The organism is Burkholderia sola (assembly GCF_905400185.1).
GTDB classification, from domain to species: Bacteria; Pseudomonadota; Gammaproteobacteria; order Burkholderiales; family Burkholderiaceae; genus Burkholderia; species Burkholderia sola.
In genome coordinates this window covers 1,658,268-1,714,690 of the sequence record NZ_FR989675.1, presented here as the reverse complement: position 1 = coordinate 1,714,690, position 56,423 = coordinate 1,658,268, and the positions used below count along the sequence as shown (strand labels likewise).

Here is a 56,423-nt window from a genome sequence, read left to right as displayed (position 1 = left end):
AGCGCTGTGACGCGCCGCCGGGACAAGGCATCGCCGGCAAGGACCGGCGATGGGCCTGAGGGTTCGCTCAGGCACGAGGAAAGCAATTCGTCCGGATCGGGCGAACGGATGTCGGGGGCGAACGTGTGCCGTCGCGCAGCCCGCCGAACGCCTGTCCGATTCCGCCGACGCAATCTTCCGGCGTCGGGGGGCAAAAAGCCCCCGCTCCTGCACGAGCGAGCGGGGAAACGGTTGACCGGGCCGGGGAAGAACGGTCAACCGGTCAAATTGTGATCGCGGGCTGCGCGACGGTCTGTGCGGCAACTCACCCTTTAGTGACAACGCGACGGCAACCGGCATGCGCGCGTGCCGGCGAATACCATCGTGATTCAAGCGCGAGGAACCGGCCGACCGCGTTCGGTTTTTCATTCCAGCCTTTTATTTCTTTTTAATTCAAATCTCGTTTTCAGACCCGCGGCAGTTTCCGGTAAGTCGCAGATATTGTCAAAGCAGGATTATTCTATTTTTTTGCGCAATGCGATTTCCATCTCATTTTTATGTGCGGAATTTCTTGCGCGCAATGATCTACGTCACGAAAACACGCGTTCGTCGCTACAACGCACCACTGGAAAACCAGTCGACCGTCCTATCGATCCAGTCGAGATTGCCGGCGATTTCAATAGCGACGCCGCCGACGATTTCGGCTGTCGACAGATCTGCCGCCACCACGCCGGTTGCCACCGCGCGCGCCTTCGCAATCTCGGCCGAGGCAACGGACCTCGGATCGGCCAGCCGCGCCAGCCAGTCGACGATATTGGCGCGCGCGTCCGCCTCATCGGCGAAATCGTTCCGCTCGAGAAAACGATCGAACACGATCCACCCGAGCGTCTTGCTGCGTACCTCGGACTCGAGTTGCCTGTCGACAACGGCGGTACGGCCGGACTCCGTGATTTCGAGCGTTGCCGTGAAGCGGTAATCGAGATGGTCGATCTCGAGTTTCGACGACTTGGCCTCTCCGTTCAATGTGCCCTCTCAGTTTTCGTGATGCCCGGTGCGTGACGCATGCTTCGCCACACAGTATGAATCTTGCGAGAATTTCGCGCAGCGCTTCATTCTCGCTGGCCGTATCGCGATATTGTTGCGGCCCGTCGATATGGGCCGTCAACGGATGGCCGCCCCCATTCCTTTTGCAGATTGAGCCGCAAGTCGCTCTGTTTTCCTATTTTTGGTCTCGACCTGCTGCGCAGCCGTCCGCGCTGCTAAACTCGGATCACAAAGACCGCTTGCGCTACCAGAGGAAATAATGACGCTCGCTCACGCACGACAAAGCGGCGTAGATGTCTGGATCGTCCAGCTTCCCGGGCACGTTCCCTATGCCTACACGCACCTCAAGCGGGTATTCTCGTCCGACGACTCTCGCCATCGGGTCGTGACGATCGACCTGAGTAAACTGCTCGCCTGCGCCGACCGGGACACCACCGACTATGTGTTGCCGTCGGTCCAGTACTGGGCCCCTGGAAAAGCCGCGGGCATTCGCGAATTTCTCGATCCGGGCCAGGACCGGATTCCGGACATGCCGTTCATCACGTTTCGCGAGACGAGAACGCGAACGTTGCTCGGCATTCCCGGCCTGTCGAAAATCGGCGTCGCATCGTTCCGTAACGGCCAGCATCGCGCGCGCTATCTCGCCTATGCCGGCGCGACGATCTTGCCCGTCGAAATTCACGAGACCGAAGCCGATTTGCTTGTGCGGTATTGCGGCGAGTGAGGGCAAAGCCCGTTCGGCTTTCACCCGGCGCTTCCCTAGCAGCCAGGCGCAATTGCACTCGCTTGCCGCCGCTCGCATCGATGCCGGCCGGCGTTCAAGCGTGGATTGCGTAAATCCGGTCGGTGACTTGCGTCTGGCCGATGCGACACGTTTCGACACCGGCCAATTGCCAGCCGTTGTGTTCGTAGAACCCGATCGCACGCACGTTGCCCTCGAGTACCTGCAGATGGACCTTGTCCACGCCGATCGAGCGAGCCCATGCGCGAACGGCTTCGATCATGCGCTTGCCCGTGCCGCCGCCGTGATGCGAAGGATGAACGTGCAGGCAGTCGAGCAGCACACCCAGCGCCGGATCGACGGGGCGCTCGGCGCTGACGAAGCCGACGGGCTCGCCGTTCGACTCGGCGATCAGCACGAGACCCCACTCACTCTCGTTGCGATCGAAATAGTTGCGCCACCGGATCGCATGCTCCGTCGGCACCTCGTCGGACAGATAGCTGGCCGGAAGGATGTGGCTATAGGCGGTTTGCCAGCTCAGCGTGTGCAGGCGAGCAATGTGGCTCGCGTCGGGCCGCGTCGCGGCGCGCAGTGTGACCGTGTCCGGCATCGATAGCCACTCCTCGTGTAGGTTCTCTTGATCGGCCTGTGTCGTCGCAAAATATACCGCGCTTTGCGGGATGCATTTCGCAGGGCTTGTCGGCGATCGTCGGCGAGCGCCCAAAAAAAATCCCGACACCTTCTCCGGTCGTCGGGATCGAACGGCCCTGCAAAGCATGAGGGCACGAGGAAGGTCCTACATTACACGCATGTAAGACTGTTGCGCTTTGTCGGTTTGCGCCAAGCCCTTGTTCGATTCCGCCAATCAGCCGGTTACGAGCGGCCGTAAACGAAAAAAGCCCGCTCGCGTTTAGCGCGAGCAGGCAAGAAAACGGATCAGCATTCGAGGCACGAGGGCTGTCCAGAGAAGATAACGGCACGGCGCGCGGGAACCTTAGGCGGGAAAGGAAACGGCGCGAGCATGGTACGAACGTTGTCAGCGCAACGACAAGGAAACGCGATACGAAGCAGGCCCGGGGGCCTCGTCGCCATCTCCGTCATCCACATCGGCGATGCGGGACAAGCGGCCATCCGTCGATACCACGAACGATCGCGCGCCCGATTCCGATACCTGCCCGCGTCGTCTCATTCGAGGTCTCATATTCGGTAGCGAAGTCATATCGCCGGGACGACTCGATTTATGCAACCGCTCTTTTGACGCGCGCGAGGCCGAAATGGCGCCGTGGTTGATTCGCTGAATACGGGAATGCCACTTCGTTAAAGAAGCCGGGACCAAGACACGCATTAGCTGTGTCCGAACGCCAGAAAGCAAAAAGCCCGGTTCAATGAACCGGGCTTTTTGCTTGAATTTGTTGGGGTGGCTGATGGGACTCGAACCCACGACGACAGGAATCACAATCCTGGACTCTACCAACTGAGCTACAGCCACCACTGATACTGCTTGCTTCGTTTCGCTGTTTTGTTTCAGCAGCGAAGAACAAGATTATACGAACACTTTTGAATCTTGCAAAGCCTTTTTTTCAAAAAATTCTTCGGCTTCGTTCAGATGCGCGCGTGCCTCGTCGAACACGGCCAGATCGCCGCGTGCGAGCTTCTTGTTGTCGGACAGCACGCGACGCCAGCCACGCGCGCCCGGCATGCCGCGATACAACCCGAGTGCGTGCCGCACGATCGCGCCGAGGTAGGTGCCGCGCTTCAGCTCGGCCGCGCAATACGCGATCAGTTGCGCTTCGGCCGCTTCGCGCGTCGGCACCGCCGCGCTCGATCCGTAGAAGCGCGCATCGACCTCCGCCAGCACGTACGGGTTGTGATACGCCTCGCGGCCGAGCATCACGCCGTCGACATGCTCCAGATGCTGCGCGACTTCATCGAGCGTCGTGATGCCACCATTGATCACGATCTCCAGCGACGGAAAATCGCGCTTCAACCGATACGCATAGTCGTACTTGAGCGGCGGGATCTCGCGATTCTCCTTCGGCGACAGCCCCTTCAGGATCGCGTTGCGGGCATGCACGACGAACGTTTCGCAACCGGCCTCGGCCACCGTGCCGACGAAGTCGCGCACGAACGCGTAGTCCTCGACCGCATCGACGCCGATCCGGTGCTTGACCGTGACCGGCACCGACACCGCATCGCGCATCGCCTTCACGCAGTCGGCGACGAGCTGCGGCTCGTTCATCAGGCATGCACCGAACGCGCCGCGTTGCACGCGCTCGGATGGGCAACCGCAATTCAAGTTGATTTCGTCGTAGCCCCACTGCTCGCCGAGCTTCGCCGCGCGCGCGAGGTCGTCCCGCTCGCTGCCGCCGAGTTGCAGCGCGACCGGCGATTCGCTCGGCGTGAACGCAAGATGCCGCTGGGCATCGCCGAACAGCAGCGCGCCCGTCGTGATCATCTCCGTATACAGCCACGTATTGCGCGTCAGCGTGCGGTGGAACGACCGGCAATGGCGGTCGGTCCAGTCGAGCATTGGCGCGACCGATACACGGCGGGGAGGAAGCGAGGACGAAACGGACATGGAATTCGGGTACAGGCCAGGCGGCGCGGAAACAACCGGGTATTTTACCGCAATCCCGGCCATGCCCGCCCGACACGCGCGCTACCGGTCGCCCAGCTCCGCATCGACCGCCCGGCGCGCCTCGTCGAACACGCGCTCGATCACGTGCCGCTCGGTCAACAGCATCCCGTCGACCTTGACCAGCCGCCAGTCGATCCGCACGGTATCGCCTCGCAGCACGCGGTAATGCGCATGCTCGCCGTCCCAGACCTGCTCGGTCTTCACCTCGATCTCGAAGCCGCGGTACGGCTCGCTGAAATCGCCGAGGTCGCTGCCTCTCGGTTCCATCGCGCGCTCAATCGTATTCGTCTGACAAAAATGACCGGCCATCGGCCGTCAGGTCGACCCGGTCGGCCGTCGCCTGATAGATCAGCCCGTCGTTCAGCAATGCGTAGATAACGTCATTGAACGCGGCGGGAACCGGCCGGCTGTCGCCGAACTGGTCGATCCATTTCAGCGCCTCGATGGCTTCGGGGGAAAGGATGGGGGTCATGCGTTCGCCTCCGGCATCGGTGTCGTTCCATCCTAGCACTTCGTCCGGCAGTCGAATACCGAGGCAAACGCGCTCCACGAATGCAATGCGGCGCCGCCGGGCACGTTGCCTGCCCGGCGGCGCCGCACCGACGCGCGACCCACGCGCTCAGAGACGCGCGATCGAGACTTCCGTCGACTTCACGAGCGCGACGACTTCGGCGCCGACCTTCAGTTCGAGTTCGTCCACCGAACGGGTGGTGATCACCGACGTGACGATGCCGAACGGCGTCTCGACGTCGACTTCGGAGACCACGGACCCGCGAATGATCTCCTTGACCTTGCCCTTGAACTGGTTACGTACGTTGATTGCGGTGATGCTCATCGGGATGATCGCTCCGAAGAAAAAGTCTCAGAACGGGCGGCCGGAGCCGCCCGGCATTAAACGGCCCAGCGGATCTGCCCGACCGGTCGAACCTTGTCTGCTTCATGCTGCGTGGCTTGATCGACCGCGCCGGGGCCGCCGGCGAGCACGCGTTTCAGCACGCGATCCTCGAGTGCCGCGAAGGCCGCCGACGCGCGGGCACGCGGCCGGTCGAGCGGCACCGGCTGGTCGAGCGCCACCCGCCCCTGCTCGATCAGCAGGATGCGGTCGCCGAGCGCGACGGCTTCCTGCACGTCGTGCGTGACGAGCAGCGCGGTGAATCGATGTTCGCGCCACAGGCGCTCGATCAGCGCGTGCATTTCGATGCGGGTCAGCGCATCGAGTGCGCCGAGCGGCTCGTCGAGCAGCAGCAGTTGCGGCCGGTGCACGAGCGCACGGGCCAGTGCGACGCGCTGCCGCTGCCCGCCCGACAGTTGCGCGGGCCAGTCGTTCGCGCGTTCCAGCAGCCCGACTTCGTCGAGCACCGCGCGGGCCCGGTCGCGCGCGCCGCGGCCGAGGCCCAGCATCACGTTCTGCAGCACGGTCTTCCACGGCAGCAGGCGCGCGTCCTGGTACATGATCCGCGTATCGAGCGCGCCGCCGCCGTCGCCGTGCGTCACGAGCGCGCCGCTGCTCGGCTGCTCGAGTCCCGCGACGAGACGCAGCAGCGTCGATTTCCCGCAGCCGCTGCGGCCGACGATCGCGACGAAGCTGCCGCGCGCGATGTTCAGCTCGACGTTGTCGAGCACCGTGCGGGCGCCGAAGCGCTTGCTGACGCCCGACAGCGTGACCGCGTCGTCGGATGCCGGACCGCCCGCGCGCCGCCGCGCGAGCGGCACGACCGATGCGCCGCCGTCACGTTCGAGGATGGCCGCATCGCGCGCATCGCCGTCCGCGACGCGGGCCTGCGCCAGCTCGGCCTCGAGGTCTGCGCCGGCGAGCGGGCCGTAGGCGGCCGCCGAAGTCGTCGCATTCATGCCTTTGCTCCTGATTGATAGGCGGGGTGCCAGCGCAGCGTCACGCGCTCGATCCATTTCGCCAGCACATCGGCCAGCTTGCCGAGCACCGCGTACAGCAGGATGCCGACCACCACCACGTCGGTTTGCAGGAATTCCCGCGCGTTCATCGTCATGTAGCCGATGCCCGACTGCGCGGAGATCGTTTCCGCGACGATCAGCATCACCCACATCAGCCCGAGCGCGAAACGCACGCCGACGAGAATCGACGGCAGCGCGCCCGGCAGGATCACGTCGCGGTACAGCGCGAAGCCGCGCACGCCGTAACTCTTCGCCATCTCGATCAGGTTCGCGTCGACCGAGCGGATCCCGTGATACGTATTGATGTAGACGGGGAAGAACACGCCGAGCGCGACGAGGAACAGCTTCGCCTTCTCGTCGATGCCGAACCACAGGATCACGAGCGGAATCATCGCGAGCGCCGGGATGTTGCGGATCATCTGGATCGTCGAGTCGAGCGCGACCTCGGCGGCCTTCGACAGCCCGGTCGCAAGCCCCAGCGCGAGGCCGACGCCGCCGCCGATCGCGAAGCCGAACAGCGCGCGCCACGTGCTCACTTTCACGTTCGCCCACATTTCGCCCGACGTCACGAGCGACCAGGCCGCGCGCACGACCGCCACCGGCTCGGGCAGCACGCGGGTCGACAGCCAGCCGGTGCGCGCACCGACTTCCCACACCACCAGCAACGCGAGCGGCACGAGCCACGGCGCGACGCCGCGCCATGCGCGGGCGGCCACGGCGACGCCCGTCTTCGACGTTTTCGTTGTCATCGCAAGCCTCCGTCGCTCAGCTCTGGCTCGTCTTCGGCAGATAGTTGTTGCCGACGATCTCGCCGAACGGCCCCGACAACGGACCGGCCGCCTTCTCGACACCCTGGCCCTTGATCAGCGGGAACACGAGTTCCGCGAACCGATACGACTCCTCGAGGTGCGGATAGCCGGACAGGATGAACGTCTCGATACCGAGATCCGCGTATTCGCGCATGCGTTCGGCGACCTGCTCGGGATTGCCGACGAGCGCCGTGCCGGCGCCGCCGCGCACCAGCCCCACGCCGGCCCACAGGTTCGGATAGACCTCGAGCGCCTCGCGGCCGCCGCGCTTGCCGCCGTGCAGCGCGGCCATCCGGCGCTGGCCTTCCGAATCCATGTTCGCGAACGCCTTCTGCGCCCGCGCGATCGTGTCGTCGTCGAGCCGGCTGATCAGCCGCTCGGCGTCGCGCCATGCTTCGTCCTCGGTCTCGCGCACGATCACGTGCAGGCGGATGCCGAACTTGATCTTGCGGCCGCGCGCGTCGGCACGGGCGCGGATGTCGGCGATCTTCTTCGCGACGGCCTCGGGCGGCTCGCCCCAGGTCAGGTAGGTATCGATGTGATCGGCGGCAATCGCGTGAGCGGCCGGCGACGAGCCGCCGAACCACAGCGGCGGATGCGGATGCTGCACCGGCGGATAAAGCGCCTTGCCGCCTTTCGACTGCAGGTGCTTGCCGATGTAGTCGAATCCGCCGTTGTCGTGCGACGCGGTCAGCAGCCCGCGCCAGATGTTCAGGAAATCGTCGGTGATCTCGTAGCGCGTGTCGTGATCGGCGAACAGGCCGTCGCCTTCGAGCTCGGCCGCATCGCCGCCCGTGACGACGTTGATCAGCAGGCGGCCGCCCGACAGGCGGTCGAACGTCGCGGCCATCCGCGCGGCCAGCCCCGGCGAAGCGATGCCGGGACGCACGGCGACCAGGAACTTCAGACGCTGCGTCGCCGGAATCAGGCTCGACGCGACGACCCACGCATCCTCGCAGGAACGGCCGGTCGGCAGCAGCACGCCGTCGTAGCCGAGCGTGTCGGCCGCCACGGCGACCTGCTTGAAGTAATCGTAGTCCGCGGCTCGCGCGCCTTCGGCCGTGCCGAGATAGCGGCTGTCGCCATGCGTGGGGATAAACCAGAACACATTCATCTGCTGCTCCTGCTTGACTGTCACTGCCGAAATTTGAAAAAGACATCGCCCTGCTCGCGTCGCGGATGAGCGACGCATGCATGGTGTGCATTCGAATCGGGATGGCTCGCCGGTCAGGCCGTGCCGCGGACGAGGACGCGATTGCACGGCTGTTTCTGGGAAATCAGTCTAGGGACCGGTACAGGGCTTTGGAACGATTTTTTTGAGCTTAGGTTTTCCGCTTTCGTGATTAGCACGACGCTGGAGCGAATATCGCCGCGGCCGGGCCCTATAATGGCGCACCTATCCGAATAACTCCGCGCGCCCGGCCCCGGCCGTGCGCGCCTGCGGTGCACTCATCGATGCAGAAAGTCATCCTGCCCTTCCTGTCCGGCTTCCTGGCCGCACTGTTCTTCCGCGAGGCCACGCTCGCCCTCCTTCACACGGCCGACCTGATCGCCGCAACCGGCTTCTCGACACAACCGTTCGCGCCGCTCGGCATTCCTGAATTTGTCGCGAATGCGCTGATCAGCGCGTGCTGCGCGATTCCGATGGCGTGGTTGTTGCGCGTGTCGCCGGAACGCGAAGCATCGTGGATCGGCGCACTCGTGTTCGGCGGCATCGTGCTGACGGCGGCTCGCGTGTTCGCGATCGATCCGCTGCGCGGCATCTGGCCGTCGGGCAACATGATGCCCGTGCTCGCGGCCGGCTTCGCGGCCAATGCGGTGTGGGGTTTCGGCGCGCTCGTGTTCATGCGCGCGTTCATGTCGGACGACGCGGGCGACGAATAACGCCGCGGCGCGGGCGACGCGCCCTTCAGGACCGGCCGACTTCCATGAAAAAGGCCGCGTGCATCGTGCACGCGGCCTTTTCGTTTCCGTGTCGCGCGTCGATCGGCTCGCGCGGGTCAGCCTGATCGACGTCAGTCCTTCAGCTCGCGCAGCGGATGCGCGTCGGGCGCCCACGGGCTGTCGAACATCGCGAGCACGTCGGCGCGCCGGACGTCGGCAGCCGACTTGAAACGCCACACGGGCTGGTGATCCTTGTCGACGATCAGCGCGCGCACGCCTTCGATCACGTCGCCGCGCGCGAAGGTCGAGCGCGTGAGATCGAGATCGCGCCGCAGGCAATCGGCCATCGTCGCGCCGCGCGCGCGTTCGACGACTTCGAGCGACACGGCCATCGACAGCGGCGACAACTGCTCGCGCGTCGCGTGGGTCGCCTTCTCGACCCACCCGTCGACCGCCGCGCAATCCTGCTCGGCGTCGAGCGACGCGAGGATCGCGTTGATGTCCGGCTGCGCGAAATGCCAGTCGATCCCGGCACGCGCATCGGCGAGCGCCGACGTGTCGGGCGTCGGCACGACCTTGTGCGCGGCTGCCGCATGTTTCACGCATGCGACGGCCTGCGCGCCGCTGTCGATGCGCGCGGTACGCAGCGTGTCGAGCAGCGCCGGCAGCGCGGCGTCGGGCAGATAGACGTCGGCGAGTTGCGCGTACAGCGCACCGGCCGCGTCGAGCGTCGCGCCGGTCACCGCGAGATAGCGGCCGATCGCGCCGGGCGTGCGCGCGAGAAACCAGCTCATCCCGACGTCCGGGAACAGGCCGATGCGCGTTTCGGGCATCGCCATCTTCGTCGAGTCGGTCACGACGCGCAGGCCGCCCGTATGCCGCGCCGCCTGCGATATCCCCATGCCGCCGCCCATCACGACGCCGTGCATCAGCGCGATGTACGGCTTCGGATACGTGAAGATCGCATGGTTCAGCGTGTATTCGTCGATGAAGAACGTGTCGACCGCATCGCGGTCGCCGCGCCGCCACGCGTCGTGGAAGAAGCGCACGTCGCCGCCCGCGCAGAATGCGCGCGGATGCGGGCTGTGCACGACGACCGCGACGACGTCGGGATCGTCGCGCCACGCGTCGAGCGCCTGCTGCATCAGCCGGATCATGCCGACCGACAGCGCATTCAGCGCCTTCGGCCGGTTCAGTTCGAGAAAGCCGATGCGGTTCGCGACGTACGCGCGCACGTCAGGCTGGGCGGATTCGGCGGAAACGGCGGCGGGAGTGGAATCGGTCATGACGGTCATCCGGCAAACGGCAGTCGCACGCTCAGTGCGCCTGCATCTTCGAGAACAGGTTCAGCACCACGACGCCCGCGATGATCAGCCCGAGACCGATCACCGCCGGCACGTCCGGCACCTGGCGATAGAGCAGCATCGCGACGAGCGTGATCAGCACGATGCCGGCGCCCGACCAGACGGCATAGATGATGCCGACGGGCATCGTGCGCAACGTGAGCGACAGGCAGTAGAACGCGACGCCGTAACCGGCGACGACGAGCACCGACGGCCAGAGGCGCGTGAAGCCGTCCGCCGCGCGCAGCGCGGACGTGCCGATCACTTCCGCGACGATCGCGATCGCGAGCCATGCGTAACCGGGCAGTTGCATCGCTCAGCTCCTTGCGAGGGCCAGTACCGCGTAGTCGTGACCGAGTTCCGCACACAGCGCCTCGACGACGAACTCGTGGTCCGCGCGCTGCGGCAGCCCGGACGCGGTGATCGAGCCGATCACGCCGGCGCCGGCGACGGTCAGCGGAAACGAACCGCCGTGCGACGCATAGTCGGCGGCCGGCAGCCCGTGCTTGTCCGCGAGCGTCGCGCCGGCCTGCTGCATGCGCAGGCCGATCGCGTAAGAACTGCGGCGAAAATGCGCGACGACGTTGCGCTTGCGGCGCACCCAGTCGGCGTTGTCGGGCGTCGCGCCGGCGAGCGCCGCGTAGAACAGCGGCTGGCCGAACGTGACGATGTCGATCGCGATCGCATGGCCGCGCGACGTCGCGAGCGCGTGCATCCGGTTGCCGAGCGCCCACGCGCGGGCCGGGTCGAAATGGGGAAACACGAGCGCCTGTTCCTGCGCGCCGATCGATTGCAGATCGTGAGCGATATCCATGAATCCGTCGATGCAGTAATGAGAATTGCAGCGGCGCCGATGCGATCGCGCAGCGCCGCTGCCGGGATGGCGACACAAACCGCTCGATTCTAGCGCACGTGCCACCGCGTACCGGCCCCACCAGCGCCTGCCATGCGGTTGTCAGAAAACACTTGCACGCATCTGGGTTAGCCCATATAATTCATTTCTTCGACGGACGCGGGGTGGAGCAGTCTGGCAGCTCGTCGGGCTCATAACCCGAAGGTCGTAGGTTCAAATCCTACCCCCGCAACCAACCGTCCAGAATGTCGCAAAAAGCCCGGCCTCGCGCCGGGCTTTTTGTTTTCGCGCGTCCGGACGCCGCGCCCTCTTCGCGCACGCGCGCGCCGTTTCGCCCGACACGCCGCCGCATGCGCAGGCGTTCAAGAATGCCGCGGGCCGGTGATACACTCGCATCACCTCGTCCCTTCCACTCGACATGAAATTCTGCTCCGTCTGCGGTCACGAAGTCCTCGCGCGCATTCCGCCTGGCGACAACCGTGAACGCTTCGTCTGCGATCACTGCGGCACGATCCACTATCAGAATCCGCGCAACGTCGTCGGCACGGTGCCGGTCTGGGGCGACCAGATCCTGCTGTGCCGCCGTGCGATCGAACCGCGCTACGGATTCTGGACGCTGCCGGCGGGTTTCATGGAAATGGGCGAGACGACCGCGGAAGCCGCCGCGCGCGAAACGCTCGAGGAAGCCGGCGCGCGCGTCGAGGTGCAGAACCTGTTCACGCTGCTCAACGTGCCGCACGTGCATCAAGTCCATCTGTTCTACCTCGCGCGGCTCACCGATCCGGGTTTCGAAGCCGGCGAGGAAAGCCTCGAAGTGAAACTGTTCGACGAAGCCGACATTCCGTGGGACGAGATCGCGTTCCCGACCGTCAGCCAGACGCTGCGCTTCTTCTTCGCCGATCGCGCAGCCGGCGACTACGGCGTGCACACCGGCGATATCTTCCGCTCGCTGCGCAACGGCTGAGCCCCCACCCATGGTTCCCTGGCTCGGCCCGGACGATCCGTTTCCGTCCATCGAACGCGCGCTCGGCCCCGCGACCGGCGCGCCCGGGCTGCTCGCCGCGAGCGCCGACCTGCTGCCGTCGCGCCTCATCGACGCGTACCGGCGCGGCATCTTCCCGTGGTACTCGGACGGCCAGCCGGTGCTGTGGTGGAGCCCCGACCCTCGCATGATCCTGGTGCCGGCCGAATTCAAGGTGTCGCCGTCGCTGCGCAAGACGCTGAAGCGCGTGCTGCGCACGCCGGAATGGGAAGTGCGCGTCGATCACGACTTTCCCGGCGTGATGCGCGCGTGCGCGCAGGCGCCGCGCCGCGGGCAGCGCGGCACCTGGATCACCGCCGAGATCATCGACGCCTATACGTCGCTCTACCGCTCCGGCAACGCGCACAGTATCGAAACGTGGCACGACGGGCGCCGCGTCGGCGGCCTCTATGGCGTGTCGTTCGGCCGGATGTTTTTCGGCGAATCGATGTATGCGGACGTGACCGATGCATCGAAAATCGCGCTGGCCGCGCTCGTCGCGCACCTTCGCGAGCAGGGGTTGGAAATGATAGACTGCCAGCAGAATACGTCGCATCTAGCGTCGCTCGGCGGCCGCGAGATCGCACGCCAGGCCTTTGTCGCTCACGTGCGCCGCGCGGCAGCCGAACCGCCGATTCCGTGGCAGTTCGACAAGCGCGTGCTCGCCGCGCTGACGAGCCCCGCCGAAACGGCGGCGCCCACCGGGAGCGAGCGCTAGCGCGGCACTCCTTCCCTGCATCGAGAGCTGCCCATGACTCACCCGACTGAGCTGCCGCTTTCACCGCTTTCGGCGTTGCAATTCTATGCAACGGCGCCCTATCCGTGCAGCTATCTGGACGGCCGCATCGCACGCTCGCAAGTCGCGACGCCGAGCCACCTGATCAATTCCGACATCTACACCGAACTCGTGAAGGCCGGCTTCCGCCGCTCGGGCGTCTTCACGTACCGTCCGTACTGCGACGGCTGCCGCGCATGCGTGCCGGTGCGCGTGCCGGTCGGCGAGTTCGCGCCGACGCGCACGCAGCGCAGGATGTGGAAGCGGCACCGCACGCTGGTCGCGACGGTGTCGCCGCTGCACTACGACGAAGAGCACTACGCGCTCTACATGCGCTACCAGTCCGCGCGCCACGCGGGCGGCGGCATGGATCGCGACAGTCGCGACCAGTACGAACAGTTCCTGCTGCAAAGCCGGATCAACTCGCGCCTCGTCGAATTCCGCGACCTCGACGCACCGGGCGGCGAACCCGGCAAGCTGCGGATGGTCAGCATGATCGACATCCTCGGCGACGGGCTGTCGTCGGTCTATACGTTCTTCGAGCCCGACGACCGGCACACGAGCTACGGCACCTACAACATCCTGTGGCAGATCGAGCAGGCGAAGAGCCTCGGGCTGCCCTACGTGTACCTCGGCTACTGGATCCGCGAGAGCCCGAAGATGGCCTATAAGGCGAACTTCCATCCGCTCGAAGGGCTGATCGACGGCCGCTGGAAGACGCTCGATCCGGAACGGATCGACCTGCCGCCCGTCGACGCGGCGCTGGCGCGCGCGCCGTTGCCGGGCGGACATTCCGGCTCGGGCTGACGCGCGTCGCGGCGGCTACGAAGCGAAGCACGCCCGTGCCGCGCAACTCCCGGTAAAATAGCGGGTTGTCATTCATTTCGGCCGTCCGCCCCATTCCCGTGTTCAGTTCCCTCTACCCGCTGGCCCGCGCATCCCTGTTCAAAATGGATGCGGAAGACGCTCACCACCTTACGCTGCGCGCGCTCGGCGCGGCCGGACGCACGGGCCTCGCCTGCGCGCTGTCGGCCCGCGTGCCCGACGCGCCGCGCACCGTGATGGGGCTCACGTTCCGCAACCCGGTCGGCCTCGCGGCCGGCCTCGACAAGGACGGCGCGGCCATCGACGGCCTCGCGGCGCTCGGCTTCGGCTTCATCGAGGTCGGCACGGTCACGCCGCGCCCGCAGCCCGGCAACCCGCGCCCGCGGATGTTCCGGCTGCCGCAGGCCGAAGCGCTGATCAACCGAATGGGCTTCAACAACCACGGCGTCGACCAGTTCGTGAAGAACGTGCAGGCCGCCCGCTATCGCGGCATCCTCGGCCTGAACATCGGCAAGAACGCCGACACGCCGATCGAACGCGCGGCCGAGGATTACCTGTACTGCCTCGAGCGCGTGTACCCGTTCGCGAGCTACGTGACGATCAACATCTCGTCGCCGAACACGAAGAACCTGCGCCAGTTGCAGGGCGCGGGCGAGCTCGACGCGCTGCTCGCCGCGCTGAAGGACAAGCAGCAGCGCCTCGCCGACCTGCACGGCAAGCTCGTGCCGCTCGCGCTGAAGATCGCGCCCGATCTCGACGACGAGCAGGTCAAGGAAATCGGCGACACGCTGCTGCGCCACAAGATCGAAGCGGTGATCGCCACCAATACGACGCTGTCGCGCGCGGCGGTCCAGGGCCTGCCGCACGCGGACGAAGCCGGCGGCCTGTCGGGCCGCCCGGTGTTCGACGCGTCGAACGAGGTGATCCGCAAGCTGCACGCCGAAGTCGGCAACGACGTGCCGATCATTGGCGTCGGCGGCATTTTCTCGGGCGAGGATGCCCGTGCGAAGCTCGCGGCCGGCGCGGCGCTCGTCCAGCTCTATACCGGCTTCATCTATCGCGGCCCGGCGCTCGTGTCCGAATGCGTGAAGGCGATCGCCCGCGAACGCACCGCGTAATATAGCCATAAACAAACTTTATTTAGATATCAATAGCATTTTTGCTATCATCGCTTCACGATCAGAATCATTGACCCGGACAGGGCAAGGACACACACGATGAAATTTTCGCTGTTGAAGAAGCTGCTGGTTGCCGGCGTGATCGGCACGTCGTTCGCTGTGGCAACCGCCCACGCGGCCGACCTCCTCGACCAGGTCAAGCAGCGCGGCACGCTGCGCGTCGGCCTCGAAGGCACGTTCCCGCCGTTCAACTCGAAGAACCCGCAAGGCGAACTCGTCGGCTTCGACGTCGACATCGCGAAGGCCGTCGCCGCGAAGCTCGGCGTGAAGGCCGAGTTCGTGACGACCGAATGGAGCGGCATCATCGCGGGCCTGCAGGCGGGCAAGTTCGACGTGATCGCCAACCAGGTCGGCATCACCGACAAGCGCAAGGAAACGCTCGACTTCTCGCCTGCATACACATTCTCGTCCGCGCAGCTGATCCAGCGCAAGGACGACACGCGCGAGTTCAAGTCGCTGGAAGACCTGAAGGGCAAGAAGCTCGGCGTCGCGCTCGGCACCAACTACATGGACATGGCGAAATCGGTGCCCGGCATCGACGTGAAGACGTACCCGGGCGCGCCCGAGTACCTGCGCGATCTCGCGGCCGGCCGCCTCGACGCGGCGCTCAACGACCGCCTGATGCTCGCGTACCTGACGAAGAACTCGCAGTTGCCGCTGCGCCCGGGCGCGAACGTCGGTTCGGCGAACCCGTCGGGTATCCCGTTCAAGAAGGGCAACCCGAAGTTCCAGAAGGCGATCGACGACGCGATGACGCAGCTCGAGGCCGACGGCACGTTCACGAAGATCTCCGACAAGTGGTTCGGCATCGACGTGACGAAACCGATCAAGTAAGCACGCCTGCATTTCCCGCCTGACGGCGGGCCGGAAAGGGCGGCATCCGCAACGATGCCGCCCTTTGTTTTATCGGTCCGGTTTATGATTGCGCTTTCGCGCACGCATTCGCTTCGTATTCCATGTCGACAACGTCCCTGCTCGTCCAATCGCTGCCGGTGCTCGCCCAGGGTGCCGTACTGACCGTCAAGTTCGCCGTGCTGTCAATGGTGTTCGGCCTGCTTGGCGCCGTCGTGCTCGCGATGATGGGCATCCGGCAAAGCGAAGCGCTCGACGGCTTCGAGCGCATCTGGGTCAACGCGCTCGCGTGGCTGGCGCGCGCGTACGTGAGCCTGATGCGCGGCACGCCGCTGCTCGTGCAGATCTTCGTGATCTATTACGGGCTGCCGAGCCTCGGCATCTCGCTCGACCCGACGCCGGCCGGCGTGATCGCACTGTCCGCGAACGTCGCGGCCTACATGTCGGAAAGCATGCGCGGCGCGATCAACGGGATCGCGCGCGGCCAATGGCTCGCCGCATACAGCCTCGGGCTGTCGTGGGGCCAGACGCTGCGCTACGTGATCGGCCCGCAGGCGCTGCGCATCGCGGTGCCGAGCCTGTCGAACAGCCTGATCAGCCTGATCAAGGACACGTCGCTCGTGTCGGTGATCACCGTGACCGAACTGCTGCGCAGCGCGCAGGAAGTGATCGCGGCGACCTATCAGCCGCTGCCGCTCTATCTCGCCGCCGCGGCCGTGTACTGGATCCTGTGCCAGATTCTCGAATGGGTGCAGCGCTGGTACGAAAAGCGCCTGTCGCTGCCGTCGCGGCACTGAGCCGCGCAGTTACGCCGGGCCGCGCTCGCGGGCCCGGCGCCCTCCTTCCCGCCTGTTTCGGCTATTCCGCCTATTCGCCCGAATAGCGCACGCCGAGCACGGCGCGCGCCGCATCGGTCATCGCAATCATCTGCCGCGAATGGTCGTGCGTCATGATCGGGCTTTCGGTCTCGCCCGCGCGCAGCAGGTCGCAGAAATGCGCGGTTTCGTAGTTCAGCCCGCCGCCCGCGGCCGGTGCGTCGAGTTCGACGGTGCGCCCGTCCGCATAGCGAATCGTCGCACGCTCGGGGTTCCACCACTTCTCGTGAATCGTCACGTGGCCGCCGGCCGCGGCGATCAGCGCGTCGCCGCGCCCCATCACGTCGAGCCCGCAAAAGAGCTGCGCGATCCCGCCGTTCGCATGCACGCTGTTCAGGCTTGCGAACAGGTCGACACCGGTCGCACCGACGCGGCCGAGCGTCTGTACGTCGCGCGCCGCGCCGAGCCAGTCGACAGCGAGAAACGCCTCGTAGATGCCGATGTCGAGCAACGCGCCGCCTGCGCGATCGAGCCGATAGACGGAATGGTCGTCCGGCACCGACGACGATGCGCAGCCCGCCCGCACGAGCCGGATCTCGCCGATCGGATCGTCACGCAGGTGCGCACGCAGTTGACGATACAGCGGGAAGAATGGCGGCTTCATCGCCTCCATGAAGAGCCGCCCGGCATCGCGCGCCGCGTCCAGCACCGTGTCGAGTTGCGCGGCGTTCAGCGCCGCGGGTTTCTCGCACAGCACGGCCTTGCCGGCAGCCAGGGCGGCCAGCGTGTACCGCGCGTGACTGTCATGGAGCGTCGCGATGTAGACCGCGTCGATTTCGTCGCTCGCGAGGAGCGCGTCGAGGCGCGCGGCAGGCGTGCCGCCGTATGCCCCGCAGAAGGCGGCAGCCGCGTCGGCGCGGCGCGCCCAGACGCCGGTGAGCGTGGCGCCCGGCACGTGTGCGAGGCTTTGCGCGAAGCGGCGCGCAATGCTGCCTGCACCGACGATGCCGAAGCGCACCGGGCGATGGTCGTTGTCGTTCATCCTGATCTTCCGTGTCGGTCGTATGACGGTGGCCGGCACGCTGCCGGCCGCCCGTCATGATAAACGGCCCGGCGGCACGAGGATGAGCGACACGCGCCGCGTCAGGCGCGCACCGGCACGTCGACCGAGAAATCGCGCGAAATCTCGTCCGCGCTGAAATCGATCAGCGCGAGCGACGCCGCTTCGGCTTCGCGCGGGTCGCGCCGCTCGATCGCATCGACGACGCGCGCATGCGCCTTCACCGCGGTGTCGTGCGCGCCCTCCTTCTGCACGACGCGCGGGTTCACGAGACGCACAGCGCCGCGCACGATCGCCGCCATCTGCTGGAAGAACTGGTTGCCGCTCGCCTGGACGATCCGCGTATGCAGCAACTCGTCCGCCGTGTCGTAGCCGGCGTCGCCCGGCTGCAGCACCTTGAACGCATCGAACGCTTCGCGAATGCCCGCGATGTCGGCCGCCGTCGCACGCACCGCCGCCTGCGCGGTCGCACGTGGCTCGATCAGCATCCGGAATTCGATGACGTCGCGCATGAACTGCGGATCGGGTTTTGCCCGAAAGCGCCAGCTCACAACGTCCTCGTCGATCATCCGCCAGTCGCGCATCGGCCGCACGCGCGTCCCGACTTTCGGACGCACGTCGAGCATGTCGCGCGCAAGCAACATCGACAACGCTTCCCGCATCACCGTGCGGCTCACATCGAACTCTTTCGACAGCACGTCCTGCGGCGGCAAGATGCCGCCGTACTTGTCCTCGACGATACCCGCGACAAGCCCATCCATCACTTTGGCGACCAGTGACCGGTCTTTGCCCTGCTCCATGACACCTCCCCGTGCGTCGATTTGCGAACACCTGCTCCGCAGTTCCGCCGGCCCTGGTTACTACTCTGTTCTTATGATCTATAAGTTGATGAGTTCGACGATATTTCGCTATCTGGTAAACACCTGACAGGGTTATCCCTCTTTTGAACGAGGTGATTTATACGGCTAAAAAAAAGGCCCGGGAAGCGCGCCGCGCCTGCCGGACCCCGGTTTCCACAAGATTTAACCATCCGATCCATGACGGCCGATACCGCACCGTTACGGACTGCTTCTCATTCAGTTTCAGCCAGCCGGATAAACGATCGTTTCGACGCCGTTTTCCGTGCCGAGCAAGCACAGATTCGCGCCGCGTTCGGCGAACAGGCCAACCGTCACGACGCCCGGCCATGCGTTCAGCTGCGCTTCGAAACCGCGCGGATCGGCGATCTGCAGGCCCTTCACGTCGATGATCTCGTTACCGTTATCGGTGATGTAGGGCGCGCCGTCCTTCGTCACGCGCAGCACGGGCACGCCGCCGAGCGCGGTCACGCGCCGGCCGATCGCGGTGCGCGCCATCGGCACGACCTCGATCGGCAGCGGGAACGCGCCGAGCACCGGCACGCGCTTGCTGGCGTCGGCGATGCAGACGAACGTGTCGGCCACCGACGCGACGATCTTCTCGCACGTCAGCGCGCCGCCGCCGCCCTTGATCATCGCGCCGCCTGCGTCGATTTCGTCGGCGCCGTCGACGTACACCTGAAGCGACTCGATCTCGTTCAGGTCGAACACCTTGATGCCATGCGATTTCAGGCGTTCGGTCGTGGCGACCGAGCTCGACACGGCGCCGCGATAGCGCGATTTGACGGCGGCGAGCGCGTCGATGAAGCAGTTGGCGGTCGAGCCGGTGCCGACACCGATCACGGCGCCTTCCGGCACGTTCTGGATCACGTAATCGGCGGCGGCCTGGCCGACGAGGCGTTTGAGTTCGTCTTGAGTCATGGCGTGGTAATGCTGCGGGATTGCGGAAAACTGCCAGTTTACCGGAGTCGGCGGACGCCCCCGCGTTTTTCGGCGTGCGATACGCCGCGTAGTCACCGCGTGTCGGCCGCCGGTGCGGGGGCCGACGCTTGCGTGCCGGGGAAGTACTTGTCGAGCAGCGCCTGCGCGATCGCGTCGCTTTCCGCGTCCGGATTGCCCGCGTAATCGGATGGCCGGAAATGCATCTGGAACGCCGCGATCACGCGTTGCGTGCGCGTGTCGAGCACGCCGTCGGTCGGCACGTCGTAGCCGTAGCGCGCGAGCTTGAACTGCAGGTCGCGCACGTCGACCGGCGCGTGCGGGTCGCGGCCGCCGAGCCGCGCGGCGACGGTCGCGTCGTCCGGCCATGCGCCGACGCCGGCTTGCGCGAGCGCATGCCACGGGAACAGCGGGCCGGGATCGATCTTGCGTTGCGGCGCGATGTCGCTGTGCCCGACCACGCGCGTCGGCGCAATCCCGTAGCGCGCGACGATGTCCTTCGACAGACGGATCAGCGCGTCGACCTGCTCGGGCGGATACGGCTGCCAGGTACGCTGCTGCGCGTCGAGCGGGCCGCGGTTCACGTTCTCGATGCCGATCGACACCGCGTTCAGCTCGGTCGTGCGCTGCCACTCGCTGACGCCCGCGTGCCACGCGCGCCGCGCTTCCGGAACGAGCTGGTAGACGACGGGCATCCCGCGCTCGGTGCGCGGCTGCGGCGGGATGACGTAATGCACGCTGACCGACTCGCCGGTCAGCGTGCGCAGCGATTTCGTCTCGTCGCTTTCGGTGTAATGCATCACGAGAAAGCGGATCCGCGAATCGGCGCCGCGCGCGTGCAGGCTCGTGTCGGCGTAGTAGGCGTCGCGTTCGACGAGCGACGGCGACGTGCAGGCCGCCAGCAGGCCGAGCACGGCGCAGGAGACGCCAACACGAAACAGGGTCATCGGTCGCGGGTTCCGCAGAGCCGCGTGCCGCGTTGCATCGCGACGCGCGTCGTTCGGGTCATTCGACGCCCGCGCATCGCGCGCGGGACGGGGCAGCCCCGGGCTCAGCCCTTCACGCGCCGCTGGCGCACGGCTTCGTACAGGCACACGCCGCTGGCGACCGACACGTTCAGGCTTTCGACGCTGCCGGCCATCGGGATGCTCATCACTTCGTCGCAGGTATCGCGCGTGAGCCGGCGCATGCCTTCGCCTTCCGCGCCCATCACGAGCGCGACGGGGCCGTCGAGCTTCGTGTCGTAGAGCGTCGCCGACGCCTCGTCCGACGTGCCGATGATCCACACGCCGGCCTCCTTCAGCTCGCGCAGCGCGCGGGCGAGGTTCGTCACCGTGATGTACGGCACCGTATCGGCCGCCCCGCTCGCCACCTTGGCCGCGGTCGCGTTCAGGCCGACCGCCCGGTCGCGCGGCGCGATCACCGCGTGCGCGCCGGCCGAATCGGCGACCCGCAGGCATGCGCCGAGGTTGTGCGGATCGGTGACGCCGTCGAGCACGAGCAGCAGCGCGGGCCCGTTGATGCCGTCGAGCAGCTCGGACAGGTTCTGCGCGAGCGGCATGTCCTCGACGCGCGCGACGACGCCCTGGTGGCGCTCCGTATGCGCGAGGCCCCACAGGCGCGTTTCGTCGGCCGCGATCAGCCGCACGCCCGCTTCCTTCGCGGTGTGCAGGAAGTCCTGCATGCGGCGGTCGCGGCGCGTCTGGTCGTACAGCACCTCCGCCACCGTCGATGCATCGTGCCGCAAACGTGCGGTCACCGCATGAAAACCGTAAAGAACCTTCAGACGTGACATGACTGGAACAACCTTCGATCAAACGTGCGGCCGTGCGACGTGCGCGGCCGCGATCCATGGAAAAGGAAAGCGCCGCGTGGCCGGCCGATGACCGGTGACGCGGCGTCTCTCGATACTGCGGGGCGTGCGCGTACGCCGCCCCGAACGCTCAATACTTCTTGCGGGCGCGGGCCTTCTTCGCGGTCGGCTTCGCGGGTGCGCCGCCGCCACCGCCGCCGCCCTTCTTCTTCGCGGCGCCACGCGCGGCGCGCGCTTCCTTCACCGCGACGCTCGGCGCGCTCGCGGCCGGCTTGCGACGCGGCGCGGCTTCGTCGACCGGCGGCAGCGCACGCACGCGCGGGCCGCCGCCGTTGCGATCGACGCCGGCAGCCGGCGCGGGCGACGGACGCGGCGCCTTCACCGGCGTATCGCGCACGAGGCGGAAATCGATCTTGCGCGCATCGAGATCGACGCGGCTCACCTGCACGCGCACGCGATCCGACAGGCGATAGCGGATGCCCGTGCGTTCGCCGCGCAGCTCGTTCTTGATCTCGTCGTACTGGAAGTAGTCCGAGCCGAGCTCCGTCACGTGCACGAGCCCTTCGATGAACAGCGTGTCGAGCTGCACGAAGATGCCGAACGACGTCACGCCGTTCACCATCCCGCCGTACTCCTCGCCGAGCTTGTCGCGCATGAAGTAGCACTTGAGCCACGCCTCGACGTCGCGCGACGCTTCGTCCGCACGGCGCTCGTTCGCCGAGCAGTGCAGGCCAAGCTCTTCCCAGATCGCCGTGTTCGAGCGCGAACGGCCGCGCGCTTCGTCGTCGGCCTGCTGCATCGCGCGGGCGCGCGGCGACAACGCGGTATTCAGCTCGAAGCCTTCCGGCGCCTTCGGCGCGTACTTCTTGCCCGACAGGATCGCGTAGATCGCGCGGTGCGTGAGCAGGTCCGGATAGCGGCGGATCGGGCTCGTGAAGTGCGCGTACGCCTCGTATGCGAGACCGAAGTGACCGATGTTGTCGGGGCTGTAGACCGCCTGCTGCATCGAGCGCAGCAGCATCGGCTGCAGCATCTGCGCGTCCGGCCGGTCGCGGATCTGCGCCATCAGCGCCGCGTAGTCGCTCGCATGCGGCTTGTCGCCGCCGCCGAGCGAGAGGCCCATGCCGCGCAGGAACGCGCGCAGGTTCTCGAGCTTCTCCGGCGTCGGCCCCGCGTGCACGCGGTACAGGCCCGGATGCTTGTTGCGCTTCAGGAAATCGGCCGCGCAGACGTTCGCGGCCAGCATGCATTCCTCGATCAGCTTGTGCGCGTCGTTGCGCTGGCGCGGCACGATCTGCTCGATCTTGCCCTGCGAATTGCAGACGATGTAGGTCTCGGTCGTGTCGAAGTCGATCGCGCCGCGCTTTTGACGGGCGGCGAACAGCGACTTGTAGACGCCGTACAGATCCTGCAGGTGCGGCAGCAGGTCGGCGCGGCGCGCGGCCTCCGGCCCCTTCGTGTTCGACAGCACGGCCGCGACTTCGGTGTACGTGAGGCGCGCCGCCGAATGGATCACGGCCGGATAGAACTGGTATGCCTTGATCTCGCCGCGCCCGGTGATCACCATGTCGCACGCGAGCACGCAGCGATCAACCTGCGGATTCAGCGAACAGAGGCCGTTCGACAGCTTCTCCGGCAGCATCGGGATCACGCGGCGCGGGAAGTAGACCGACGTGCTGCGCTCGAGCGCGTCGGCGTCGAGCCCGCTACCCGGCTGCACGTAGTGCGACACATCGGCGATCGCGACGATCAGCCGGTAGCCGTCGCCGCGGCCGACCTTGACCGGCTCGCAGTAGACGGCATCGTCGAAGTCGCGGGCGTCCTCGCCGTCGATCGTCACGAGCGGCACGTCGCGCAGGTCGACGCGGAAACGCAGGTCGGCGGGGCGCACCTTGTCGGGCAGCGCGGCGGCTTCGTCGAGCGCCGGCTGGCTGAATTCGTGCGGCACGCCGTACTTGCGCACCGCGATTTCGATTTCCATGCCCGGATCGTCGATGTCGCCGAGCACTTCGACGACACGGCCGAGCGGCTGCGAATGACGGCTCGGGAAATCGGTCAGCTCGACGACGACGACCTGCCCGACCTTCGCCTTCTTCACGTTCTGCGTGATCAGGATGTCGTGGCCGATGCGCTTGTCTTCCGGCGCGACGATCAGCGCGCCGTTCTCGTTCAGCAGGCGGCCGATCACACGCTTGTTCGCGCGCTCGGTGACTTCGACGACATGCCCTTCCGGCCGGCCGCGGCGATCGTAGCCGACGATCCGCGCGAGCACGCGGTCGTTGTGCATCACCTTCTGCATTTCGCCGTTCGGCAAGAACAGGTCGTCCTGGCCGTCGTCGCGGATCACGAACCCGTAGCCGTCGCGATGCCCTTGCACGCGCCCTGCGACGAAATTCGACGGATGGGTCAACTGGTAGTGGCCGCGCTTGTCGAGGCGGATCTGGCCGTCGCGCTCCATCGCGGCGACACGCCGGAAGAACCCCTCGCGCTCCTGACGCTTGATCGACAGGGCTTCGGCGATGTCGTTGGCGGCCAGCGGCGCGTCGCTCGTACGCAGCACGCCGAGAATCTCTTCACGGCTCGGAATGGGGTACGGATATTTGCTCAAGGGTTTGTCGATGATTGTTCTCGTTGCGTTGACTGATGGTGCACGGCATCAACATAGAGGTGTCCGTCTGACAGTTCTATATTGACGGCGGCGGGTCATTCTATCACCCGCCCGTGTCGCCAAAAGACGGGAATGCCGCCGGCGCGCGCGGCGACGGCCGGTTTGCGATGCATCGCAAAAAAGTGTTGACAGGAATAATTGGGGCGCTATAATTTCGCTTCTTTGCAGCAAGCAGCTACTGCAAAACGTGCCCAGGTGGCGGAATTGGTAGACGCACTAGGTTCAGGTCCTAGCGGTGGCAACATCGTGGAGGTTCGAGTCCTCTCCTGGGCACCATCTGTATTTAAAAAGGTCGGCTTCTAGCCGGCCTTTTTTCATTTTCGGCCCAGGAAGTAAAGCGCCTGCGCGCCCGCCTTCCCTTTCATCGACTCACTGCGGCGGCCTCGTCAAAGCATGCGCTTCAGCACGCCGTTCTTCGACACGAAATGGTGCTTGAGCGCGGCGCCCGCGTGCGCGACCACCAGCAATGCCAGCAGATAGCAGCCGATCTTGTGCAGGACGAACCAGTGCTCGGTAACCGGCCCCGCGCTGAACGGCGTATTCACGTAAACCGCCCAGAACAGCCAGTAGCCGTCCGGCACCATCACGAAGCCGCTGAACAGCACGAACGCGACGAGCGCGTAAATCAGCGAGTGCACCAGATGCGCGATCGACCGCTGCTTCGAAGGAATCGACGCGATGTCGGGCGGCGTCCGACGGAAGAACGACCACACGTAGCGCAGCGGAAACAGCACGATCAGGCTGCTCGCGAGCGACATGTTGAGCGTCGACACGAAACGCCAGACGTCCGGCTGGGTAATGAAGTGCAGCGAGAATCCGGCCACCATCGTGTACAGGATCACGACCGCGAAGATCCAGTGCAGTGCGCGGGAAAAGCGATCGTAGCGGCCGTCATCCGAAGACGCTTGCCGAAAACTGGTCTGAGAAACCGTATGCATGATTCATCCTTTATCGATTGCCATTGCAGTGTTGTGTTGGAACAGTGGATGAAATTATCGACGTCGATTCCGGTATGGATAAGCATCCTCAAAGATTTCAAAACGCCCGGTCCGGCGCTGGCCGGCGCGCGGACGAGCGCCGCGTGGCCGGCCGGCGTCAACGCATCTCGATCAGGAATGTCATCACGCCGTCGCCCGAACCCGCCGTCACGCGCTCGCCGTACTGGTAGTACTGCGCGGTGAACGGCAACGTGGTCGCGCCGACGGTCGCATCGCCGAGGCTGTGCCACGCATTCAACGCCACCGGCGCTTCGTCCTTCAGCACGCGGATCCCCACCCCTTGCGCGGCAGCGTCGCCATGCAGCTTCAGCACGTCCGCCGTGCCCGGCACCGTCTCGCCGAGCAACTGGATCGACAGCGGCGTCGGCCGCGCTTCTCCATACGGGCTGCAGGTCAGGTTGATCGCGAATTCCCGCGACGCACGGGTCGAGCCCGGACCATCGAAAGCGTTCGCGGGCACCGCGCCGAGCGGCACGACAAGATGCTTGGAATCGGTATTGACCGTGCAAGCGACACCGCGCACATAGCTGCTCGTGATGTGCTTGTGCACCACGTTGTGGTCGGGGTCGCCAATCGCGGCCGATGCATCGACGCTCAGCACCTGCCCCTGCAGGAAGCCGGGCGTCACCGGCCCGGTCTTGACGAGTTCCACGTCGATCACGTACTCGCGCGCCGTGCCATCGCCCGGATGCACGCCGAGCAACCCGTCGGTCTGGCCGCCGAGATCCTCGCCATCGCGCGCCACGCGAAGCGCGAGCCCGGGCAGGTTGCTTGCCCAGAGGTTCATGCCCGGCAGCGGACCGAACTCGCTCGCATACCGCAACGTGCGTGGCTCGGGCACGTTCTGGCCGTTGCGCGAGCAGGTGACGGTCAGCGTGAAACGCGCCGACGCGACGATGCCGCCGGCGTCGACACTGTCGGCCGCGATCGGGCCGAACTCGAGCGGATTGAAGTCTTCGGGCGCGCTCAGGCACGTGGCGAACGCGGGCGCCGTACCGAGCGTCAGCGCGACGAGTGCCGCCCAGCGGCGCAGACGCGCGGCAAATCGGAAAGTCGAGGGTTTCATGATCGGGATGACGAGGTTGACGCGGCGTCGGCCCGCAGCGCCGGATGCGCGCGCGAGCAGACGGCCGCGAGTTCGGGAAAATTGCGATGCGCGGTCGATTCGCCGATGTCGTACGACAGCGCGCAGCGTTCGTCCGCACGCATGCCCCAGCGCACGAGCAGGTCGCCGGCGCGGTCGATCCCCGTGACGAAGCCCTGACCGTTCGGGCCGACCATGCCGACCGCCTTGCCGTTCGCCGTCAGCACGGCCGCGCCGAACGGCACCGGCTTGCCCGCGTCGTCGACCAGATCGAGCATCAGGCGCCCGGCCTCGACCTCGAACGGCGCCAGCACGACCGCCCCGCGCGTCGGCACGACGTGCACGATCGCGTTGCGGATCTCGAGCCGGCGATCGAGCTCCGCGGTCCGCAATGCGATGCGGTTCTGCCGGTACGGCGTGACATGCGGCACGACCGCATAACCCGCGCGGTCGGTACGCACGCCGGCATGCGCCACCACGCCGACGCCGGCCGCGCGCTCGCTGCGCACGAGCGCGACGGTTTCGCCGAGCGGCTGCGACAACGTCACGCCGCCGCCGTGCACGAGCACGCCGCCCGCGGCACTGACCGATGTCTGCGAGCCGCCGCGCGCCTGGTTGTGGGTGGCCGAGAACTGGCCGGCCGTCGCCCGATAGTTCAGGTTCAGGGCGCCGCCGAGGCCGTTCGCCGATCGATCGGCGTCGACGCCATAGCTGAGGCTATCGTCGGCGAGCAGCGTGCCGAACACGCCCGCGCGCTGCTCCGTGCCGGCAGTGCCGGCGATCAGCGTCGCGCTGCCGTACGCGCGAGGCGCCGCCGTGCGCCCGCCGCCGATCGGAAGCGACAGGTTCAGCGACACCTGCCGGCTGCTCGCGCCGCGGGCGCGCGACTCGTGGCTGACGCTCACGTTGTACGACACGCGCGATACGCTACCCGAATAGCCGAGCTGCACCAGCCGGTCTTCCCCCGCGCCGTCGCGGTACGTGCGCCGGCTCGCGTTGACGTACAGCGAGCCCGCGCGTCCGAGGTTCTGCGACACGCTCAGCTCGCTGCGGCTGCGCTTGCCGGCGCGATACGCCCACCGGTCGACCGACGCCGCATAGCGCACCGCGACGTCGGACAGGCTGCGATAGCCGTCTGAATAATGATGGTGCGCGGCGCGCAGCTCGGTGCCGGTGGCCGCGAACGCCTTCGCGAACATCAGGCGCGCGGCGCTGCCGGCCCCCGCCTGCCCCGCGTGGTTCCGGTGGCGCGCATGCGTGACGTCGACCGACACCGCGCCCAGGCGCGCCATGTTGCGCGCGACCCCGGCCGCCAGCGCCGCATAGCCGCTCGCGAAGGTCGCGCCGCCGTAGATCGTCGTCTCGCCCGGCAAGCCATAGGCGGCGCTCGCCGACGCGAACCACTGCGGCCGGCCGGAATCGGCGCGCAGGCGGCCCGCGGCCGCGCGATACGACCACGCGTTCTGGCGCAGCAGGGTCGGAATACTCGCCGACGACTGAATGAAGCTGCGCGCCTGCCCGTCGGCCTCGATGATCGTCACCTCGAGATCCGCGTTCGACGCGACCGCATACAGATCGTCGATCTCGAACGGGCCGGGCGGTACGTAGCTGTTGTAGATCAGATAGCCGTTCTGACGGATCTCGACCTTCGCGTGGCTTTGCGCGATGCCGCGCACGACGGGCGCGTAGCCGCGCTGGCTGTCCGGCTGCATGGTGTCGTCGGACGCGAGCTGCACGCCCTGGAAGGCCACGCTGTCGAACACGCTGCCGGACGTGAAGCTGTCGCCGAGCGTCACGCGGCTGCGCCACGCGGGGATGTCGCGTTCGAGATAGGCGTTCGAGAACTGCGTCTGCAAACCGGACGCGTTGCGGTTCGCCATCGCGCTGCCGCGCAGGCGCCACGCGCCGAGGTTCAGGCCCGCGCGCACGCTGCCGTAGGCTTCCGTCGCGTGGCCCGACGGCAGGTCGCCGTAGCGCCGCTGCGCGGCGTTGACACGGTAGTCGATGCGCATCGCATCGATGCCGTTGTCCCAGCGCGACGGATCGACCGAGCCGCGCGGGACCCGCTTCATCTTCGCCTGCGGGACCGTCAGCGACAGCGCCTGGCGATCCGGGTCTACCGTGACGGTCGCGTCCGGCATCGCGTCGCGCAGGTTCATGCAAGCGGACGCATTGTCCTGTGCATCCGCGAGTCGCGGAAACGCCGCGAGATTCACGCCGAACGCATCGAGTTGCGCGGCGCTCAGGCACGGCCGTACCGATTCGTCGGGGGCGCCGCGCTCGAAGCGGATGTCGTTCAGGCCGTACGATTCGCCATTCACCGCCACCTCGACCGGATGGATGCCGGGCAGCAGCACGTTCGCCTCGGCGAACGCGTCGAGGTCCACGTCCGCCTGCGTGTTGCCGAACGCGAGGAACGCGGGATTGAATGCCGTCTGCGCGTGCGCGGACCCGCCGCCCGCGATCGGCAATCCGATCGCGAGGGTCGAGGCGAGCGCGAGCACGCATCGGCGCAGCAGGTGAAGGCGTCGTGTCATGAACGAAAGGCGCGGCGCGCGCCGGATGAACGCGCACCGCGTGAGGTCTGAAGGATGAAAAGGTCGTAAAAGCGGATCGTGAAGCGCCCGTCGGCCGCGGCTGCGCGACCGCGTCGCATCAGGTGGCGTCGGCCGGCACCGTCACCGTGACGGTCGGCGTCACGGCGCCGTAGTCGTTGATCGTGCTGAACCGCAGCGCGACCGGCTGCGCCGGCAGCGCACGGAGGTTGCGCAGCGGGTAGGTCGTCGCCTGCAACGGCGGCGCCGTCTCGAGATCGACATCCTCGGTCGCCCCCGCATCGACGTCGATCTTCGCGAACGTGACGTGATAAGGCGTCGGATTGAACACCGCCAGCATCGCGCCGTCGCGCGACGGCACGATGCGCCAGGTCAGCGCCGCCGGTGCATCGGCCGCCGAGCCGGTCAGGCCCTGCGGGCGGTAGAACGCCTTGAGCCGCGTCTGGATCGCGATCTGCAACACGTTCTCCTGCTTCGCCGCGACCGGTATTTCCTTCACGTTCAGCCACAGCATCGACTCGCGATCGGCCGGCAGTGCGTGCTTGACGCGCATCACGCGCAGCAGGTTTTCCTTGCCGGGATCGAGCCGCGACAGCGGCGGCGTAACGAAGAACGGCGCTTTCGCGCCGGCCTGCGCGGGCCCGCCGTCGATCCACGCCTGCACGACATACGGCTGGCCGTCCGTGTTCTTCACGGGCACGACGGCCTCGCGCCGGTCTTCCTGCAGGATCACGCGGGTCGCGCCCACCACGATGCCCGCGAGCGCGCCGTGAGTCATGCACAGCCCGAGCATGCAGGCAAGCACGCGGGGTACGAAGCGATGCGTCATCGGCTGGCCCCCTCGGCTCAACGGTAGTTCAGCGTGAACGACGCCGTACCGTTCGCCTCGCCCGCCTCGGTCTGGTCCGACGTCGAAACGTAGTTCGCGGCGAAGTTCAGCACGTTGCTGCCCGGCGTCAACTGGAGTGTGTCGGACTCCGTATTGATGCCGATCTGCTTGCCGTCTTCGTGCATCAACTGGATACCGACGCCTTTCGCGTCGTCCTTGCTGCCGGTGCCGACCGCGAGCAGCGTCGCATCTTCGCCGTGCGACAGCCCTTCGAACTGCGCACGCACGCCGCTCAACTGCTCATTGCACTCGCTCAGCGCGATCTGGAACGGCACGCGACGGCTTTCCCGGCCCGCTTCGGCGAGCTGGTCGATACCGATTGCGCCGAGCGGCACCTGAATATTGCTGTTGTCGATCTTGCAGGTCGTCGCGACGATCTTGCCGTGGAAGTTCACCGTGCCGTCGGCCGCGAACGCGGACGTCGAACCGAATGCCGCCATCAGGGCGAGCAGCACGAAAGGTTTCTGGAACTGTTTCATCGAATGTCTTGGGGAAAAGTAAGGAGCTTCACTGCCGGTCCCGGACAGCGGAACCGTGAACCCGTCGAGTTCACAGGCATTATTCCGGCCCGGTCGCCGCCACCCAACAAATGTGAAGAGATCCTCAACGATCGCCCGACAGGCGCCGCACGCGCGCCGAGCGCGAGCGCGATCTCGCACCGGCGTGACCGAACGTGCCGTTCGAACCGGTGGAAAATGACAGAGAAAGAACAGGTGGATGAATGGATCGCGAAGCGCGCCGCCGCGCATCACGACAGCGTCGCGACGTGCATCGTTGCAATGCCGAACGGCGGCGGAAGGCCAGCGAGCCGAGGCGGTGCGCCACCCCGCGTCGCCGGATCGGGAGACGAAGCGGCCGCTATCCGGCCGGATGCTCAGGCCCGCTCGAGCCGGTATCCGTAGTTGTAGACCGTCGTGATCACGAGGCCATTTTTTGCGCGCAGCCCGAGACTCGAGCGCAGCTTGCTCACGTAGGTGGCAAGCGTCGCGTCGTACTTCCGGTCGACCACGCCCCAGATGCGCTTGATCATCATGTCCTTCGACACGATCCGCCCGACGCTCTCGAACAGCATCAGCGCGACCTCGAACTCGCGCAGAGACAGTTCGACCGGCGCACCGTCCACGGTCGCGGCGTGCGCGCTCACGTCGAGCGCGAACTTGCCGACCTCGACGACCTTCGCCCGCTGCGTCTCGGGATAGTACTTGCGCGCCTGCGCGTTCACGCGTGCAACCAGCTCGCGCTCGCGCAGCGGCTTGATCAGGTAATCGTCGGCGCCGCTGTTCAGACCGAACACGATGTCGTTCTCGCCGTCGTGCTGCGTCATCATGATGATCGGCAGCGCGTCGGCGAACGATTCGCGCGCCCAGCGCATCACCTCGATCCCCGACTTGCCCGGCACGTCCCAGTCGAGCAGCAGCACGTCGACGCGCTGGGTGCGCACCAGTTCGATGAAGCCGTCGCCGTCGTGCCGCACCTCCGTGTCGTAGCCGGCCTTGTTGAGCCAGCCGGCCACGACGCCTGCCTGGGTCACGATGTCTTCAAGTATTGCGACAATCATGTTCGTCCTGATCTCAGTATGCCGCCCCGTCTCCCGGCCCGTTCGCCGCAGCGTCGACCGGAGCGGGCGGCAGATAAACAAAAGTCCATTCGCTGTACGCGCCGCTGTCGCCGAACGCGTCGTATCGCGCCGGGAAACCCTGGCGCTTCAGCGGTTGCCCGGGCGCCTCGCTGAACACGCCCATGATGCCGCCGTCCGGCGCCTTCACGAGCCCCCACTGCGTCGACCCGGTCAGCGGATCGGCGTACAGGCGCCGCAGGTGACGCACCGTCGGCAGCCCGCGACGATCCTCGAGCAGCGCGTCGAGCGACGCCGGATAGCGGCCGCCTCCCGCCGCATTGTAGTAGCTTGCGATCGCCGCGCGAAACTGGTCGCCGACGAACAGGAGCTGCGCCTCGCGGTCGCGCTGCTGCACCGTCGTCCAGATCCGCGCCGCCTGCGTCATGCCGAGCCCGAGCGCCGCGACCAGCATCAGCACGCCGAGATACGCGATGCCGCGCTGTCTGCGCAAGCCGCATCGCCGATCACCACGTCGCATAGTCGCTCCCGTCGAGCGCGCGCCCTTTCGCCCCGCTCTTCACGTCCGCGATGCCACCCGTCTCGCCGGCCTGCGGCCGCCACGAGCCGCGCTTGCCGGTGACCGGATCGAGCGGCAGCTCGCGCAGGTAGCGCTGCTCGACCAGCGCATCGAGCGTGGCGGGATCGCGGCCGTGATCCGCCCGATAGTCGTCGATCGACTGGCGCAGCGTGTTCAGGTTGTGACGCAGCACCGTTTCCTTCGCGCGGTCGCTCTGCTTCAGGTAGCCGGGCGCGACGAACGCGGTGAGCGCCGCGATGATCGCCATCACGACGAGCAACTCGATCAGCGTAAAGCCGGCGGCGCGGCGCACACGACTACCACTGGTTGTACGGGACGCCATTGAGGCCCTCCTTGCGGTTGGTCGAGCGGATGTCGAACACGTCCTCACCGGAAGAAAACGAATCGGGATCGCTCGCGTAGCTGCGCGTTTCCCACGTGTCTTCGGGCGCCTTGCCGTCGCATTCGCACATCGGATCGGCGGGAATCTTGCGCAGGAAATACAGTCGCGCACCGTCCGTCGACTTCTTGTCGACGACGCCGTCGACGAGCACGCGCAGGTCGGCCGGGTAGCCGCTCGCGTCGACGCTGCGCTCGATCCGCCCGTCGCTCGCCGCCTCCTTGTATGCATCGAGTGCCGAGCGGATCACGACCAGCGTACGGCGCAGCTCGGCCTCGTCCGCGCGCCGCTTGACCAGATCCGTCAACGGCAGCGCGACGGTCGCGAGCAACGCCAGCAGCGACATCGCCACCATCAGCTCGATCAGCGTAAAGCCGCGCGCACGGGCACGTCGACGGACGCTCATGCGAAGCCCCGCGTGCGGGACAGCAGCATCGGCGCGTCGGCGTACAGCGGCGCGGCCGGTTCGGGCCCGCCCACGAAGCGATCGACGAACGCCTGCAGCGTGGCGATCAGCGAGCGCACCGCGGTAGCGACCCGGTGCTCGCCGCGCGCAGGCGCAGCGGCGGCGCTCGCCTGCGCGTCCGGCGCCGGTGCGCCGGCATGCTCGAGCGCGGCCGGTCGCGCGCGCTGCGACGCCCCGTCGATGTCGCTCGCGCGATCCAGCTCGATTCGCGCCATCGCGATTTCCGCGCGCAGGCCGGCAGGCTTCGCCGGCGTGGCGGCCGCGTGCGGCGCATCCTCTCGCGGCGCTACCGTCCGACGGTTCGCCGCCGTGCCGGCCGGGGCGAGCGCGGCCACCTTGACGGCGGCAACCGGCTGCTGCCCGGCCGCGGCACGCGTACGCATCATTCCCACGCCGCGCACGCCGGACTCGACTGCAGGGCTCGTCGCGTCGTCCTGCCGGGCCTCCGCGGGCGCCTGCGGTTGCGCGCCGGCCGACTCTGCCGAGTCGGCGGTGTCGCGCTCCGCGGCTGCACGGTTGCCCGCGGGCGGCGACGGCTCGATCGGCGCGTCCAGATCCGGGCCGTTCGGCGACGGCAGGCGCGCCGGCACGGCCTGCGCGGACTCGAGCGTCAGCGCTTCGGTGGTCACGCGCGACTCGGTGCCCGACAGGAAGGTCGTCACCGCCGACATCGGCAGGTCGAGATTGCGCTCGATATGCGGCGTGATCAGCAGCACGATCTCCGAGCGCTCGTTGCTGCGGCCGTTCGAGCCGAACAGCCGGCCGAGCACGGGCAGGCCCGATACGCCCGGCAGCCCGGCGATGCTGTCGCTTTCGTTGCGCTTGACGAGGCCCGCGAGGATCTGCGTTTCGCCGTTCTTCGCGGTCATCAGCGTCTCGGCGTTGCGCGTGCCGAGCGAATACGCGACCAGGCCGGTCTTCGTGGTTTCCTTCGACAGGATGCTGCTGACCTCCATGTTCACCTTGACGCTCACCTCCTCGTTCAGGCTGATGCGCGGTTCGACCTTGAGCATCAGGCCCACGTCCTGGTAGCTGACCGATTCGGTCACGACGCCGTTCGCGTTGGTGGTCGTGACGATCGGCACGCGTTCGCCGATCTTGATGTTCGCCTTCTCCATGTTGCGCACGCGGATCTTCGGATTGGCGAGCGTCTTCGTCTTGCCCTGCTTCTGCAGCAGATCGATCGCGAGCGCGAGGCCGCCCGATTCGCTCGACACGCCGACGCGGTCGCGATTCAGCCGCAGCAGGTCGCCGAGCGTCAGCGCACTGCCTTCCACGCCGCCGAGCGCGTTGAACTGGATCTTGCCCGGATACTGGACGCCGAGATCGAGGCTGTCGTTCATGTTCACCTCGAGCACCTGCACGTCGAGCGTCACTTCCGATTGCGGGATGTCGAGCCCCATCACCACGCGCTCCGCGACCTGGATCGTCTCCGGCGTGTCGCGCATGACGACCGCGTTCACCCGCTCGTCCACGTACACGTCCTTCGGCTTGACCATCTGGCGCAGCGCGGCCATCACCGATTTGGCGTCCGCATGCGACAGGAAGAATGTGCGAATCGCGAACTCCGTGTAATTGCGGGCCTTCTCAGGCTGCGACGGGTAGACGAGCAGCGTGTGCTTGTCGAGCACCTTCTTCTCGAGCTGGTTGGTACGCAGCAGCAGGTTGATCGCGTCTTCGGCGGTCGTGCGCTCCGCGAGCAGCGTCGCGGCCTGACTGGTGTCCACGTCGCGGTCGAACACGAAATTCACGCCGGACACGCGCGAAATCACGTCGAAGATGTTGGCCAGCGGCTGCTGCTTGAAATTGAGCGACACCGGCTTGCGCAGCGCGTCGGACAGTTGCGGGCGCACCGCGCGGCTGGCCTGCGACTGGCGCAGCATCGTGTCGCGCAGGCGTTTGGCGCCCGCGTGGTTCGGTTGCTCGGCGAGGATGCGCCGCGCGATCTCGAGCGCCTCCTGCGGTTTCTCGCCGCCGATGCGCTGCGCGCGCGCGAGGTCGACCGCCATTTGCTGGCGGCGCTTGACCTGCTCGATCGTCTGGGCGGCTTTCAGGTTGCCCGGATCTTCGCCCAGCACGTTCTCCAGGTGATCGATCGCGGCCGCATGGTTGCCCTGCGCGACTTGGCGGTCGGCTTCCTTCAGTTCCGCGCGCACATACGCTTGCCGGCTGAATTCGACGGCGGTCGCGACGGCGATGTCGTCGGGCGCGGCGGCCTGCTGTTGCTGCAGCGTGCCGAGTCGTTCGGCGGGCGTCGCGGCGGCATCGGGCGCGGGATTGAACGGGGTACTTGCGCATCCTGTCAGCGCAAGCGCCGAAATCAGGAGCAACAGACTGACTTTACGTTTCATGATGGTGTTCGGCAGAGGTTGGATTCGGGGTTCATTGGATCGGGACGGGCAGCGACAACTCGACATCGGCACTGCCGCGGGTCACGATCACCGTGCCCTGTTCGCCCAGTTTCTTCAGCCGGTAGCCTTCGGCGATCTCGTCGCCCGGCCGTACCGCGTCGCGCACGTCGCAGCGCGATCCGCACAGCAGGAACGTCTTGCCGATGCCTTCCAGCACGACGATGCGCTGGCCGCTCTCGCGCCACTCCCCGGCGATCTCGAACGGGACGGCGGCGGCCGGCGGCGCGTCGATCGGCGTGTCGAGCGACGGCGGTTCCGGTTCGGGTGCGGGTTCGGGCGCCGCGACCGGCGGCGGGTCGTCGCGCGCCGGCTCCGCGCCGAGCGACGCCCAGCTCTGCGCCGGGAAGACGTCGACGATCGGCGCCGGGCTGCCGCTCTCGTGCGCGGCGCTGCCGCTCTCGTGCGCGGCGCTGCCGCCGGAGAGGCAAGCGGTGGCGACTGCGAGCGCCAGCGGGATCAGGACGGTGCGCATCATGTATCGGGCCCCAGCAGGCTGACCCGCAGGTCGGCGGTGACGGTGGCGCTGTCGATCCGGTCGCGCTCGATCGACACGCCCTCGATGCGCACCATCGGCTGGTCCGCGATCTCGCGCATCGCTTCGCGCAGCCCGACATAGCTGCCGCTCAGCGCGATGCTGATCGTGAGCCGGCGCAGCTTGCCCTTCATCTCGACTTCGCGGCGATACGTCGCGTGCTTGCGATCCATGCCGCGCTGCGACAGGATCTGGAAAATCGAGTACGCCTGCTCGCTGCTGCGCAGTTGCTGCACCTGCTGCAGCGTCATGCCGCCGGCGCCGGCCTGCTTGCCCGGCTTCGGCAGCGCGGCCAGCTCCGCCACGCGCGCCGAACGCTCGGCCTCGAGCCGCTCGTCGTCCGGCTGCAGGTGCAGCGCGTGAGCGCCGATCAGCGCGACGACCAGTCCGCCCGCGAGCAGCCCCGGCACGCCGAGCTTGGCGGTCGCCGCATAGGCGCCCCAGCGCAGCCGCGCGGCAAGCGCCGTCGTGTCGATTGCTTTCAGGTTCGTCATGGGTGTTCGATGCTCAGGCTGAAGTGAAAGATGTTCTTGCCGTCCTCCGCTTTCGTGCGGTGCTGCAGCAGGCCGATCTTGCGGTCCGGGTGACGGTCGTTCAGACGATCGACGAAGATGTAGATGTGCGACAACTCCGCCGCGCCGCCTTCGATGCGCGCCTCGCGGCCGGCCTTGTCGACCGTCAGCGACTTCAGCGCGATTTGCGGCGTCCATGCGTGCTCGATCCAGTCGACCACCGACAGCCCGGAGCCCGCGGCGCTCGTCTTCTGCTCGGCGAGCACGCGCTCGATGCGGCGCTGCTCCGGCGTCATGCTCTTCTGCCGGCGCTGCTCGCGCTCGATCGCGCGCTTGCGCTGGTCGATACGGCTTTCGAGGCGGTCGACGTCGTCGCGCAACTGGTCGACGCGCGACCACTCGCTCGCGGCGAATGCACCGGTGAGCAACGCGCAGCACAGCGCGACGGCCGCCCACGGCGTGACGCGCGTGCGAGGCGCCGCGAAATCCAGTTCGTCGACGCGCGTCATGCCGGTTCTCCGGATGCGCACACGGGTACGTCGCCCCACCCGTCGTCGAGCAGCGTGACGTCGTCCGCGGCCGGCGGCGCGCCGTCGAGCGCACTCGCGAACGCCGCGCCGGCCAGCGGTTGCCCGGCCATCAGCGCGGCGGCGGCGAACCAGTCGTCGAGCCGCCGGCCGCCCGCACGCGGCAGCGTGACCACGTCGGCCCACTCGCCAGCGCGGCGAAACACGCAGGTGACGACGCGCGGCTGCAATAGTGCGTAGCGGCAGTCTTCCGCGCTCAGGCGGCCCGCATGCAGCGTGAGCGACGCCGACAGCGCATCGCGCACGCTGACGAGCCGCCAGCCGGTGGCGCGGCTCACGGTCGCGAGCGACGCGAGCAACGTGTCGCAGGCCGCCACCGCCAGACGTGCGCGGCCGTGCCGCGCGGCTTCGATACGGATGCGCAGCGCACCGCGCTGCGCGCGGGCGGCGAACAGCGCGCGCGCATAGCCGTCCCAGGCGGCGTCCGACACCAGCCCGTCCTGCCACGGCAGCACGACGCCATGCGTCCACGGATGGCCGACGACGATCCGCAGGCGGTTGCACATCGGCAGGCGCTGCTTCGGCAGGTCGCCCAGCACCCGCGCCAGCGCGTCGGCCGGCAGTCCGTCGTGCGCGACGACGATCTGCGGCGGACCGGCGCGACGCACGCGCCAGCCGTCGCTCGTCCACACGCGCAGCGTGTCGGCGTCGAGCACCGCGACGGCGTTATTCCACGGCGATCGCACGCTGCACCTCCTGGAACGTCGTGAGCCTCGCGCGAATCGCCGCCAGCCCCGCGTCGCGCATCGACTGGTAGTCGGCGTTGTCCGCAAGCGCGCGCGTCCGCTTCTCGATCGAGCGTTCGAGCAACGCGACCTTCATCGCGGCGTCGAGCGTCAGCACTTCCGCGAGCCCGATCCGGCCGTGATAGCCGGTGCCGCGGCACGTCTCGCAGCCCGCGCCGGGCGCGACCACGCGCTTCAGTTCGTCGAGCGGCGCGTCGCGCAGGTCGGCGCCGTGCGCGGCGTCGCCGCAGTTCGCGCAGATCCGGCGTACCAGGCGCTGCGACACGACGCCGTTCAGCGCCTCGAGAAACGTCGACGGCTCCACGCCCATGTAGATGAACCGGTCGATCACGCTGAACCCGTCGTTCGCATGCACGGTCGACAGCACGCGGTGGCCGGTCAGCGCGGATTGCACGGCGATCGACGCGGTCTCCTCGTCGCGGATCTCGCCGACCATGACCGTGTCCGGATCGTGACGCAGGATCGAGCGCAGGCCGCGCGCGAACGTGAGCCCCTTGCGCTCGTTGACCGGAATCTGCAGCACGCCCTGCAGTTCGTATTCGACCGGGTCCTCGATCGTGATGATCTTGTCGTCGCCGGTGTTGACCTCCGACAGCACCGCGTACAGCGTCGTCGACTTGCCGCTGCCGGTCGGCCCCGTCACGAGCATCAGCCCGTACGGACGATGCGCGAGCGCGCGCACGCGCCGCGCCGTCGGCGCATCGAAGCCGAGCACGTCGAGGCTCACGCTGTCGCCGCGCTGCGACTTGTCGAGCACGCGCATCACCGCGTTTTCGCCATGGGTGCCGGGAATGATCGACACGCGGAAATCGATTTCGCGGCCCTGCATCACGACCTTGAAGCGGCCGTCCTGCGGCACGCGCTTCTCCGCGATGTCGAGCGCGGCGAGCACCTTGAGACGCGACAGCGTCTGCGCGGCCGCCTCGAGCCCCGGAATATGGCGGATCGACTGCAGCACGCCGTCGATCCGGTAGCGGATCGACAGGCCGTCCGGCACCGCTTCGAGATGAATGTCGCTGGCGCGGCTCTGCAGCGCGTCGTAGAGCGTCGTGTTGACGAGCCGGATGATCGGGCTTTCGTCCTTCGCGATGCTCGCGAGCGAGATCGACTCGATCGCCTGCGCGAGCGAATCGCCCTGCGTATCGATCGTCACGTCATCCATCAGCCGCTCGCTCGACTCGATGTCGCCGAGCAGCCGCTCGACCTCGCCCGGCGCGCTCATCGCCAGTTCGATCGGCCGCGTGCCGAAGCGCGCAAGCAGTTCGTCGCGCACGTGGCGGGCGAACGGATCGGCGACGACCACGCACGGCGCGCCGTCGAGTTCGACCGGCAGCACGCGCCAGGTCAGCGCGTCGTGCAGCGGCAGCAGGTCGAAGCGCGTGCGCGCCGCGCGCAGCGCATCCGCGTCGACTGCGCCGATGCCGAGGCAGGCGGCCGCCTGTGCGAGCAGCGCCGCATCGGCGGCCAGCAACCCGCCGACGTACTGCGCGAAATCGACGCCCGATGCGTCGGATTCCGACTGCCAGCGTTGAACGATGTGTTCCGTTTTCATTGAATTTTCTCCAGTTGGACAGTGGAATCGCGAACGCGTTGGCGCTCGGGCTATCCGACGCTGCCGGCCAATTCGAAGATCGGCATGTAGAGCAGCAGGACCACCGCGCCGACCGTCGCGCCCACCGCGAGCATCAGGACCGGTTCGAACACCTTGCTGAGCATCTCGATCGCGCGGTCGAGCGCGCCGTCGTGAAACTGCGCGATGTGCTCGCACATCCCGCCGAGGTCGCCGCTCTGTTCGCCCACGCGCAACAGCCGCTCGGCGACCGACGTCGTCAATCCATGCGCGGCGAGCACGGCCGCGACCGGCCGCCCTGCGCGCATCTCGGTCAGCGCGACGGCGAGCCGCGCGCGAAAGTGCTCGGGCAACACCTTGCCGGACAGCTCCAGCGCCACGATCGCCGGCGTGCCGCCCGCGATCAGCAGGCCGACGGTCCGGTAGAACCGCGTGAGCGCGAACAGCGCGCAGATGTCGCGCACTTTCGGCGCGCGCCACATCAGGCGCTGCACCGCACGCTTGAACGCGGCCGAGCGGAGCCCCAGCGCCGCGCCGACGAACGACGCAGCGACCGCGAGCCCGACCGCCATCCCGTTCTCGCGCAGCAGGTTCGCCCACCAGAGCATCGCGCGGGCCGTCGCAGGCAATGTGGCGAGCGATTCGAACACCACCGCGAAACGCGGGATCACGAAGAACGCCATGAACAGCAGGATCGCGATGCCCACGCCGATCACGACCGCCGGATAGATCAGCGCGCCGATCACGCGCTTGCGAACCTGTTCGATTCGCACTTCGTATTGCTGATAGCGCTTGAGGACGAGCGGCAACTGACCGCTGCCCTCCGACGATTCGATCGTCGCGACGAGCAGCGGCGGAAAAATGGCGGGCTGCTGCGCGAGCGCCTTCGACAACGGCTGCCCCTCGACCATCACCGCCAGGATCCGGTCGATCACGTGCTTCGCATCCCGGCCCGAATCCGCCTTGTCGCGCAGCGCCTCGAGCGCCTCGATCAGCACGAGGCCCGCGTCGAGCAGCGTCGACAATTCCTGCAGGAACAGCGCGAGCGCGAACTTCGGCGCCCGTCTACGACGCCCGAAACGGGCATCGCGCCGCACCTCGAGCACGACCGCGCCCTGCGCCGCGAAGCGCGCCCGCACGTCCGTCTCGCTTGCCGCTTCGACCGCCTGCTGCGTGACCTTGCCGGCGGCAAGCACGCGTACCCGAAACGCGTCCATCGCTACCTCCGCCAATCGTCGAGCAGCGCGAGGCTCGAGTCGCGATCGCTCGTCAGCGCGTGGTACACGCGCCAGACCTTGGTCGCATAAGCCTTGCGCGCGGGTTCCCGTTTCGTCGACGACCCGGCGTTGTACGCGCCGACTGCGTTCCACGTGTAGCCGTGCCGGTCGATGAATCCGGCGAGAATCGACGCGCCGGTGTCGATCGACGTGCACGGCTCGTCGATCAATCGCTTGTGCGTCACGCCGACCTTGACGAGACGCGGCAAATGCGAACTGTTGATCTGCATCAGCCCGATGTCGTAGGTGCCGTTCCGGTTCCAGTTCATCGCGCGCGGGTTCAGCGCGGATTCCACTTTCGCGATCGCGACCAGCAGCAACGGATCGATGCCGTGACGATCGCCCGCCCGGGTCCAGCAATCCTTGGCCGCGGCGCCGGACGCGCAGGCGGCGAACAGCGCCACCCCCGCGATCCAGCGGCGCGGACCCTTACATGTCATAGACGAGGTCCGCATCGAGACCACTCCCGCCGACACGACCGTCCCGTCCGAGCGACACGATCTCCGCCTCGCCTTCGCGGCCCGGCACGTTCCATTGGTAGGCGCGGCCCCAGCCGTCCTTCGGCACCGCCTTCGCGAGGTACGGACCGTTCCAGCCGTCGCTGCCTTGCGGCTGCGCGACCAGCGAGTCGAGCCCTTCGTCGGCCGTCGGATAGCGGCCCGTGTCGAGCCGGAATTGCGTGACCGCGTCGCCCAGCGTCTTCATCTGCGCTTCGGTCGACTTGACCTTGGCCTTGTCGACCTGCGAGAACAGCTTCGGACCGACATAGCCGGCCAGCAGCGCGATGATCAGCAGCACGACCAGCAGCTCCAGCAGCGTAAAGCCCTGCTGGCCGCGGCGCGTTGCCCATTTCCGGTAGTTCTGTTTCACGTCGTTTGCCCTCTGTAGAGATCCCGGCACGGCGTCGCGGCCGGGGGCCGTCGTGTTGCAGACGGCAGGTGAGTGAGGCGCTTTCGGAGAGGTGGTTCGATTGAAGGAAAGCGCCGATCGATGAGGTCATTTTCCCGGGGGAAGGGAAGCGTCACCACCTTCATCAACGAAATATCAAAAACGGTTTTGAATCGGCCGACTCGCGACCGCGCGTCAGCAAAAAAGCCGCGCGCATGGCTGCGCGCGGCTCACGTCATCTCCTTGTCAGGTCGTTACTTGCTGCAGGCGCCCAGGTCCTTCCACACCTTGCCGGTATGGTCGGCGCCCGTCGATGCCGGATCGCCCGGGACCTCGTTCTGGGTCCACCAGCGCGCCTCGTACGTGCGGCCGTTGTGCTGCACCTTCGCACCGCCCGTGTAGGCCGTCCCCTGCTTCCATGCAGCCTGGCACTGAGCGCCTTCGCCGCCCGATTCGCCGGTCAGCTTGAACGTGGTGGTTTCCTGCTTCAGCGTGCCGCCCTCGATCTGCGACGTCGCCACGGCCGTGTGGTCGCCCGCCTTCGCGTTCGCGATATCGACGTTCACGTCGCCCTGCATGCGCATCGTCGACGACTTCGAGCCGACCAGCGAGTTCGCCGCGTCGTAGACCTTCACCGTGACGTTCGTGTCCTTGGTGTGATTGAACTTCAGGAAGAACTTCGCGGTCGCCTTGCCGTTCTGGATCTTGAACTCGCCGTTGTTCGAAATGCTGAAGCCTTCGTCGAGGCCGCCTTCCGGCTGGTGATCGATCGTCGTCTCGGTGCGCACGATGCCGCTGGTGCTCTTCGAGAACACGTCGTTCTTGCCAAGCGCGGGCTCGATGCGGCCGTCGCGCTCGACGCCGGCGATCAGGTTCGCCGCCTGCGTGCGGTTGATTTCCTTCGCGAGCAGCATCGGCCACATGTTGCGTTCGCCCTGCTGCGCGGAGCCGATCGTCACCGTGGTCTTCATCGACGGCACTTCGCCGCCCGACTTGAACACGCGGTTCGTGACCTTGTCGCCAGTCTTCAGGTCCATCGTCGGCGCGATGCTGCCGACGTTCGACCAGTTCGGCTTGCCCGGATCGGTCGGGCCGCCGGCGTCGGTGATGTTCAGGTCGGCCACGTTATAGAACATGCCGGCCGTATCGCCGACGTGCCACGTCGTCAGCATCACGTGATGGCCCTTCTTGTCCGACGGGATCGTGCAGCCGTGCGGGCCGATCTCGTCGGCTTTTTTCATCCCGCCGTCGATCGTGCAGAACGGCGTCAGGTCGAACTGCTCGCGCGTGAGCTTCGCGTTCGGATTCCAGCCCTGCTTCGTCAGGTAGTACTTGAATTCCTTCGTCACGTGCGGCGCGGTGAACGTCCACTTGAACTTCTGCGCGCCCGGCTTGATGTCGGTGATCTTCCAGCGATCGACCGACTGCTCGTTGAGCTCGCTGAACTGCGTCACGCCGCCGCTCGCGATCTCGCCGTCCGGCGCGCCGGCTGCCGGGAAACCCTGCTTGCCTTCGATGCTTTGCGGTTCGTAGGTGACCGAACCGCAGTTGAAGTTTTCGACCTTGCCCGCCTTCGAACTGCACAGCAGGCCGCGCGACGGCGGCTCCGACAGGTAGCCGTGGGCAAACGCGGCTTGCGCGAAGAACATCGACGCGCAGGCTACGAGCGGCGACAGGGTAAAGAGGGTCTTTTTGGCTGATCGGGTTCTCATCTGATTCCGTTGGGTTGAGCGTTGAATGGAGTTGCCTCGTTAAGCGAATCGCGAACGATCCGCCGGAATGTGCGTGACGTATGTCCTGCTGACGAAACGCTGGGTGCAGTATCGTCAGGCGCCGCGCTTCGGCGTACCTTCCTGAACGATCTCTCAAAGAATCGTCGCCCCCAGCCCGCCCGCTTTTAGATTGCGTTGAGAATCGTTGCCGCCATGCCGCCCTCGAAAAAGAATGTGCTCGCTTTCCCGCACTTTCTTTCAACACCCGGATGGATGGTTATCAAATTGAAATCGCATAAACGCACTCCCGACATCGTGATCCGCCGCCGCTCCCTGCGTCGTGCGCACGTTGCCTATGCCGCGCTCGCCGCGGCCAGCGCGCTGAGCTTCGCGAACGCCGCGCTGGCCGCGCCCGGCAAGCCCAGCCTGAAGCAGTACGAAATCACGTCGCAGCCGCACGGCTTCGTCGAGATCGACATGCAGAAGGCCGGCGTCGCGCCGTACAAGGACATCGTCAAGCTGAACAAGAAGGTCGACGTGCCGCTACCGTTCGACATCTGGAGCAACGGCACCGCGGTGAAGGCGGTCGCGGTGGTCAACGGTGTCGTCGATCCGGCGTCCGAGGTCCGGATGACGCCCGGCGGCACGCAAAGCGGCCAGGTCGTCGCGAACGTGAAGACGCCCGGCGTAAAGAAGATGCAGGTTCGCGTGATCGACGCCAACGGCGCCTCGACCGACAGCGCGCCGCTCGACGTGGTCGTGTTCGACACGATTCCCGAACTGGCGGACGACCTGCCGAACAACGCGAGCAAGACCCACAAGCCGTATGCGAACACGTCCGGCTCGGTGGTCGGCACCTACTTCGCGACCTGGTCGATCTACGATCGCAAGTTCAACGTCGACAACGTGCCGGTCGAGAACCTCACGCACATGCTGTACGGCTTCATCCCGATCTGCGGCGGCGCGGACGTGAACGCGTCGCTCGCGAAGGACCTGCCGGGCTCGTTCAACACGCTGATGCAAAGCTGCAAGGGCCTGCCCGACTACAGCGTCGCGATCCACGACACGTACGGCGAAATGGCCAAGGCGCTGCCGGGCCAGACCGCGAATTCGAAGCTCAAGGGCGTGCTCGGCCAGATGATGGCCGCGAAGAAGCGCAACCCGAACCTGAAGATCCTGCCGTCGATCGGCGGCTGGACGCTATCCGACCCGTTCTTCCAGATGCACGATCCGGCGAAGCGCAAGGTGTTCGTCGATTCGACCGAACAACTGCTGCGCACGTGGAAGTTCTTCGACGGCGTCGACATCGACTGGGAATTCCCCGGCGGCAAGGGCGTGAATCCGTCGCTCGGCGATCCGGTGAAGGACGGCCCGCTGTATGTGACGCTGATGAAGGAACTGCGGCAGATGCTCGACAAGCTGTCGCAGGAAACCGGCAAGACCTACGAGCTGACGTCGGCGATCGGCGCGGGCAAGGACAAGATCGACGTGGTGAACTACAAGGAAGCCACGAAGTACATGGACTACATCTTCGACATGACGTACGACTTCTACGGTGCGTTCAGTCTGACGGAGCTGGGCCATCAAACCGCGCTGTACGCACCGGACTGGAAGCCCGACACCGCGTACACGACGCACAACTCGATCAAGGCGCTGCTCGCGCAGGGCGTCGATCCGAAGAAGCTCGTGGTCGGCGCGGCGGCGTATGCGCGCGGCTGGAACGGCGTGCACGGCTATGCCGACGGCAATCCGTTCACCGGCACGGCGACGGGCCCGCACAAGGGCCAGTGGGAGCCGGGCATCCTCGACTACAAGAAGCTCAAGGCGGAGATGATCGGGCCGAACAACGCCGGCATCAACGGCTACGAATACCACTACGACCAGACGGCCGAAGCGCCGTACGTGTTCAACAAGAGCACCGGCGAACTCCTCACGTTCGACGACGAGCGTTCGGTCCTCGCCAAGGGCGACTACGTGCGTGCGCATCAGTTGGGCGGCCTGTTCTCGTGGGAAATCGACGCGGACAACGGCGACATCCTGAACGCGATGCACAAGGGCCTCGGCCACGGCGACGAAGGCGGCGGCGGTGCCGAAAACCATCCGCCGGTCGCGAACGCAGGCGCCGACATGACGGTGACCGGGCCGCAGACGGTGACGCTCGATGCGTCGAAGTCGCGCGACCCCGACGGCGACAAGCTGAGCTTCAAGTGGGAACAGGTCGGCGGCGATCCGCTGAAGCTCGTCAATGCGACGAGCGCGACCGCGAGCGTCGACGTGCCGTCGGTCAAACAGGACACGAAGTACACGTTCCGCGTGACGGTCACCGATCCGGCCGGGCTGAAGGATACGGCGCAGGTGGTCGTGACCGCGCAGGCGGACGCGACGGTCGAGCCGCCGCCCGCCGAGAACCGTCCGCCGGTCGCGCACCTCGGCGGCCCGGCAACGGCTGAAGCCGGCCAGGCCGTGACGCTGTCGGCCGCGAAGTCGACCGACCCGGACGGCGACAAGCTGAGCTTCAAGTGGAACGTCCCGACCGGCATCAACGCAACGCCGAGCGGCGCGACGTTGAACTTCTCCGCGCCCGAACTCGCGAAGGACCAGTCGTTCACGTTCTCGGTCACCGTCAGCGACGGCAAGCTGTCGAGCAGCGCCAAACATACGGTCCTCGTGAAGGCGAAGGATGCGGGTGGCGGTAACGGCGGTGGCGAAGGCGGCGGCAATGGCGGCGGCGAGTACCCGGCATACAAGGCCGGTACGCAATACAACGCTGGCGACATCGTGTCGAACCTCGGCAAGCTGTACCAGTGCAAGCCGTTCCCGTACAGCGGCTGGTGCTCCGGCGCGCCGGCGGCATACGAACCGGGCAAGGGCTTCGCGTGGAACGACGCGTGGACGCTCCATGGTGACGGCGGCAACGGCGGCGGCGAAGGCGGCGGCAACGGCGGCGGCGAAGGCGGCGGCGAAGGCGGCGGCGACCACCCGCAGTACAAGGAAGGGACGAAGTACAACGCCGGCGACGTCGTCTCCAACAACGGCAAGCTGTACCGCTGCAAGCCGTTCCCGTACACCAACTGGTGCTCGATGGCGGCCTGGGCTTACGAGCCGGGCAAGGGCACCGCATGGGACCAGGCGTGGGAGGAACACAAGGAGTAAGACCGACGACGTGCCAGGTCCGGCCGGCCGCGCCATCGCGGCGCCCCGGCCGATGTGAAACCCGCGTCCAACGACGCACAACGGCAAATGCCTGAATCGCCCCCGCCTCGTGCGGGGGCGTTTTCGTTTCGGGACCGGGCGATGCGCGGCCGTTTCAGGCGTCGGTCTCCCGTGTCGGCTTCCGGCGCTTGCCGTGCCGCCGCGCGTGCATCCGTACGCCGCAGGATCAGCCTGCAAACGCGCCGGATGGTGCGCGCGATGGCCGACAGGGCCGGGCCGCCGGATCGTCATCGCCTGGCGGCATTCGCGGCCTCGCCGTCGTGCGGTAAGCGGTAGGCGGTACGACAGCAAGACGCACGCAACCCTTTCACGCTTCCTTCCGCCCGAGCCGGGCACACGTGACGTCATTCGACACGCTGTCCGGGCCTCGGTATTCGTCGTCGTGACGAATGCCCCGCCGAAACGCAAAAAGGCCGGACCCGCGCGGCACGGGATCCGGCCTTTCATCGATCGGGTTTCAATCCTCGCCCGGCTTCGGCAAAGCGCACGCCCGCGCTGCCGTTCCGGTACCCGGCGGTTACGCGTCTTCGAGCATTTGCGCTGCGGTTCTCGGCAAGCGTACGGTAAAGCGGCTGCCCTGCCCCGGCGCCGACGTCACCTCGACCGATCCCCCGTGGCGCTCGATCACTGCCTTCACGAACGGCAGCCCGAGGCCGACACCGCCACTTGCGTCGCGATACATGCCGTCGACCTGAAAGAACGGTTCGAACAGCCGCGGCATCGCGTCGGCCGGAATGCCGATCCCCTGGTCCTGCACCGCGACCGAAACCTGCCGGTCGTCGGCATCGATCCACACGTCGACCACCGTGTCCTCGGCCGAGTACTTGATCGCGTTGTCGAGCAGATTGGTCAACGCGCGCAGCAGCATGTCGCGATTGCCGAGGACGAACGCGTCGTCACCCTCGTAATGCGGGCCCTCGACGCGGATGCGCTTCCCGTTCGCGCTGTGCCAGACATGATCGACCGCTTCCGTCGCGAGGTCGCTCGCCGACATCGGCACGTAGGCATGCGTGTCAAGGTGCTCGGCGCGCGACAACTGCGTGAAATCCTGGGCGACGCGCAGGCTGTAGTCGACGAGCTTGTGCAGGTCGGCCAGGAAACCCTCGTCGCTCGCGCCATCGGCCTGGTTGCGCTCCTCGAGCAGCGAGAGCACCGTCGACAGCGGGTTGCGCAGATCGTGCGCCATGTGCCGCAGCGTCCGCCGGTCGCTTTCGACCGCGGCCTTGATGTTGTGGATATCGACGAGGCAGATCATGCTCGCGGTCGAACTGTGCCGTTCGCCATCGCCGAACGGCGTCACCATCACCATCTGCGTGCGCCCGTTCAGCGCCAGCTCGGCCGAATGGATCTTGCCGCTCGCCTTCGCGGTCAGCACTTCGTCGCGCACGATCGACAGCACGCGCCGTACCGCCGCGTCGCCGTCGGCGTCGAGCGCCGCCAGCATCGCGCGGCCGCGTGCGTTGCACATCAGCATCTCGCCACGCTGTTCGACGAAGATCGGATACGGCAGCGTCTCGATCATGTCGACATACGCCGTCCGCCATTCGCGAATGCGCTGCATCGCGAGGTCGACTTCATCCGTCGTCGGCAGCCCGCTGTCCGCGCCGGCCGCGGGCGGCAAGCCGACGAACGCGTGCTGGCCGGCCAGCCCGCGCAGCATCCCGTATTCGCTCAGCAGGAACGCCCGCAGGCTGCCGGCGCGCCGCCAGCCGCATATCGCGAAAATCAATACGCACACGGCAAGCAACGGTCCGATCGGCGTCCAGTACGACCCATGTACGAGCAGCAGCATTTCGGCGGCGACGAACGCGGCCAGCCACCCGATCGCGAATGCATACATGCGCCAGCCCGGCACCAGCAGGCAGATCAGCAGCATCCCCGTCGCGACCGCGATGCTGACGGCGATCTGGATCGCGATCGGCTCGCGCCACAGGATCTGGCCGTCGACCAGCGCCTGCGTCACCAGCGCATCCACCTCGACGCGACGCAGCCGTCCGCCCGCCGACGTCGACAGGTCGTAGACGCCGGAGAGATCGGACATCGCGTCGCCGACGAAGACGATGCGGCCGCGCCACGCCGACTCGGGGATCCGCCCCTTCAGCACATCGACGTACGAATAGCGGTCGAGATCGAAGCGCGCCGGCAGGAGCAACGCGAGCGAGCTCGCTTCGACATGGCCCATCCTGGACACGTGATCCTGCACGTGAAGGCGCACGTCGCCGGCCGGCAGCGACCTCCCCGCGACACGAATCGCCTCCAGCGCGACATGCGACAGTTCGCGGTCCGAATCGCCGGCCCGGACGTACGGCACGATGCCCTGCACCAGATGGTCGCTGCCGAGCACGACGCTGCGCTGGCCGACGGCCGCCGCCGCGCCGCGCAACCGCGGCGCGGGCAGCAGCACGGTGTCGGCGCGCGTGCCCTCCGGCGACACGTGGGCGGGCAGCACGACGCGCCCGTGCCGGGCCAGCGCAGCCGCGAGCGCGTCGTCGCCGCGCGCCGGGCCGAACATCGTCATGTCGAGCACGACGCTCGATGCGCCGCCCAGACGATCGAGCACTTGCGCATAGGCGGCTCGCGTATAACTTGCATCGCCCCCCAGTTCGGCGACCGTCTTCTTGTCGATCGAGATGACGACGACATCGTCGCGCGCGCCGTAATCGACGCCGGTCGTGACCAGATTCCAGTACAGACGGTCGAGCGGAGACAGCAAGGTCTCGGCCGCCGGCGTACAGCTGAGCACCGCCAGCAATGCAACGCCGGCCGACAGCGGCCAGACGGCGGGCCGCACGGACGTCGCGATTCTCCAGACTCGATTGAGCCAGTCAGGCATGGGATGGCATTCCGCGTTATTGTTTTATTTGCCCGAGTTCGATGGTGCGCATTTCCTGAATTGTCTTGCGGCGGATCGTCCGCATTCTTCGTCGCACTGGCGATCCCGCCGCGCGACTACCGCGCAGGCGGGCTCGGGTTCCTCAACACACAACCGCGCCGCATTCGGCTGCCGGTTACCAGACCGACATGTTGCTCGAATCGCTTTGATTTTTTTCAAGTTCCAGATTCAATTATCTCTTGTCCCATAGGATTTATCCGCACTTTAGTACTTGTCTTATCCCTCGAAATCAAGCGTGCTGCCCACGACGAGGACGGACGGCAACGCTCCGCCGTTGTCTGCGCAACGGGACGACGGGTCGCGGGCCGGTTCGCGTCGATACAGGGCCATCGCGCCGCAGTTTCGTCGTGCAACGGCGCGGTCCGATCCGTCGAGGTGCCGGCGGCTATCGAGCGCGAACGAATATTTTTGGTGGGTTCCAGTGGAATTGTGTTGACAGCCACTTCGGACCCGCTATAATTTCGGTCTTTCGCATCGCAGCAAGCGAAACGTGCCCAGGTGGCGGAATTGGTAGACGCACTAGGTTCAGGTCCTAGCGGTGGCAACATCGTGGAGGTTCGAGTCCTCTCCTGGGCACCATCTGTATTTAAAAAGGTCGGCTTTCAGCCGGCCTTTTTCATTTCGGCACTTCCATCGCGACTGCCCGTCTTCGCCCCTTATGTCGGCCGCTCCGATCGATAGCAGAATTTATCGGTTATCAATCCCCCTCCCCGTTGTTACGTTAGCCGCCTCGCTTTCAACGCATCCAACGAGGAGTCCCCTTCATGACGTCGATGAACCGCCGCACATTCGCACGCGCGATGCTGGCCGCGGGCCTCACGGCCGCCGGTGTCCGCGCGCACGCCGAGAACGCGCCGGCCGCACTGCGCATCGGTTACCAGAAGTCGTCGACGCTGATCACGCTGCTCAAGACGCGCGGCACGCTCGAGCAGGCGCTGACGCCGCTCGGCCTGACCGTGTCATGGCATGAATTCGCGAGCGGATTGCCGCTGACCGAAGCGCTCAACGTCGGCGCCGTCGACTTCAGCGCCGATGTGGCCGATACGGTCCCGGTCTTCGCGCAGGCCGCGCATGCGCGTTTCGTGTATGTCGCGCAGGAGGCGCCTTCGCCGAAGGCGCAGGCGATCGTCGTCAAGCAGGACAGCGCGCTGCGCACGCTCGCCGATCTCAAGGGCCGGCGTATCGCGGTCACGAAGGCAGCCGGCAGCCACTACCTGCTGCTCGCCGCGCTCGCCCGCGCGAAGCTCGCGCCCGCCGATGTGGCGATCCATTACCTGACGCCCGCGGACGGCCGCGCCGCATTCGAGCGCGGCAGCGTGGACGCATGGATCACGTGGGACCCCTATGTCGCGTCGGTCGACCGGAATCCCGACGTGCGGATCCTGGCCGACGGCAGCGGACTCGCGTCGTACCAGCGCTACTACCTCGCATCGAGCAGCTTTGCCGCCGCGCGCCCCGACGTCGTCCAGATTCTGTTCGACCAATTGTCCCAGGCCGGCGCGTGGCTGCGCGACCATCCGCAGGACGCCGCGAACACGCTCGCGCCGATCTGGGGGCTCGATGCTGCGACGATCGCGCGGGCGAATGCGCGACGCAGCTACCTCGTCCGCGCGGTGGCCGCGCAAAACTTCGGCGAACAACAGAAGATCGCCGATACGTTCCTGGCGGCCGGACTGCTGCCCGCCCGCGTCGATACCAGCCAGGCGGAGCGCTGGAATTTCACCGCGAAGCGCGCGGAACCGATCGGCGCGTGACGATCGCGCCACGCCACGCGCGCATTATTTTTATCGCTCCGGATGAAATTGTGTTGACAGACTCCGTCAGCACGCTAAAATAGCGGTCTTCGCATCGCAGCAAGCGAAACGTGCCCAGGTGGCGGAATTGGTAGACGCACTAGGTTCAGGTCCTAGCGGTGGCAACATCGTGGAGGTTCGAGTCCTCTCCTGGGCACCATCTGTTTTCTAAAAAGGTCGGCTTCTAGCCGGCCTTTTTTCATTTCAAGCCCAGGAAACAAAGCGCCTGTGCGCCTTGCGCGAGGGCTCGAAAGGCTGCGCTTGCAAGCGCAGCCGGCTGGCGTCGTGATTACACCGTCCCGGTGACGCGCACGACATGCTGAATCCCGTCCCTCGCCATCTTCGCGTACGGACAAATCGCCTCCGTCTCCGCGACCAGCTCGCGCGCGGCAGTTGCGCCGACGCCCGGCATGCCGACCTCGAGATCGAGCGCGATCGCAAACAGGCCATCCACCGGATCGCGCTGAAACGTTGCGCTGGCCGTGATCGCGAGATCGGGCGGCAAGCGCACCCGGCGCCGCATCGCCACCAGCGTCAACGCGCCGTGAAAGCACGCCGCGAAGCCGGCCGCGAACAACTGCTCCGGATTCGTACCGCCACCCACTCCGCCCAATTCGACCGGCAGGCGCAACGACACATCGAGTTCGCCGGTTGTCGAACGCGCGTGGCCGGACGAACGTCCGTGGGCCGCTTCGCCGCCGGTGACCGTCACCGTCGTCGTGTAAAGCGGCAGCGGTTCGCTGCCGGTATAAGGATCGAGCAGCGATACCGAAGGCCGCGTCGTACGATGCATGGCGTTTCTCCCGAGTGCAGACGCCGGACGGCTCCCGCCGCCCTGCGTCCAGTAAACGATGAACGACCGACGCTGCCGGCCCCGCATCACGCGGCGCCCGCAGACATCGCCCTCTTCCGGCTGTGCTTTCGCATGCAGCCGAGCCGGCAATCGTGACGCGCGGCCGGCAGCAAATCCATCAGACGAATTCGAAATTCCCGGCCCCGAAACGAGCCGCGGGCGGCCGAGCCACGCTGCCGTTCCCGGATACGACCGGGATTTCCCTAGGCTGACAGACCGCCGTTCGCGCGGTTAAATAAATCAACGTGATTTATTTAATGCGCCGCCGAGCGGTGCGACATGGAAGGAGACGCCATGAGAAGCCCGCACTTCGGCCAGGGAAGCAATTCGGCCAACGTGCGCCGTTACAACGAGCGCCTGCTGCTGAAGACGCTGCGCCGTGCGGGCAGCGCATCGAAGGCCGACCTCGCCCGTCTCGCGAGCATGACGGGGACGGCGGTCGGCAGCATCATCGCGTCGCTCGCCGACGCGAAGCTGATCGAATTCGCGGGCCGCACCGAAGGCCAGCGCGGCCAGCCGGCGTCGCTGATCCGCCTCGATCCGCGCGGCGCGTTCGGCATCGGCGTCCATCTCGACCGGATGCGCATCGAGACGGCGCTCGTCAATTTCGCGGGCGACGTGCTCGGCCGCCGCTCACACGACACGCTGCTTCCCCCGCCCGCCGACGTGCTCGAGATCGTGCGTCACGACATCGACGCGATGCAGGCCCTGCTCCCCGACCATGAACGCGCGCGCCTGACCGGCGTCGGCGTCGCGCAGCCGTACAACCTCGGCGCGTGGATGCGCGAGCTCGGCCTCGCGCCCGACACGTTCCGCGCGTGGGAAGACGTCGACTTCGCGGCCGACCTCGGCCGCACGCTGTCGCTGCCCGTATTCGGCGAAAACGACGGCAACGCGGCCGCGATCGCCGAACTGTTCTACGGGTACGGCCGGCAGTGCGACGACTTCGTCTACCTGTTCATCGGGCCGGCGATCGGCGGCGGCATCGCGATCGACGGCGACTGCCTGCGCGGCGTGACCGGCAATGCCGGCGACATCGCGGTGATTCCGGTGCCGCCGAGCCGGCTGGCCTCCGCGCCGCCGCCGCGCGGCCCGTGGGACATCCTGCTCGCACGCGCCTCGCTGCATGCGCTCGTGCGCCACCTGCGCCATCACGGCGAGACGGTCGAGAACCGCGCCGATCTCGAAGCCTGCATCGCCCGCGGCCTGCCGGCCGTCGACGAATGGATCGACGACTGCGTCGACGCGCTTGCACCGGCGTTGCGCGCGGTGCTGTGCGTGATCGACGCGCCGGTGGTCGTGATCGACGCCGACACCGACGCGGGCCTGCTCGACGCGCTCACGACCCGCCTGCGCGCGGCGCTCGTGGCCACCGCGCCCGAGGCGCGCGGCACGCCGGTCCTCGTGCGCGGCACGTTCGGCGCCGATGCCGGCGCGATCGGCGCCGCCACGCTGCCTATGTTTTTCAACTTCTCCCCGCGGGCCGGCATCCTCAAGGGCGCCCGCACCGATTCGCAGGAGGTCCACCATGTCGCGTTCTGAGTCGCCCCGCCCGCTGCTCGAGATGCGCGGGATCAGCAAGACGTTCCCGGCCGTGCGCGCGCTCGACAACGTCAGCCTCACCGTCTATCCGGGCGAGATCCACTCGCTGATGGGCGAGAACGGCGCGGGCAAATCGACGCTGATGAAGATCCTGTCGGGCGCCTATCGCGCCGACGCCGGCGGCGAGATCCTGATCGACGGCCAACGCATCGACATCGACGGCCCGCTCGCCGCGCGCGATGCCGGCGTCGCGGTGATCTACCAGGAGCTGTGCCTGTCGCCGAACCTGACCGTCGCGGAAAACATCTACGTCGGCCGCGAACTGCGCCGCGGCAACCGGCGCTGGGGCACGATCGATCGCGCGGCGATGGCGCGCGGCTGCCAGGACGTGCTCGCGCGCCTGGGCGCCCCGTTCGGGCCCGACACGCTCGTCGACACGCTGTCGATCGCCGAACAGCAGCTCGTCGAAATCGCGCGCGCCGTGCACACCCGCGCCCGCATCCTCGTGATGGACGAGCCGACCACGCCGCTGTCGTCGCGCGAAACCGAACACCTGTTCCGCCTGATCCGCCAGTTGCGCGAGGAAGGCCTCGCGATCATCTACATCAGCCACCGGATGGCGGAGATCTACGAGCTGTCCGATCGCGTGTCGGTGCTGCGCGACGGCACGTACGTCGGCACGCTCGAACGCGAGGCGCTGTCGGCCGAGCGGCTCGTCGCGATGATGGTCGGCCGCGACATCTCCGGTTTCTACAAGAAGGAACACGCGCCGTACGACCCCGGCCACCTGCTGCTGTCGGTCCGCGACATCGCCGACGGCGCGCGCGTGCGCGGCTGCAGCCTCGACCTGCACGCGGGCGAAGTGCTCGGCATCGCGGGCCTCGTCGGCGCGGGCCGCACCGAGCTCGCGCGGCTGATCTTCGGGGCCGAGCCGCGCGTGCGCGGCGACGTGAAGCTGGGCGAGCGCACGTTCGGCGCACACTCGCCGCGCGACGCGATCGACGCGGGCCTCGTCTACCTGACGGAAGACCGCAAGCGCCAGGGCCTGTTCCTCGACATGAGCGTGCGCGACAACATCAACATCTCGGTATGCAACCGCGATGCGCGGCTCGGCGCGCTCGACCTCGCGCGCGGCGCCGAACGCGCGCGCGACGCGATTGCATCGCTGTCGATCCGCGTCCCGCACGCGAACGTCAACGTCGGCGCGCTGTCGGGCGGCAACCAGCAGAAAGTGCTGCTGTCGCGCCTGCTCGAGACGAAGCCGCGCGTGCTGATCCTCGACGAACCGACGCGCGGCATCGACATCGGCGCGAAATCCGAGATCTACCGGATCATCAACGAACTGGCCCGTGCCGGCGTGGGCGTGATCGTGATCTCGAGCGAACTGCCGGAAATCATCGGCGTCGCCGACCGCGTGCTCGTGATGCGCGAAGGCGAGATCGCGGGCGAACTCGGCGGACACACGCATACGCCGATCACGCAGGAAGCGATCATCGCGCTCGCCACCGGCTCGCAGGCCGAACTGGCCGACGCGCACTGACCACGGCCCCTTCATTTCCCTCTTCATTCAAGGTACCGAAATGATCAACCCGACCAAGCAGCGGAACCTCGCTTCCGCGACCGCCCATCCGGTCACCAACCGCACGCCCCTGATGCGCGGCGCCGATCATCGCGCCCGCATGCAATCGCTGATCCGTACGGCCGGCATGCTGCCGGTGCTGCTGGTCCTGTGCGTCGGCTTCGGCTTCCTGACCGACGGTTTCTTCACGCTGCAGAACCTGTCGATCGTCACGCAGCAGGCGTCGATCAACATCGTGCTCGCCGCCGGCATGACCTTCGTGATCCTGACGGGCGGCATCGACCTGTCGGTCGGCTCGGTGCTCGCCGCCGCGGCCGTCGCGGCGCTGATCGCGTCGACCATTCCCGGCTGGGGCTGGCTCGGCGTGCCGTTCGCGCTCGTCGTCGGCCTCGTGTTCGGCGCGATCAACGGCGGACTGATCTCGTTCCTGCGCCTGCCGCCGTTCATCGTCACGCTCGGCGCGATGACGGCCGTGCGCGGCGTCGCGCGGCTGATCGGCAACGACACGACCGTGTTCAACCCGCAACTGCCGTTCGCGTTCATCGGCAACGGCTCGATCCTCGGTGTGCCGTGGCTCGTCGTGATCGCGTGCGCGGTGATCGCGATCTCGTGGTTCATCCTGCGCCGCACGGTGCTCGGGATGCGGATCTACTCGGTCGGCGGCAACCCGGAAGCCGCACGCCTGTCCGGCATCAACGTGCGGGCGATCCAGCTGTTCGTGTATGCGGCGTCGGGCCTGCTCGCCGGCCTCGGCGCGGTGATGTCGGCCGCGCGCCTGTATGCGGCCAACGGCCTGCAGCTCGGCCAGTCGTACGAGCTCGACGCGATCGCCGCGGTGATCCTCGGCGGCACGAGCTTCGTCGGCGGCGTCGGCTCGATCGTCGGCACGCTGATCGGCGCGCTGATCATCGCGGTGCTGACCAACGGCCTCGTGCTGCTCGGCGTGTCCGACATCTGGCAGTACATCATCAAGGGGCTCGTGATCATCGGCGCGGTCGCGCTCGACCGCTACCGCCAGCGCGACTCGGCCCGTACCTGATACCCGTCTCTTACCATTCAACCATCAAGGTGCAGGCAGGTCCTCCTGCGCCCGTTCGCCAACAGACCTCTCGGAGACACAACGACATGTTCAAGCACACCGCCGCCCTGACCGCCGTCGCCTGCGCACTTGCCTTCAGCGCCGCCGCCCATGCAGCCGACAAGCCGCTGAAATCGATCGGCGTCACGGTCGGCTCGCTCGGCAACCCGTACTTCGTCACGATCGTGAAAGGCGCCGAAGCGCGCGCGAAGCAGCTCAACCCGAATGCGAAGGTCACGGCCGTCTCGGCCGACTACGACCTGAACAAGCAGTTCACGCAGATCGACAACTTCATCTCCGCGCACGTCGACATGATCCTGCTCAACGCGACCGATCCGAAGGCGATCGAGCCGGCGGTGAAGAAGGCGCAGGCAGCCGGCATCACGGTCGTCGCGGTGGACGTCGCGGCGGCCGGCGCGAATGCGACCGTGCAGACCAACAACGTGAAGGCCGGCGAACTCGCGTGCGACTACCTCGCGAAGAAGCTGAACGGCAAGGGCAACGTGATCATCGAGAACGGCCCGCAGGTGTCGGCCGTGATCGATCGCGTGAACGGCTGCAAGGCCGTGCTCGCGAAAAACGCCGGCATCAAGCTGCTGTCGAGCGACCAGGACGGCAAGGGCTCGCGCGAAGGCGGGATGAATGCGATGCAGGGCTACCTGACGCGCTTTCCGAAGCTCGACGGCGTGTTCGCGATCAACGACCCGCAGGCGATCGGCACCGAT

The 56,423-nt window shown here is 67.0% G+C and carries 53 protein-coding genes and 5 tRNA genes (1 of these 58 only partly in view); 18 read left to right on the top strand and 40 right to left on the bottom strand.

Annotation, left to right across the window (positions count from 1 at the left end; all coding sequences use genetic code 11):
• Window positions 1-591: 591 nt before the first annotated feature.
• A complete protein-coding gene (locus tag KR541_RS07935; RefSeq protein WP_050012561.1) occupies window positions 592-1,002 on the bottom strand; it encodes a hypothetical protein in 411 nt (136 codons plus the stop codon).
• Between the two features lie 280 nt (window positions 1,003-1,282).
• Here KR541_RS07935 and KR541_RS07930 point away from each other — a divergent pair, with 280 nt between their 5' ends.
• On the top strand, window positions 1,283-1,747 hold the full coding sequence (locus KR541_RS07930; RefSeq protein ID WP_050012560.1) for a plasmid fertility inhibition factor family protein: 465 nt from the start codon (window positions 1,283-1,285) through the stop codon (window positions 1,745-1,747).
• A gap of 94 nt (window positions 1,748-1,841) precedes the next feature.
• Here KR541_RS07930 and KR541_RS07925 read toward each other — a convergent pair whose 3' ends face one another.
• The 9 genes from KR541_RS07925 to ssuD form a co-directional block, all read right to left on the bottom strand.
• Window positions 1,842-2,354, bottom strand: a complete 513-nt coding sequence (locus tag KR541_RS07925; protein ID WP_050012559.1) for a GNAT family N-acetyltransferase — start codon at window positions 2,352-2,354, stop codon at window positions 1,842-1,844.
• An 803-nt stretch (window positions 2,355-3,157) separates the two neighbouring features.
• Window positions 3,158-3,233, bottom strand: a tRNA-His gene (locus tag KR541_RS07920).
• A gap of 54 nt (window positions 3,234-3,287) precedes the next feature.
• Window positions 3,288-4,274 (bottom strand): tRNA dihydrouridine(20/20a) synthase DusA, encoded by a 987-nt coding sequence (gene dusA / locus KR541_RS07915; protein ID WP_239468935.1) that lies wholly within the window; start codon window positions 4,272-4,274, stop codon window positions 3,288-3,290.
• Window positions 4,275-4,403: 129 nt separating this feature from the next.
• Entirely contained in the window at window positions 4,404-4,649 is a 246-nt protein-coding gene (locus KR541_RS07910) for a hypothetical protein (RefSeq protein WP_050012557.1), read from the bottom strand.
• Between the two features lie 7 nt (window positions 4,650-4,656).
• Window positions 4,657-4,854: a hypothetical protein gene (locus KR541_RS07905; protein WP_050012556.1), complete on the bottom strand. Its 198-nt coding sequence runs from the start codon at window positions 4,852-4,854 to the stop codon at window positions 4,657-4,659.
• A 147-nt stretch (window positions 4,855-5,001) separates the two neighbouring features.
• A complete protein-coding gene (locus KR541_RS07900; RefSeq protein WP_006476104.1) occupies window positions 5,002-5,217 on the bottom strand; it encodes a TOBE domain-containing protein in 216 nt (71 codons plus the stop codon).
• A gap of 56 nt (window positions 5,218-5,273) precedes the next feature.
• On the bottom strand, window positions 5,274-6,233 hold the full coding sequence (locus tag KR541_RS07895; protein WP_216089482.1) for an ATP-binding cassette domain-containing protein: 960 nt from the start codon (window positions 6,231-6,233) through the stop codon (window positions 5,274-5,276).
• Window positions 6,230-7,042: an aliphatic sulfonate ABC transporter permease SsuC gene (ssuC, locus tag KR541_RS07890; protein ID WP_050012554.1), complete on the bottom strand. Its 813-nt coding sequence runs from the start codon at window positions 7,040-7,042 to the stop codon at window positions 6,230-6,232. Before ssuC ends, KR541_RS07895 begins: the two co-directional genes overlap by 4 nt.
• A 16-nt stretch (window positions 7,043-7,058) precedes the next feature.
• Window positions 7,059-8,216: an FMNH2-dependent alkanesulfonate monooxygenase gene (gene ssuD, locus KR541_RS07885; protein WP_050012553.1), complete on the bottom strand. Its 1,158-nt coding sequence runs from the start codon at window positions 8,214-8,216 to the stop codon at window positions 7,059-7,061.
• Window positions 8,217-8,557: 341 nt separating this feature from the next.
• Between ssuD and KR541_RS07880 the strand changes: the two genes are divergently transcribed.
• Window positions 8,558-8,986 carry a hypothetical protein gene (locus KR541_RS07880; RefSeq protein WP_006484223.1) on the top strand — a complete coding sequence of 143 codons (429 nt, stop codon included), beginning with the start codon at window positions 8,558-8,560 and terminating at the stop codon, window positions 8,984-8,986.
• A gap of 131 nt (window positions 8,987-9,117) precedes the next feature.
• On the opposite strand, the gene KR541_RS07875 is transcribed toward KR541_RS07880, so the two are convergent.
• The 3 genes from KR541_RS07875 to KR541_RS07865 are packed head-to-tail and all read right to left on the bottom strand — an operon-like array spanning window position 9,118 to window position 11,143.
• Entirely contained in the window at window positions 9,118-10,272 is a 1,155-nt protein-coding gene (locus KR541_RS07875; protein ID WP_216089481.1) for an enoyl-CoA hydratase/isomerase family protein, read from the bottom strand.
• 31 nt (window positions 10,273-10,303) lie between these two features.
• Window positions 10,304-10,636 carry a DMT family transporter gene (locus KR541_RS07870; RefSeq protein WP_371090929.1) on the bottom strand — a complete coding sequence of 111 codons (333 nt, stop codon included), beginning with the start codon at window positions 10,634-10,636 and terminating at the stop codon, window positions 10,304-10,306.
• Between the two features lie 9 nt (window positions 10,637-10,645).
• Window positions 10,646-11,143: a heme-degrading domain-containing protein gene (locus tag KR541_RS07865; protein WP_069621415.1), complete on the bottom strand. Its 498-nt coding sequence runs from the start codon at window positions 11,141-11,143 to the stop codon at window positions 10,646-10,648.
• 197 nt (window positions 11,144-11,340) lie between these two features.
• Here KR541_RS07865 and KR541_RS07860 point away from each other — a divergent pair.
• The 7 genes from KR541_RS07860 (at window position 11,341) to KR541_RS07830 (ending at window position 16,630) form a co-directional block, all read left to right on the top strand.
• A tRNA-Met gene (locus KR541_RS07860) sits at window positions 11,341-11,417 on the top strand.
• Window positions 11,418-11,600: 183 nt separating this feature from the next.
• Entirely contained in the window at window positions 11,601-12,146 is a 546-nt protein-coding gene (locus KR541_RS07855; protein ID WP_006476111.1) for an NUDIX hydrolase, read from the top strand.
• 10 nt (window positions 12,147-12,156) lie between these two features.
• A complete protein-coding gene (gene aat / locus KR541_RS07850; RefSeq protein ID WP_050012551.1) occupies window positions 12,157-12,921 on the top strand; it encodes a leucyl/phenylalanyl-tRNA--protein transferase in 765 nt (254 codons plus the stop codon).
• Between the two features lie 33 nt (window positions 12,922-12,954).
• Window positions 12,955-13,785, top strand: a complete 831-nt coding sequence (locus tag KR541_RS07845) for an arginyltransferase (RefSeq protein ID WP_050012550.1) — start codon at window positions 12,955-12,957, stop codon at window positions 13,783-13,785.
• Between the two features lie 98 nt (window positions 13,786-13,883).
• On the top strand, window positions 13,884-14,921 hold the full coding sequence (locus KR541_RS07840; RefSeq protein WP_012492588.1) for a quinone-dependent dihydroorotate dehydrogenase: 1,038 nt from the start codon (window positions 13,884-13,886) through the stop codon (window positions 14,919-14,921).
• 99 nt (window positions 14,922-15,020) lie between these two features.
• Window positions 15,021-15,815 carry a cystine ABC transporter substrate-binding protein gene (locus KR541_RS07835; RefSeq protein WP_124630419.1) on the top strand — a complete coding sequence of 265 codons (795 nt, stop codon included), beginning with the start codon at window positions 15,021-15,023 and terminating at the stop codon, window positions 15,813-15,815.
• A gap of 122 nt (window positions 15,816-15,937) precedes the next feature.
• On the top strand, window positions 15,938-16,630 hold the full coding sequence (locus tag KR541_RS07830) for an amino acid ABC transporter permease (protein ID WP_006484207.1): 693 nt from the start codon (window positions 15,938-15,940) through the stop codon (window positions 16,628-16,630).
• Between the two features lie 70 nt (window positions 16,631-16,700).
• Here the strand turns inward: KR541_RS07830 and KR541_RS07825 are convergent, their stop codons facing one another.
• The 6 genes from KR541_RS07825 to rnr form a co-directional block, all read right to left on the bottom strand.
• The gene (locus KR541_RS07825) at window positions 16,701-17,690 is read right to left on the bottom strand and encodes a Gfo/Idh/MocA family protein (protein ID WP_089488405.1); all 990 of its coding nucleotides are present in this window, start codon (window positions 17,688-17,690) and stop codon (window positions 16,701-16,703) included.
• Between the two features lie 101 nt (window positions 17,691-17,791).
• Window positions 17,792-18,508, bottom strand: a complete 717-nt coding sequence (locus KR541_RS07820; protein WP_050012547.1) for a FadR/GntR family transcriptional regulator — start codon at window positions 18,506-18,508, stop codon at window positions 17,792-17,794.
• A gap of 282 nt (window positions 18,509-18,790) precedes the next feature.
• Window positions 18,791-19,486, bottom strand: coding sequence for a ribose-5-phosphate isomerase RpiA (gene rpiA, locus KR541_RS07815; protein ID WP_216089480.1), 696 nt, complete (start codon window positions 19,484-19,486; stop codon window positions 18,791-18,793).
• A 92-nt stretch (window positions 19,487-19,578) separates the two neighbouring features.
• Window positions 19,579-20,451, bottom strand: coding sequence for an N-acetylmuramoyl-L-alanine amidase (locus KR541_RS07810; RefSeq protein ID WP_089488403.1), 873 nt, complete (start codon window positions 20,449-20,451; stop codon window positions 19,579-19,581).
• Between the two features lie 104 nt (window positions 20,452-20,555).
• Complete coding sequence (gene rlmB / locus KR541_RS07805) at window positions 20,556-21,299, bottom strand: 23S rRNA (guanosine(2251)-2'-O)-methyltransferase RlmB (protein WP_050012544.1); 744 nt, start codon at window positions 21,297-21,299, stop codon at window positions 20,556-20,558.
• A gap of 148 nt (window positions 21,300-21,447) precedes the next feature.
• Entirely contained in the window at window positions 21,448-23,925 is a 2,478-nt protein-coding gene (gene rnr, locus KR541_RS07800; RefSeq protein ID WP_050012543.1) for a ribonuclease R, read from the bottom strand.
• 249 nt (window positions 23,926-24,174) lie between these two features.
• On the opposite strand from rnr, the gene KR541_RS07795 reads away from it, so the two are divergent.
• A tRNA-Leu gene (locus KR541_RS07795) sits at window positions 24,175-24,261 on the top strand.
• Window positions 24,262-24,371: 110 nt separating this feature from the next.
• Here KR541_RS07795 and KR541_RS07790 read toward each other — a convergent pair.
• The 19 genes from KR541_RS07790 to gbpA all read right to left on the bottom strand — a co-directional run bounded on the left by KR541_RS07790 (window position 24,372) and on the right by gbpA (window position 42,747).
• Complete coding sequence (locus KR541_RS07790) at window positions 24,372-24,923, bottom strand: cytochrome b (RefSeq protein ID WP_050012542.1); 552 nt, start codon at window positions 24,921-24,923, stop codon at window positions 24,372-24,374.
• Window positions 24,924-25,080: 157 nt separating this feature from the next.
• Entirely contained in the window at window positions 25,081-26,049 is a 969-nt protein-coding gene (locus KR541_RS07785; RefSeq protein WP_124630421.1) for a fimbrial protein, read from the bottom strand.
• Window positions 26,046-28,604, bottom strand: coding sequence for a fimbria/pilus outer membrane usher protein (locus KR541_RS07780; RefSeq protein WP_060733861.1), 2,559 nt, complete (start codon window positions 28,602-28,604; stop codon window positions 26,046-26,048). Before KR541_RS07780 ends, KR541_RS07785 begins: the two co-directional genes overlap by 4 nt.
• A gap of 118 nt (window positions 28,605-28,722) precedes the next feature.
• The gene (locus KR541_RS07775) at window positions 28,723-29,451 is read right to left on the bottom strand and encodes a fimbrial biogenesis chaperone (RefSeq protein WP_050012539.1); all 729 of its coding nucleotides are present in this window, start codon (window positions 29,449-29,451) and stop codon (window positions 28,723-28,725) included.
• 17 nt (window positions 29,452-29,468) lie between these two features.
• On the bottom strand, window positions 29,469-29,990 hold the full coding sequence (locus KR541_RS07770) for a fimbrial protein (RefSeq protein WP_050012538.1): 522 nt from the start codon (window positions 29,988-29,990) through the stop codon (window positions 29,469-29,471).
• Window positions 29,991-30,385: 395 nt separating this feature from the next.
• The gene (locus KR541_RS07765) at window positions 30,386-31,069 is read right to left on the bottom strand and encodes a response regulator transcription factor (protein ID WP_050012537.1); all 684 of its coding nucleotides are present in this window, start codon (window positions 31,067-31,069) and stop codon (window positions 30,386-30,388) included.
• A 13-nt stretch (window positions 31,070-31,082) separates the two neighbouring features.
• On the bottom strand, window positions 31,083-31,580 hold the full coding sequence (locus KR541_RS07760) for a type II secretion system protein (RefSeq protein WP_235356172.1): 498 nt from the start codon (window positions 31,578-31,580) through the stop codon (window positions 31,083-31,085).
• A 13-nt stretch (window positions 31,581-31,593) separates the two neighbouring features.
• Entirely contained in the window at window positions 31,594-31,989 is a 396-nt protein-coding gene (locus KR541_RS07755) for a type II secretion system protein (protein WP_050012535.1), read from the bottom strand.
• Window positions 31,964-32,452: a type II secretion system protein gene (locus tag KR541_RS07750; RefSeq protein WP_089488401.1), complete on the bottom strand. Its 489-nt coding sequence runs from the start codon at window positions 32,450-32,452 to the stop codon at window positions 31,964-31,966. The genes KR541_RS07755 and KR541_RS07750 overlap by 26 nt, the downstream gene beginning before the upstream one ends.
• Window positions 32,449-34,863 (bottom strand): secretin N-terminal domain-containing protein, encoded by a 2,415-nt coding sequence (locus KR541_RS07745; RefSeq protein WP_216089479.1) that lies wholly within the window; start codon window positions 34,861-34,863, stop codon window positions 32,449-32,451. Before KR541_RS07745 ends, KR541_RS07750 begins: the two co-directional genes overlap by 4 nt.
• A gap of 31 nt (window positions 34,864-34,894) precedes the next feature.
• Window positions 34,895-35,398, bottom strand: a complete 504-nt coding sequence (locus tag KR541_RS07740; protein ID WP_216089478.1) for a hypothetical protein — start codon at window positions 35,396-35,398, stop codon at window positions 34,895-34,897.
• A complete protein-coding gene (locus KR541_RS07735; RefSeq protein ID WP_050012531.1) occupies window positions 35,395-35,949 on the bottom strand; it encodes a hypothetical protein in 555 nt (184 codons plus the stop codon). The genes KR541_RS07740 and KR541_RS07735 overlap by 4 nt, the downstream gene beginning before the upstream one ends.
• Window positions 35,946-36,476 carry a hypothetical protein gene (locus KR541_RS07730; protein WP_050012530.1) on the bottom strand — a complete coding sequence of 177 codons (531 nt, stop codon included), beginning with the start codon at window positions 36,474-36,476 and terminating at the stop codon, window positions 35,946-35,948. The genes KR541_RS07735 and KR541_RS07730 overlap by 4 nt, the downstream gene beginning before the upstream one ends.
• On the bottom strand, window positions 36,473-37,240 hold the full coding sequence (locus tag KR541_RS07725) for a hypothetical protein (protein WP_235356171.1): 768 nt from the start codon (window positions 37,238-37,240) through the stop codon (window positions 36,473-36,475). The genes KR541_RS07730 and KR541_RS07725 overlap by 4 nt, the downstream gene beginning before the upstream one ends.
• The gene (locus KR541_RS07720; protein WP_050012529.1) at window positions 37,221-38,852 is read right to left on the bottom strand and encodes a GspE/PulE family protein; all 1,632 of its coding nucleotides are present in this window, start codon (window positions 38,850-38,852) and stop codon (window positions 37,221-37,223) included. The genes KR541_RS07725 and KR541_RS07720 overlap by 20 nt, the downstream gene beginning before the upstream one ends.
• A 50-nt stretch (window positions 38,853-38,902) precedes the next feature.
• Window positions 38,903-40,087, bottom strand: coding sequence for a type II secretion system F family protein (locus KR541_RS07715; RefSeq protein ID WP_089488399.1), 1,185 nt, complete (start codon window positions 40,085-40,087; stop codon window positions 38,903-38,905).
• A gap of 2 nt (window positions 40,088-40,089) precedes the next feature.
• Window positions 40,090-40,602: a lytic transglycosylase domain-containing protein gene (locus KR541_RS07710; RefSeq protein ID WP_050012687.1), complete on the bottom strand. Its 513-nt coding sequence runs from the start codon at window positions 40,600-40,602 to the stop codon at window positions 40,090-40,092.
• Window positions 40,577-41,017 (bottom strand): type II secretion system major pseudopilin GspG, encoded by a 441-nt coding sequence (gspG, locus tag KR541_RS07705; protein ID WP_050012527.1) that lies wholly within the window; start codon window positions 41,015-41,017, stop codon window positions 40,577-40,579. Before gspG ends, KR541_RS07710 begins: the two co-directional genes overlap by 26 nt.
• A 272-nt stretch (window positions 41,018-41,289) precedes the next feature.
• Window positions 41,290-42,747, bottom strand: a complete 1,458-nt coding sequence (gbpA, locus tag KR541_RS07700) for an N-acetylglucosamine-binding protein GbpA (protein WP_050012526.1) — start codon at window positions 42,745-42,747, stop codon at window positions 41,290-41,292.
• 285 nt (window positions 42,748-43,032) lie between these two features.
• On the opposite strand from gbpA, the gene KR541_RS07695 reads away from it, so the two are divergent.
• Window positions 43,033-45,900 (top strand): glycosyl hydrolase family 18 protein, encoded by a 2,868-nt coding sequence (locus KR541_RS07695; protein WP_252996651.1) that lies wholly within the window; start codon window positions 43,033-43,035, stop codon window positions 45,898-45,900.
• 577 nt (window positions 45,901-46,477) lie between these two features.
• Here the strand turns inward: KR541_RS07695 and KR541_RS07690 are convergent.
• On the bottom strand, window positions 46,478-48,793 hold the full coding sequence (locus KR541_RS07690; RefSeq protein ID WP_050012524.1) for an ATP-binding protein: 2,316 nt from the start codon (window positions 48,791-48,793) through the stop codon (window positions 46,478-46,480).
• Window positions 48,794-49,345: 552 nt separating this feature from the next.
• Here KR541_RS07690 and KR541_RS07685 point away from each other — a divergent pair.
• The 3 genes from KR541_RS07685 to KR541_RS07675 all read left to right on the top strand — a co-directional run bounded on the left by KR541_RS07685 (window position 49,346) and on the right by KR541_RS07675 (window position 50,806).
• A tRNA-Leu gene (locus KR541_RS07685) sits at window positions 49,346-49,432 on the top strand.
• A gap of 185 nt (window positions 49,433-49,617) precedes the next feature.
• Window positions 49,618-50,607 (top strand): aliphatic sulfonate ABC transporter substrate-binding protein, encoded by a 990-nt coding sequence (locus tag KR541_RS07680; RefSeq protein WP_050012523.1) that lies wholly within the window; start codon window positions 49,618-49,620, stop codon window positions 50,605-50,607.
• Window positions 50,608-50,719: 112 nt separating this feature from the next.
• Window positions 50,720-50,806: transfer RNA gene (locus KR541_RS07675), tRNA-Leu, on the top strand.
• A gap of 129 nt (window positions 50,807-50,935) precedes the next feature.
• On the opposite strand, the gene KR541_RS07670 is transcribed toward KR541_RS07675, so the two are convergent.
• Window positions 50,936-51,439: an Ohr family peroxiredoxin gene (locus tag KR541_RS07670; protein WP_050012522.1), complete on the bottom strand. Its 504-nt coding sequence runs from the start codon at window positions 51,437-51,439 to the stop codon at window positions 50,936-50,938.
• Window positions 51,440-51,793: 354 nt separating this feature from the next.
• On the opposite strand from KR541_RS07670, the gene KR541_RS07665 reads away from it, so the two are divergent.
• From KR541_RS07665 to KR541_RS07650, 4 genes are all read left to right on the top strand, one after another.
• On the top strand, window positions 51,794-53,041 hold the full coding sequence (locus KR541_RS07665; RefSeq protein WP_050012521.1) for an ROK family protein: 1,248 nt from the start codon (window positions 51,794-51,796) through the stop codon (window positions 53,039-53,041).
• On the top strand, window positions 53,028-54,581 hold the full coding sequence (locus tag KR541_RS07660) for a sugar ABC transporter ATP-binding protein (RefSeq protein WP_216089476.1): 1,554 nt from the start codon (window positions 53,028-53,030) through the stop codon (window positions 54,579-54,581). Before KR541_RS07665 ends, KR541_RS07660 begins: the two co-directional genes overlap by 14 nt.
• 40 nt (window positions 54,582-54,621) lie before the next feature.
• Entirely contained in the window at window positions 54,622-55,659 is a 1,038-nt protein-coding gene (locus KR541_RS07655; RefSeq protein WP_050012519.1) for an ABC transporter permease subunit, read from the top strand.
• A gap of 86 nt (window positions 55,660-55,745) precedes the next feature.
• On the top strand, window positions 55,746-56,423 hold the 5' portion of the coding sequence (locus KR541_RS07650; protein ID WP_050012518.1) for an ABC transporter substrate-binding protein. The gene runs 264 nt beyond the window's last position; only the first 678 of its 942 coding nucleotides appear in the window; the start codon lies at window positions 55,746-55,748; the stop codon falls past the right edge of the window.

Excerpts from the sequence above, each read along its gene's own strand:
- KR541_RS07930 (WP_050012560.1), top strand. The coding sequence starts at position 1,283 with ATGACGCTCGCTCACGCACGACAAAGCGGCGTAGATGTCTGGATCGTC.
- KR541_RS07925 (WP_050012559.1), bottom strand. The coding sequence starts at position 2,354 with ATGCCGGACACGGTCACACTGCGCGCCGCGACGCGGCCCGACGCGAGC.
- dusA (WP_239468935.1), bottom strand. The coding sequence starts at position 4,274 with ATGCTCGACTGGACCGACCGCCATTGCCGGTCGTTCCACCGCACGCTG.
- KR541_RS07910 (WP_050012557.1), bottom strand. The coding sequence starts at position 4,649 with ATGGAACCGAGAGGCAGCGACCTCGGCGATTTCAGCGAGCCGTACCGC.
- KR541_RS07905 (WP_050012556.1), bottom strand. The coding sequence starts at position 4,854 with ATGACCCCCATCCTTTCCCCCGAAGCCATCGAGGCGCTGAAATGGATC.
- KR541_RS07900 (WP_006476104.1), bottom strand. The coding sequence starts at position 5,217 with ATGAGCATCACCGCAATCAACGTACGTAACCAGTTCAAGGGCAAGGTC.
- KR541_RS07895 (WP_216089482.1), bottom strand. The coding sequence starts at position 6,233 with ATGAATGCGACGACTTCGGCGGCCGCCTACGGCCCGCTCGCCGGCGCA.
- ssuC (WP_050012554.1), bottom strand. The coding sequence starts at position 7,042 with ATGACAACGAAAACGTCGAAGACGGGCGTCGCCGTGGCCGCCCGCGCA.
- ssuD (WP_050012553.1), bottom strand. The coding sequence starts at position 8,216 with ATGAATGTGTTCTGGTTTATCCCCACGCATGGCGACAGCCGCTATCTC.
- KR541_RS07880 (WP_006484223.1), top strand. The coding sequence starts at position 8,558 with ATGCAGAAAGTCATCCTGCCCTTCCTGTCCGGCTTCCTGGCCGCACTG.
- KR541_RS07875 (WP_216089481.1), bottom strand. The coding sequence starts at position 10,272 with ATGACCGATTCCACTCCCGCCGCCGTTTCCGCCGAATCCGCCCAGCCT.
- KR541_RS07865 (WP_069621415.1), bottom strand. The coding sequence starts at position 11,143 with ATGGATATCGCTCACGATCTGCAATCGATCGGCGCGCAGGAACAGGCG.
- KR541_RS07855 (WP_006476111.1), top strand. The coding sequence starts at position 11,601 with ATGAAATTCTGCTCCGTCTGCGGTCACGAAGTCCTCGCGCGCATTCCG.
- aat (WP_050012551.1), top strand. The coding sequence starts at position 12,157 with ATGGTTCCCTGGCTCGGCCCGGACGATCCGTTTCCGTCCATCGAACGC.
- KR541_RS07845 (WP_050012550.1), top strand. The coding sequence starts at position 12,955 with ATGACTCACCCGACTGAGCTGCCGCTTTCACCGCTTTCGGCGTTGCAA.
- KR541_RS07835 (WP_124630419.1), top strand. The coding sequence starts at position 15,021 with ATGAAATTTTCGCTGTTGAAGAAGCTGCTGGTTGCCGGCGTGATCGGC.
- KR541_RS07830 (WP_006484207.1), top strand. The coding sequence starts at position 15,938 with ATGTCGACAACGTCCCTGCTCGTCCAATCGCTGCCGGTGCTCGCCCAG.
- KR541_RS07825 (WP_089488405.1), bottom strand. The coding sequence starts at position 17,690 with ATGAACGACAACGACCATCGCCCGGTGCGCTTCGGCATCGTCGGTGCA.
- KR541_RS07820 (WP_050012547.1), bottom strand. The coding sequence starts at position 18,508 with ATGGAGCAGGGCAAAGACCGGTCACTGGTCGCCAAAGTGATGGATGGG.
- rpiA (WP_216089480.1), bottom strand. The coding sequence starts at position 19,486 with ATGACTCAAGACGAACTCAAACGCCTCGTCGGCCAGGCCGCCGCCGAT.
- KR541_RS07810 (WP_089488403.1), bottom strand. The coding sequence starts at position 20,451 with ATGACCCTGTTTCGTGTTGGCGTCTCCTGCGCCGTGCTCGGCCTGCTG.
- rlmB (WP_050012544.1), bottom strand. The coding sequence starts at position 21,299 with ATGTCACGTCTGAAGGTTCTTTACGGTTTTCATGCGGTGACCGCACGT.
- KR541_RS07790 (WP_050012542.1), bottom strand. The coding sequence starts at position 24,923 with ATGCATACGGTTTCTCAGACCAGTTTTCGGCAAGCGTCTTCGGATGAC.
- KR541_RS07785 (WP_124630421.1), bottom strand. The coding sequence starts at position 26,049 with ATGAAACCCTCGACTTTCCGATTTGCCGCGCGTCTGCGCCGCTGGGCG.
- KR541_RS07780 (WP_060733861.1), bottom strand. The coding sequence starts at position 28,604 with ATGACACGACGCCTTCACCTGCTGCGCCGATGCGTGCTCGCGCTCGCC.
- KR541_RS07775 (WP_050012539.1), bottom strand. The coding sequence starts at position 29,451 with ATGACGCATCGCTTCGTACCCCGCGTGCTTGCCTGCATGCTCGGGCTG.
- KR541_RS07770 (WP_050012538.1), bottom strand. The coding sequence starts at position 29,990 with ATGAAACAGTTCCAGAAACCTTTCGTGCTGCTCGCCCTGATGGCGGCA.
- KR541_RS07765 (WP_050012537.1), bottom strand. The coding sequence starts at position 31,069 with ATGATTGTCGCAATACTTGAAGACATCGTGACCCAGGCAGGCGTCGTG.
- KR541_RS07755 (WP_050012535.1), bottom strand. The coding sequence starts at position 31,989 with ATGGCGTCCCGTACAACCAGTGGTAGTCGTGTGCGCCGCGCCGCCGGC.
- KR541_RS07750 (WP_089488401.1), bottom strand. The coding sequence starts at position 32,452 with ATGAGCGTCCGTCGACGTGCCCGTGCGCGCGGCTTTACGCTGATCGAG.
- KR541_RS07745 (WP_216089479.1), bottom strand. The coding sequence starts at position 34,863 with ATGAAACGTAAAGTCAGTCTGTTGCTCCTGATTTCGGCGCTTGCGCTG.
- KR541_RS07740 (WP_216089478.1), bottom strand. The coding sequence starts at position 35,398 with ATGATGCGCACCGTCCTGATCCCGCTGGCGCTCGCAGTCGCCACCGCT.
- KR541_RS07735 (WP_050012531.1), bottom strand. The coding sequence starts at position 35,949 with ATGACGAACCTGAAAGCAATCGACACGACGGCGCTTGCCGCGCGGCTG.
- KR541_RS07730 (WP_050012530.1), bottom strand. The coding sequence starts at position 36,476 with ATGACGCGCGTCGACGAACTGGATTTCGCGGCGCCTCGCACGCGCGTC.
- KR541_RS07720 (WP_050012529.1), bottom strand. The coding sequence starts at position 38,852 with ATGAAAACGGAACACATCGTTCAACGCTGGCAGTCGGAATCCGACGCA.
- KR541_RS07715 (WP_089488399.1), bottom strand. The coding sequence starts at position 40,087 with ATGGACGCGTTTCGGGTACGCGTGCTTGCCGCCGGCAAGGTCACGCAG.
- KR541_RS07710 (WP_050012687.1), bottom strand. The coding sequence starts at position 40,602 with ATGCGGACCTCGTCTATGACATGTAAGGGTCCGCGCCGCTGGATCGCG.
- gbpA (WP_050012526.1), bottom strand. The coding sequence starts at position 42,747 with ATGAGAACCCGATCAGCCAAAAAGACCCTCTTTACCCTGTCGCCGCTC.
- KR541_RS07690 (WP_050012524.1), bottom strand. The coding sequence starts at position 48,793 with ATGCCTGACTGGCTCAATCGAGTCTGGAGAATCGCGACGTCCGTGCGG.
- KR541_RS07680 (WP_050012523.1), top strand. The coding sequence starts at position 49,618 with ATGACGTCGATGAACCGCCGCACATTCGCACGCGCGATGCTGGCCGCG.
- KR541_RS07670 (WP_050012522.1), bottom strand. The coding sequence starts at position 51,439 with ATGCATCGTACGACGCGGCCTTCGGTATCGCTGCTCGATCCTTATACC.
- KR541_RS07665 (WP_050012521.1), top strand. The coding sequence starts at position 51,794 with ATGAGAAGCCCGCACTTCGGCCAGGGAAGCAATTCGGCCAACGTGCGC.
- KR541_RS07660 (WP_216089476.1), top strand. The coding sequence starts at position 53,028 with ATGTCGCGTTCTGAGTCGCCCCGCCCGCTGCTCGAGATGCGCGGGATC.
- KR541_RS07655 (WP_050012519.1), top strand. The coding sequence starts at position 54,622 with ATGATCAACCCGACCAAGCAGCGGAACCTCGCTTCCGCGACCGCCCAT.